Origin of the sequence: Insulibacter thermoxylanivorax (assembly GCF_015472005.1) — a bacterium.
Lineage (GTDB): Bacteria > Bacillota > Bacilli > Paenibacillales > DA-C8 > Insulibacter > Insulibacter thermoxylanivorax.
This window is the reverse complement of sequence record NZ_BMAQ01000004.1, coordinates 1-57,671: the sequence shown is the minus strand read 5'-3', so window position 1 is coordinate 57,671 and position 57,671 is coordinate 1. Positions and strand designations below refer to the sequence as shown.

Here is a 57,671-nt window from a genome sequence, read left to right as displayed (position 1 = left end):
ATTCCGGTCAAGGCGAAGCGCTGCAAATACTGCACAGCATTAGTCGTTCAAGAATCCGGGAACAGCCGGGCCTGACAATCTAGAACATACAGCCTTGATGTTCCGATGAGAACAGTTGTAACGATCAGGTCTTATCGTTATAATGCAGGCAATATCATGTAGAAGAGGAGGATCCATATGAAAGCGGAGCTGCTGGTGGACAGCCGGTGTCTGTTAGGCGAGGGGCCGGTATGGGATGAAAGAGAGGGAACGCTGTGGTGGGTGGATATCGATGGGAAACGATTGCATCGATACCACATGGCGGAAGGGCAGCATGAGCAGGCGGCACTTCCCGCAAAAGTTGGCTCCTTCGCTCTGCGCGAGAAGGGCGGACTGATCACGGCGGGCGAGCACGGCTGGGCGCTGTGCGATGAGGACGGCAGCAATTGGACGCCGCTTGCCGATCCGGAGAAGGATTGCCCCAGACACCGATTCAATGATGGAAAATGCGATGCAAAGGGAAGGTTCTATGCCGGCACCTATTCGCTGGACAACAAGCCGGAAGCTTCTCTGTACGTGATGCATCCCGACTTGACGTGGCACAAACTCTTGGACGGCGGGATCGTCTGCTCGAACGGCTTGGCTTGGAGCGATGACGGGAAGACGCTGTATTATATCGACTCGCCGACGAAGCGGATCGATCGCTTCACGGCAGATCCTGTAAGCGGAAGGCTCTCTGGGCGGCGGACGGTCATCGAGATTGATGAGCCCGGCGTCGTGCCGGACGGCATGACCATCGATGAGGAAGGGATGCTCTGGGTGGCAGAGTGGGGCGGTTGGAAGGTGAGCCGCTGGAATCCTCACACTGGACAGCGGCTTATGATCATCGAAGTGCCGGCCCAGCATGTCACTTCCTGTGCTTTTGGCGGAGCGCAGATGGATGAATTGTTCATCACTACGGCTTCTATCGGTTTGTCCGAGGAGGATCGGCTGATGCAGCCTCACGCCGGCGGGGTATTCCATGTGCATGCGGGCATCAAAGGGCGGAGATCATACCGATTTGCAGGCTGAGCATCAGAACAATTTCCAGTCCTGTATAAAACTTTTTCTGGGAATCGGGATGAAAAATAATGCATCCTCGCTCTCGAGGTGTTAAAATTTATGATCAAGGAGAAAACTCCGACTCACTCGGATCAGCGTGAGGGGCATAGATCACCTGTCACAAGCTCCGATATACTTTGACTTCAGGAGGATTCATGGTGAAACTTTGGATTGGGGAGCATGCCCAGGCAGTAGCAGAACATGCGGTGGATCTCATCGAACAGACGATCAAAGGCAAGCCGGCATGCGTGCTGGGATTGGCCACGGGAAGTACGCCGCTTAAAACCTATCAGGAGATGATTCGCCGTTACCGCGAAGGGCGGCTGGACTTCTCGCAGGTCACTACCTTTAATCTGGACGAATATTACGGACTGGATGAGCGTCATCCGCAAAGTTACCATTACTTCATGTACGAGAATCTATTCCGATATATCAATATCCCTCGAGAGCGGATTCACATCCCTTGCGGGACTCCGCAGGACATTGAAGCTTATTGCCGCCATTATGATCAACGGATCGCCGAAAGCGGCGGGATCGACCTGCAGCTGCTGGGGATCGGGCCGAATGGTCATATCGGCTTTAATGAGCCGGCGGATGAATTGCAGGCGGGCACTCATCTGGTGCGGTTGACGGAGGATACGATCCAGGCGAATGCGCGGTTCTTTCCCTCCATCGATGATGTTCCCCGCCAGGCCATCACGATGGGGATGAAGACGATCCTCTCAGCAAGGAAGATCATCCTGCTGGCAGAGGGCGAGGGCAAGGCCATGATCATCAAGAAATTGCTGGAGTCGGCGATTACGACGCAGCTGCCGGCGTCCTTCCTGCGCCTTCATCCGGATGTTACGATCCTCATCGATCGGGAGGCGGCGAAGTACTTGCCAAGTTCGATCACAGGAGAAGGACACAGCATCGTATGAAGATACTGCTGTACCGGGCGGTCGTCTATGCGGACCGCGGAGCCGCTGCTGTCTCGCAGATGCGCGGGATGGCTTGCGGCCGTTCCCAGCAGTCTGCTGACGCAGCGGGATCAGACCCCTATGAGATCTTGAATGGCGGTGCCGTGCTGATCGAAGACGGGAAGATTGCGGCCGTTTACGCCGATGAAGGGGCCTGGGCGAATCTGGATATATCCGATTGTGAGCTCATCGACTTAGACGGACGCCTGCTGGTACCCGGCTTTGTCGATGTTCATGTACACGGCGGCGGCGGATACGACGTGATGCGGGGCGACGTGTCCCATATTCAGGGGATGAGTCGGTTTCACGCAACCCATGGCACGACGACGATCCTGCCCACGACATTGACTGCGGAACATCATCGGATCGAACGCGCTGTCGCCGCCATTGTGGATGCCATCAAAGAAGGACAGGCAGGGGCGGATATCGCCGGCATCCATCTTGAAGGGCCGTATATCAGCCCGGCCCGCTGCGGCGCACAGCACCCGGAGTATGTGCGGGATGCGTCCATCGCGGAACTCGATCGATACATACGATTATCCGAAGGGCGAATACGCCTGATCACCATAGCGCCGGAGAGACCGCAGGCCTTGGAGCTGATCCGCTATGCTGCGGAACAGGGCATCACGGTCTCGCTTGGCCATACCGATGCAACATGGGCGATCATGCAGGAGGCGGTTCGGCAGGGTGCTTCCCATGTGACGCATCTGTTCAACGGGATGCGGCCGCTGCATCACCGCGAACCGGGTGCGGCGGGGGCTGCTCTGATGCTGGATGAACTGACGGTGGAGCTGATCTGCGACGGACATCATGTGCATCCCGATCTCATCCGCTTCGTTCATCGTGTGAAGCCGCAGGGCAAGATCGTGCTGATCACCGATGCGATGGAAGCCGCCGGACTTCCCGACGGCGAGGAATATCAATTAGGCGGTCTTGCCTGCTTCAAACGGGATGGGCAGGTGCGGCTCAAGTCGCGCGGGGATCTGGCTGGCAGCTGTTTGACGATGGATGCTGCCCTGCGCAATGCGCTGCGGTTCACGGGCGGTACGCTGGCGGAGATTCTGCCGATGCTGACGATTAATCCGGCGCGGCAGGCCGGCATCGCCGCTTCCAAAGGCTCCATCGCACCCGGCAAGGACGCAGACTTGACGGTGCTCGATGATGACTTCCAAGTCAGAGCAACTTATGTTAAAGGGAAACGGGTATATGGTTGATAACCGCAAGAAGCAGCTTCAGCACGGTCGATGTTCCCATCGATCGTGCTGTTCTTATGTTCATGCCGCCGCGCTTAGTATTGACAGACATATGAATTGACAGGGCGTAATTATCGGCAATATAATTAGATAGCCTAAATAATTAAATTGTAAGCATAAGGGATGAAAGGATCAAACATGGTGGATGAGAATATGGAGAGCAAACAATCTCCAACAGCGAAACAGCTGATGGAAGCATTTATGATGATGGTCCGCACATTTCGCGACGATCCCAGCGGCATACCGGGCTGCAAGCGAAGTCATGTCATGCTGCTGTATTGTTTGAAGCAGGCTTCAGAAGCGGAAGCATTGGGACTAAGAATATCCGATATCAGCAAGAGGTTAAAGGTCACGTCACCAACGGTTACCCAGTGGGTGAATGAATTGGAAGCCGGAGGTCTTGTTGTTCGCAAGGGCGACGGAGAGGATCGCCGAGTCGTTCGCGTGCAGTTAAGCGACAAGGGGGAACAAGTGCTGATGAAAGTCAAGGACGTCTGGCTCCAAACCTTCAACGGCTTGGTCGAATACCTCGGTGAGCAGGAGAGCCAATCACTGGCGGCATCGTTGGTAAAGGCGTTGTCTTATATGCAGCAACATCGTGATCGCTTGAAACAAACCTCGTTAGGCGGTGACATGTAATGCTCAGATTGGCCAGATTCATGAAACCCTATCGCGGCATGATCGCTCTGGTGCTGATACTCGTATTTGCACAAGTACTCACTGAGTTGTATCTGCCCGCCTTGATGGCGGATATCGTCGATATCGGAGTGCTGCACGGGGATACGGGGTTCATCCTCCGCATGGGGGGATTGATGCTCCTCATCGCCGCGCTTGGCATGGGATGCACGATCGCTTCCAGCTATTTTTCAGCCAAGGCTGCTTCCGGTTACGGAAGGGATCTGCGAAACAAACTGTTCAGCCATGTAAGCAGCTTCTCGCAGCAGGAATATGACCGGATCGGCACTTCGTCGCTGATCACCCGCACGACGAATGATATCAACCAGATCCAGCATGTCTTCATCATGATGATGCGGATGATGGTAGTGGCGCCGATGATGTGTATCGGCGGCATCATCATGGCGCTGGCTACCGATCGCACCCTTGCACTGGTGATCGTTGCTTCGCTGCCGATCCTGGCAGCAGCCATCCTGATCATCGGCCGGAAGGGGATGCCCCTGTTCAAAGCGCTGCAGAAGAAACTGGATCGGCTGAACCTCGTTCAACGCGAAGGTTTGACGGGGATCCGAGTGATCCGCGCGTTCAATCGCGACCGGTATGAGCAGCAGCGCTTCCAGGAGGCGAACGCGGATCTGACGAAGACGGCGCTGCGTGTAAACCGCATCATGGCGGCGATGATGCCGGTGATGATGCTGACGATCAACTTCTCCATCGTGGCAATCATCTGGTTCGGCGGCATCCGGATCGATAACGGGCATATGCTGGTCGGCGATCTTATGGCGTTCATCCAATACGCGATGATGATCCTGTTCTCCTTGATCATGGTATCCGTTATCTTCGTCATCCTGCCAAGGGCAGCAGTCTCCGCACAGCGGATCAATGAGGTGCTGGAGATAACTCCGGCGATTCGTGACGATCATGCGCAGCAAGGTTTAGATGAACCGCACACAGGCCGCGGAATCGTCGAGTTTCGGAATGTCACTTTCCGCTATCCCGGCGCCGAGGCGCCCGTGTTGGAGAACATCTCCTTCACCGCTGGACCGGGCGAGGTAACGGCGATCATCGGCGGAACGGGGGCGGGCAAGTCCACCCTCATTAACCTGATCCCTAGGTTCTTCGATGTGGAGAGCGGGACCGTGCTTGTGGACGGCGTCGATGTTCGGCAGATGCCGCAGGCGGTTCTCAGGCAGAAGATCGGCTTCGTCCCGCAGAGGGCAGTGCTGTTCTCCGGCACGATCGCCGACAATATCCGTTATGGGAAGGAAGATGCAACGGAGGAGGAACTGCGTAAGGCAGCAGAGACCGCGCAGGCGCTGGAATTTATCCATGAGATGGAGAAGGGCTTCGAGACGATGATCGCGCAGGGCGGCAGCAATGTCTCCGGCGGTCAGAAACAGCGGCTGGCGATTGCAAGGGCGCTTGTTCGCAGGCCGCAGATCTATGTGTTCGATGACAGCTTCTCTGCTCTGGATTATAAGACGGATGCGAAGTTACGGGCTGCGCTCCGCGAAGAGACAAAGGATGCAACGGTGATCATCGTTGCCCAGCGCGTCAGTACGATCATCGATGCCGATCGGATCATCGTGCTCGATCAGGGCCGCATCGTCGGCATGGGCAGGCATGAACAACTGCTGCAGACCTGTGATGTCTATCGCGAGATCGTGGCATCGCAGTTGTCGGAGGAGGAGAGCGCATGAAGGATCGCAAAACACACCAAGGCCGGCAAACGACCGACGTCATGCCTAACCAAGAAGGAACAGATCAAGCTAAGCGGCAGAGAGGGGGACCGGGACCGATGGGCGGGCATCCGGGTCCGCGCATCGGCATGCCTGTAGAACGAGCGAAGGACTTTAAGGGCACCTTGCGCAGGCTGTTGACCTATCTGCGGCCGCATAAGGTGCAGCTCATCGCGGTCTTCCTCATGGCGGTGCTCAGCACGCTGTTCACCATCCTATCGCCGAAGATCATGGGTCTTGCGACGACTTCGCTCTTCGAAGGAGTGAAAGCCCGGTTCGGCGGAGCAGAAGAGGCGTGGATTGACTTTGGTTATCTGGCGAAGATTCTGATGATCTTGATCGCCCTGTATGTGTTGAGCTCTATTTTTGCTTATCTGCAGCAGTACCTCATGGCCGGAATCACGCAACGGACCGTCTATGAGATGCGGCAACAGGTCAACCAGAAGCTGTCCCGTCTGCCGCTTCGGTACTTCGATTCGCGAACGCATGGCGAGACGCTGAGCCGGATCACCAATGACGTCGACAATATCAGCAATACCTTGCAGCAAAGCGTGACGCAGTTGATCACTTCCCTGATCACGATCATCGGGGTCGTCATCATGATGCTGGTGATCAGCCCGTGGCTGACGCTGGTCTGCCTGCTTACGCTGCCGCTCAGCGCCGTGGTGACGATGGTGATCGCGAAGCGGTCCCAGGGGTACTTCATGGGACAGCAGCGATCCTTGGGCGAGCTGAACGGTCATGTGGAGGAGATGTATGCCGGGCAGCAGATCATCAAGGTATTCGGCCGGGAGCAGAGATCCATCGAGCGCTTTGATGAAATCAACGAGCAGTTGTATGAATACGGTTGGAAAGCCCAGTTCATCTCCGGGATCATCATGCCTCTGATGGGTTTCATCGGGAATATCAGCTATGTCTTGATCAGCGTCGTCGGCGGACTGCAGGTGTTCTGGGGCAGGATCGCCATCGGCGATGTTCAGGCTTTCATCCAATATGCCCGCCAATTCTCCCAGCCGATTACTCAGGCTGCAAATATCGCCAACGTCATCCAATCGGCGATCGCTTCGGCGGAACGGGTCTTTGAGCTGCTGGATGAGGAAGAGGAGCAAGCTGCGGATGCTGCTGCCGGCAGGAAGACTTCGATCCTTGATAAGAATGCCGTGAAAGGGGCGGTTTCCTTCCAGAACGTGCGCTTTGGTTACAAGCCGGACGACGTGCTGATGGAGGATCTGAGCTTCGATGTGCAGCCGGGTCAGACCATAGCCATCGTAGGGCCTACAGGAGCGGGCAAGACGACGATCGTCAACCTGCTGATGCGGTTCTACGATGTCAGCGGCGGTCGGATCACGATCGACGGAAGGGATATTCGCGAGTATGACCGAGGTTCGTATCGCAGCGTGTTCGGCATGGTGCTGCAGGATACCTGGCTGTTCAACGGCACCATTCGCGATAATATCGCCTACGGCCGCGAAGGGGCAAGCGAGGAAGAGGTGATCCAGGCAGCAGTCGCCGCCCATGCGGACCATTTCATCCGCACGCTGCCGGACGGCTACGATACGGTGCTGAATGAAGAGGCCTCGAATATCTCACAGGGGCAGAAGCAGCTGCTCACGATTGCCAGAGCGATCCTCGCTGATCCGCGCATCCTGATCCTGGACGAAGCGACGAGCAGCGTCGATACGCGGACGGAGATCTATATCCAGCGGGCGATGGAGACTCTGATGAAAGGACGCACCAGCTTCGTCATCGCACACCGGTTGTCGACGATCCGCAGCGCCGATCGAATCCTCGTCATGAACAAAGGGCGGATCATCGAGCAGGGCACCCACGACGAACTGCTTCAGCAAGGCGGCTTCTATGCCGAGCTGTATAACAGTCAATTCACGGCGAAGTCCCAGCGGCAGGCGATATAAGAACTAAAACGATATAAGGATAGACGACTGAACGGTAACGGACGTTCTGCACCCGGACATGAAGAAAGCTGCATCTTCGCAAGAAGATGCAGCTTTCCTTGTCTGCGTACAGCTAAGTGTTAGAACAGGTTAAGTATAAGGGCTGTATAAGGGCTGATGGTTAGACAGGCCACTCTTCTAAGCGGTAAGCCATGTCGAAGAAATTGTATTCCATCTTGCAGCTGGTGAGGAAGAGATCGCGCATGCGCTCTCTCGCTGCTTCCGATGTTTCTGCCGCTAACTGATCAAGCCGGGCAAAGTACCTGTCGATGGCGCCGCTCGTATCATTGCCGTAGATCATGATCCAATCATAGAAAGGATGGGACGGATCGGGATTGATCTCGCGTACCAGCCTGCGCCCGATCTCATCATATACCCATGGACAGGGCAGGGTGGCGGCGATGATATCGGCGACGGTTCCCGTCGCGGCTGCGGCGAGCATATGACTGACATAGTGGTGGGCCGAAGGCGTAAGCGGGAAGCCTTGCAGATCGGCATAATCCACCCCCGCTACTCTGCATAGATTCTCATGGGCACGCCCTTCATCATACAAGACATAGGCGATGCTCTTATGGAACATCTCCATATCCTCGCGATTATCGCTCTTCGCGATGGCCATGCCGCGCGCTTGGATCATCGCATTCAGATAAGCATGATCCTGTTTGACATAGTGAATCAGCTGCTCCGCGCAGAGATCTCCACGCGCGATTCCCTGCACGAAGGGATGCTGATAAGTCACCTCCAAGATCTCCTGGGCATCCTGCTTCAGTTGTTCGCTGAAACTCATCACACCATTCCTCCTATCAGTTTATTAACCAATAGAAAAAGCCGCTCCTATGGAGCGACTTGACAGCGGGCAGACGAGATGAAGCGATGATGCAGAGATACAAGACCATCTCCCAAAGGTGCACAGGGATCCAGATCATTGGCTTTCATCAGCTGGACCCTGCAGCACGCATTAAGCCCTAAGTCAGCTCCACTTCCCTACGCTGGTACTAACCAGATCAGGTTCAAAGGGATCAAGGATAGCTCCTTGTCTCAGCCGTAACGGCACCCCTAGCGGAACGCTTCTTCTTCGGTTACCTGTATTGTAGATGATTGGGGGGGGGTTAGTAAAGGGTTGAGCTGGGATATAGCGGAATCGGGCTGAGAAGATTCATGTCCGAAGCCGGTTACTTTGTTCTATAATAGGGAATGTAAGCGGTTTAATTAAGAGGATTCAGCAAGATGCTGAGCGAGATCTGGCAGAGGGAGGAAACAGGGATGAACAAGAGCAACAAATTCGCATGGACTTGGAAAGTGAAGCCGGAATACTTAGACGAGTATGTGGAGATGCATCTCAATCCATGGCCGGAGGTCTTGGAAGAACACAGCAAGGCCGGGATTCGCAATTATTCGATCTTCCAGAACGGCAATCAGTTCTTCTATGTTTTCGAATGCGATGATGTCGAGGCTGCCTTCGCGTACATCGCGCAAAGCAAGGCGTGCCGGCGCTGGGACGCCATCACCTCTAAGATGGTGGAGGGTTCCTTCGACCACAGCAAGGGGACGCCGACGCCGCTGCGTGAAGTGTTCTATCTGAAGTAATTCATGCGGTCATTCATATGCCTGGCAGGAGCTAAAGCATCGCAGGCCTGGGAGACGTTACGTCCGTCGACCAGGCCTGCCGCGCACTGGATAGGTGGGCAGATCTGCCAGAAGCAATCCTAAGCCGATCCATTGCTGGAACCGTACTTCCTAAAGAAGAGATAAGAGATGATGATCGGCACGGCTAGATTGACGGCGAGCACTGCGAAGAATACGATCATCTTCCAGGTTGTCGGCAGAAAGGCGCTGAGGATCATGATGAGCCCGCCGAAGAACATCAATCGTCCGCCGATTAAATTGCTTCGCCGCCACACGTCTTCGTTGGCCAATGTCCACGGTGTCCGCAAACCGAAGGAGTAGTTGTGCCTGAAACGGGGCAGCAGGTTGCCGACGAAGACGAAGAGTGAGCCCGCGATGATCGGTGCCAACGCTGCGATGTTGATCTCTGCGCCCATGCCGCTGAGAATCGTCACGCCGTGTACGACCAGCAGGATGAGCAGCGTGATAACGTTAATGGCGTCGATATCGCGAAGGTTTTTCTGCAGACTGGCGCGCTTCGGATCGATGATCGGCGCCAGCTTCATCAGCAGGAAGACACCTAACATCACCGCCGGCATCAGGAATAAGGCGACAGGTTTGGAGGCATAGCGGTCAGCTTCGCCGTGGATGTTCCAGTGGATGGGCATCTGATCGGGCAGACGGTCATAAGCAAGCAGGCTGATGATCAAAGCGGCGGCGATGAGGCCGAGCGGCAGGATCATTTTTTTCATCATGCATCATTCCCTTCCGTAGAGGTAGACTGAAGCGAAAGGATCCATTTGATCACATCTTGGAATACCGTCGTATTCAGCGAATACACGATATGCTGTCCTTGACGTTCGTCGGTGATGAGTCCGGCTTGTTTTAGCATGTTCAAATGATTGGATATGCTCGGCTTGGTCATCGTAAAATGCTCCGCGATCTCGCCGGCGGTCCTGTCCCGCTCCTTCAAGAGATCCAAGATCTTGCGCCGCGTGGGATCGGACAGCGCTTTAAAGGTATCGTTCAAAGACATGGCGCGGCCCTCGCTTTCTGCGTGATGTTTCCAACCCCTGTCATCTTCGAGACAATTTATATAATTAGATAATTAGACAATAATCTAAATATCTAATTAAAGAGTAACAGATCGATACGATGCTTGTCAATGTTTTAGATGAAGTTCTTACATGCAGTTAAGACCTTGCGTCATCTGCGTCATAATCGTGATCTGCCGTTTGGAGGACGGCTGGATCCAAGCGGTATTTGACCTCGGCAGCGGATGAATGCGGCTCAGTTTCACAGCAATCCTCCTCTATGGCAATATGAACATCAAACTGCGACCATTCTTTAACCGGAAGCTCTACAAAAATATCATGAAAATCCCTTTTGTATCCAGGGAACTTTGGTAATATTCTAGTATGAATCTGGAAATGAAACAACACATCAGCATGCGAAGAGACCAATTCCTAGGCACACCGCCCAGCATCCGTCCATAAGATATGGCAGGGCATTACAATGCGTTCATAACCTTATGGAGGTGCTGGCGACTGTGAAAGTAAGCGTGAGAGAACAGGATTCGCTGTGGAGATACAGCCAATTGTTCCAGGTGCCGCTGCCGCTGATCATCGATTCCAATCCGGGGATTGATCCCGATCGGTTGATGATCGGTCAGACCATCGACATTCCGGGTTATATCATCTCGGAATATACGATAGCTCCAGGGGACACCCTCTGGCTCCTTTCCGTCAGGCATCAGATCCCGCTGGATGCGATCATGCTTCTCAATCCCAGTGTGGATGCCGACTCGCTGATGATCGGCCGGACGATCCGCCTGCCGGTCAGAGTCACATGGCCGATCGTACAAGGTGAGAGACCGTATCCTTATGCCGTTCTGATGGAGGAATTAAATCAGCTGCACGAGATCTATCCCTTCATGCGTATGAACACAATCGGTTCATCTGTCATGGGCAAGCCGATACCCGAACTGCAGATCGGTCGCGGGGATAAGCGGGTGCATATGAACGGCTCCTTCCATGCCAATGAGTGGATTACAACGGCAGTGATCATGCGGTTCGTGAACGATTATCTGCTTGCTTTGACGAATCGTCAGGCGATCCGCGGGTTGGTGATGGAACCCTATTATTCCAGCGCCATGCTGTCCATCGTGCCGATGGTCAATCCCGACGGGGTGGATCTTGTGATCAACGGTCCGCCGCCAGAAGAGCCTTATCGTTCGCAGGTGCTGCAGATCAATGGGGGGCAAACGGATTTTACAGGCTGGAAGGCCAATATTCGCGGCGTCGATCTAAATGATCAATTCCCAGCTAACTGGGAACTGGAAGCAGAGCGCAGAGAACAAACGCCGTCCCCGCGAGATTATCCAGGACGATTCCCGCTTTCGGAACCGGAGGCGCAGGCGATGGCGGAACTGACAAGGGTGAGGGACTATGACCGGGTACTGGCTTTCCATACTCAGGGCAGGGAGATCTATTGGGGGTATGAGGGTTATGAACCGCCGGAGTCAGAGACCATCGTGAATGAATTTGCACGGGTGAGCGGATATCGAGCAGTCCGCTATGTGGACAGCCATGCTGGATACAAGGATTGGTTCATTCAGGATTGGCGCCGGCCGGGCTTTACGATTGAGCTGGGGGAAGGCGTGAATCCATTGCCCATAGAGCAGTTTGAAGAGATCTATCAGGAAAGCCTGGGGATCTTCCTCGCCAGTCTCTACATGTGACGCATGGAAGATGTCCTCATGGTGCCAGCTTCGATGTCGTATAATATAATAAATGTTAGGAATTTATCGAACCGTTCACGATATGTACCAGCACCATTAGATGTACTCAAGTGATCAAGGCAATAAAAGTTGAAACAATCGTTCAGGGAGTGGGAGAATGACGGGTGAGGACCATAAGAAGGTTATGATCTTATATGCCAGCTATGGAGACGGGCATTACCAGGTTTCTAAAGCGCTGCGAGAGAAGTTTCTAGAGAAAGGCATCCGCGAGATCGTCATGATCGATCTGTTCAAAGAAGCCAATCCCACGGTGAATGCGATTACGAGATATTTTTATATCAAAAGCTACAAAGTCCTGCCTTCGGTATATGGTTGGCTTTACTATGGAACGAAGAATATCAAGTGGGACTCCTTCTTCGCAAAGTGGGTGCAGTCCTATGGCCAGCACAAGCTCTTGAAGATGATCAAGGTTGAACGGCCCGACATTGTGATTCATACATTCCCGATGGCCGTCATTCCTGAGATTCGCAAGAAGCTTGGCATCTATATCCCGAATGTTACGGTGGTGACAGATTTCGATCTGCACCGCCGTTGGCTGCACCCGGAGATCGACAAGTATTACGTGGCAACAGAAGATCTGAAAGCGAAGATCGAGAAGACGGGAATCCCGAGTGAGCGCATCGTGGTGAGCGGCATCCCGATCAAACCCGCCTTTGAACAGCGCCTGCCGGAGTCGAAGATCTTGGAGAAGTATCAGCTGCGTAAGGGGAGACATACGATCCTGATCATGGCTGGATCGTACGGAGTGATGCAGGGTCTAGGCAGCATGTGCGAACGGCTGGCGAAGCATGAGGAGATTCAGCTTATCGTCGTCTGCGGCAAGAACGGGCACCTGCAGGAGGAGATGGAGCAGCGGTTCCAATCCTTTGCGAATGTGAGGATTATGGGGTTTGTCGAGGCGATTCATGAGCTGATGCAGATCTCCACATGCATCGTTACGAAGCCGGGCGGCATCACCCTGTCCGAAGCGATCAGCATGCAGCTGCCGATCTTCATATACCGACCCGTGCCGGGGCAGGAGAGGGACAATGCCGTCTATCTCGAGAGCAAAGGGGCGGCGTGCATCGCCCAAGAACCGCCGGAGTTGGAAGCACAGCTGCTGAACTTGCTGAACGAACCAAGCCGCCTGCAGGATATACGAAGTGCGCTGAGCGATCTGTGGAAACCCCATGCGGCAGACCGAATCGTGGATGATATTATCGCTGATCTTAACGATCATCCTATGCAGCGATCGATACATCTCATATAATGATGGAATTATATACATCATTTATCTCATATAAGAAAGTTGGGAAACGGTGGAGACAGTAATACGCTTGCTCAATGATAGAAACTTTGTTCGATATGCATTGATCTTATTCATCGGAGAATTCGTCAGGGGAGCGATCATCCTGTCCTTGCTCCCCTTATATGGGCTGGATTATTGGGTAGTCGGCGTAGCGGTGACCGCGCACTATACAACGGATACAGTCTCCAAGCTCGGCGTTGGCTATCTGGTGGACAGGTTCTCTTCGCGATTGATGGTGACGAGCGGACTGACCCTGGCCATTGTAAGCATATGCCTGATGTATTATTTTCCCATCCCATGGCTGATTATCGTTGCTTCTGCGCTGCTTGGGCTGGGCATCTCGCCGGTATGGATCGCGTGTTTGGCGATGGTGAAAGACTCGCAACGGGCGACGCAGATGGGATTCCTCTATACGCTTTGGCTGGCGGGGATGGGCGGCGGTCCGGTTGTGATTAACTTTTTCCTGCGATTTGGACATGCTCTCTCCTTCGCGATCTTAACCGCGCTGCTGGGCTTAGGGTTGCTGTTCTCCATGCGGATCCGGAGGGTCGATTCGCGGAACCTGCGCGTCATTCCCATCCGCCGGCAATTCCTGATGCTCGTCCAGAAGGTTCGCAGGATGCGGCTGCTCTTGCCGGGGATGATCTTGCAGACGCTGGGAGCCAGCATGCTGCTGCCGGTGCTGCCTGATTTTGCGACGCTGGAGATCGGGCTTGATCCCTCGCAGATCTCCTTTCTGCTCATGGCTGGAGGAATCTGTGCGATCCTGGCATTGATCCCGATGGGCAGGCTTTCCGATCGGTTCGGCAAGCAGCCGTTCCTCGTGATCGGCTTCTGTATGTTGGGCGTTGCGCTTCTCTTCCTGGCGAAGACGGAGACGATCGAGTTCGCGCTGCTGTGGGCGGTTGTGCTGGGTATCGCTTATTCGACGATGCTGCCGGCATGGAACGCGCTGTTGTCTTACTACGTTCCGGAGAATCAAGAAGGGGTCGGCTGGGGCCTGCTGAATACGGTGGAAGGCATCGGCATCGCGCTAGGTCCAAGTATCGGCGGGGCGTTGGGCAGTCTGTATGCCGTGGCGCTGCCCATCGAGATCGCGGCTTTTATCTTCCTGTTCATCGGGTTGTTCTACCTGCTGGTGCCGATCGATCGGATCACGATGACAAAGCGCAGAGCATGAGACTGATACATATGGATCACAAATGGATCACAAATGGAACCAAGATGCCTTATCGGCTGCACCGCCATAAGCGGTATACGGCCTAATAAGGCATCCTGGTTCCATTAGCATTGCTGTTCAAACGGATATACAAGTTCTCGCAGACTAATATCTTCTCAGCACTTCAGCACGGGAGATGGCGATGATCTTCGGTTCCAGCAGTTCTGACTTTGTGGTCAGACGTTCCCTGCCCTGCGGATGAACAACAAATAACAAGAATTTAAGATAAATCCTCGTCAAAGCAGTAAACAGTCCAGAAGGCAGGTCGATGACGGAGTAACCGAAACGCTTCGCGCCCCGATGAATGATCGATATGCCGTAGAGCCCTCTGATGCGCTGAAGGTCGGGGTCCTTCTCCAGCATCTCCTTAAGCTTCGGCATCAGGCCCTGCATGCTGCGGATTAACTGCACCGATAACTGCGTCGTGGAGCGGGCAGATACACCGAGGCGATGCAATTCCTCGTTGTTCAGATGCAGTTCGATGATCGGATCTCCCCGCTTGATCGTCTCCCCGTCATCGAGATGAATGGGATGCTTGCCCTGGTAACGTCTGACACGGAACTTAAGGAAGGGATCGGCGGGATCAATATACTTCGTACCGATGATCTTATGCACGAGATTGTCGTACCACAGGAAGGTCTTGACCATGATTCGTTTCCCGAGGGACTCTTTAGCCGCGCGTTCTTGACGATCCATCTCCATGAGTTCATCCACCCTTACGAATTTCATGCCTTGTGATTTTAACTTTGCGAGTACATCGTCCAGTGCGATTAACATATACTTTGGTGCCTCCGGCACCGCACCCAAGGTTTCACCGCTGTCATGCAGCAGGACGACGGAACCTCCCTTGCACTTCTTCAGCAGGAGATCCCGCATCCTTCGCGCATCTCGCATGTCTTTGCTGCGCCAATCAGAGACCATCACCGACCATAGGATGATATGGAACTTCTTGCGCAGGCCGAAATCGAAGAAATTGATAATCCCCCACGGCGGACGGTAGTAATCAGGACGAACGCCGATGATCTTCTCCACGATATCAGCCGTCCGGTAGAGATGATCCGTGCGCACCGACCAGGGGAACAGGAGCCAGTTGGTCTTATGGGTGTAATTGTGTATCCCGACCTGGTGACCTTCTTCATGCATGCGTTGGATCAGATCCGGATATCGCTCGGCCATGGACCCCAGCACGAAGAAGGTGGCCTTGGCATCATGTTTCTTCAGCAAGTCCAGCAGCTGCGGCGTGTACTTGGGATGCGGACCATCGTCGAAGGTCAGGGCCATCGCATCAGGGGTGCGGGCTTCTGAGAACACCCCGAACCGGATGATGCGGGTGATGACAAACGGGATGAGCATATAGATCGTAACGCCGAGTATGCATCCCCAGAATATCTTCTCTTCCACGATTTCCGCTCTCCTTCTATTGGTGTGGGTCAATTTAAGCCATTAGTATCATTGTACCATGTTTGGACCGGGATGTTATACTTCACATGGGAGAGAGCCATGATGTTCAGCGACGTCTCGTACAGTCCAATACTTTCGTCTGTTCGTGGCTCATCATCTCAGGACACTCCTTATCCGAATCGTCGTGATACATCTTGCTGCAGGAACCTGCGGGAATACAGCGGCTGGTCATATATGAGGAATCGTGAATATACTTGTTACAGCAGGAATAACCGGCGGAGAGGTCGAATCTGATAGCATGGCTAACGCTATTTTTTGCTCTATTCATATATTTTAACTGATATGCACAGGAGGATACCACATGAAATTTTGCAGTCAATGCGGCCATCAGCTTCGCAAGCAGGACAATTACTGCGCGGAGTGCGGGGCGAAAGCCGAGAAGCCTTCATCAATGGCGGAGGAAGCGGCGCCGCAGTTAAGCACGGATCAAGCGGAAGCTCAAGCTCCGCCGCCGGCAGATGCTGAACCCGCAGCAGCGGAAGCCCATCCGGCATCTTCGGTTCCGGATGTTGCCCGTCCGGTCGATCCGATGTCCCCGCCGCGAAGGAGGATGTCCGGACCGATCAAGGTGCTGATCGCTTGCGCCGTCGTGCTCGTCGTGGGTTTAATCGGCGGATATGCAGCGGGCATGTATGCTTATCATCCTGACCGTGTGATCGAGGCATTCCAGGAGGCAATCGAGCAGGAGGATGCGAATCGACTTAGCGAACTGCTGATCCCTGCCTCGGAATCGATGGGAAGGGGGGAGGAGGATGTCGCTCGTCTCGCCGCTTACTACCGCACTCACCAAGCCGATCTCGAGAAAGCCGTGGAGTCGCTGAAAGCACAGGCTGCTGGAGAGACGGATGCGGATGCGCCGCTTCGTCTGGTTGCTGACGGCAAGCACTGGTTCATATATGATGTTTATCGGATCGAAGTTGCCCCTTATGAGATTGTTGTGCACACCAATATGGCTGATGTGGAGGTATTTGTTGATGATCGTCCGATCGGGATCGCGCGAAGTGATCAGTTGAGCTTAGAAGCGGGCCCTTTCTGGCCGGGGGAATATGATGTAAAGGCGGTATATAGCGGGGAGTTTGCCGTTCTGGAAAACAAGCAGGAGGTAGAACTCTATGAAGACCGCCGTGCGGAAGTGACCCTGGCGATTGAAGCGAGCTATGCGCAGATTCGCTCTGAGATCGAGGATGCCGTAGTTTACATTAATGGCAAAACCACGGGCCGCAGCATATCGGAGTTTGAGGACGGCTTGCTGGGTCCCCTGTTGTTCGACGGCAAGACCACTTTGCAGGCAGAGGCGGAATTCCCGTGGGGTACGTTCATGAGTGAGGAGATCGTGCTCACGCCTGAGATGGAAAATGCTGTGCTCCCTTTCCTCTTCGAAGAGGCCTATCTGGCGGCACGGGAGCAGGTGATGGATGCGGTGAATAAGTTCCTCGCAAGCTGGGTGCCGGCTTATATGACCATGGATATCTCACAGTTTACGAATATTACCGAGGAGCGGCGTTCCTTGTTTGCCTCGGACTTCCAGTGGATGATGGAAACGGGGCAGCGGTTTACCGCGGAGATCGTCGGCTCGGAGTTCGACCTGAACAGCTTCGTCTTGGACGGCGGTTACAACGGCCTGCCGTATCGGGCGGAGATCGAAGTGGCCTATGTGTTAACCAATGCTGCCTGGTATTATGAGGGCGAAGAACCAGAGCTCAGCGATATGGCGTCCTTTATCCGTTATGAACTCATCTATGAGGAAGAGACGGGACAGTGGATCATCTCTTACTTCACGGCACTAGACAGCATCGACTTTTCCAATACACAGGCATTCACGTATGAATGAGATCATAACGGTGCACGCACTTTGAGACGACAGCATTTGTTGTTTCACGCGGTTGATCGTGCTTCGATGTATGTGAGTCGACAACATCTGTCGTCTCGCACGTCCTTTCGCACGTCAATCACGTTTCCACGCGCTTTGAATCAACAATAGCTATTGTCTCAAGCACCCGATCTCGTCTGCATGTTATACAAACGTAAAGGGGCTGTCCATCCGTCAGTGATCACTGACATATTGGACAGCCCATATTATTATGCTGCTGATGGTTAGAAGATCATCTCGACGATGCGGTGCAGAAGGTAGCAGATGGCGACGATGATCAGATACATATGGAAGGGATCGAGTTTCGATTCCTTGACTTCTAATGAACGATAAGTATTGATGATCGCTAATCCGGCCGCAAACATGGCGCACGCATTGATGATATTCCCGAGTGTTGGCACGCCGATCAGCATGATCAAGCTGCCTGCGATGAAAATCGCCGTCGGCACGGTCATGAGTACGCCGAAACGGGTGGTGATCGTCATGAAATGGCTTTCGACTTTGAGCAAGCTAGCGGTTATGTACAGAACGACGATGACCAGCACCAAGGATATGGCAGTGCTCAGGATCGACAGCAGGAATTCATCGATAACGGCACGCCTGTAGTAATCCGATACCACATCCTGAATGAAGAACCCTAACCCCATCTCATCCAAGGGCCTAAGTCTGGAAGCACCATGGATGAGCGCGCTGATCAGGTTGATCAACGGCACGACCAGCACGAGGATGAGCATGTTGATCAGTCCGTGCATTTTATGCGAGGCATCGACTTGCGTACCGATGCGGCTGGGTGCTTTCAAGGTATCCCACAGGAAAGAGAAGTAATCCTTGGCGATCATTTTGACCTTCTCGCCTGTCTGCGAGTTCGCCTGCTGCTGTACGGGAGCCGCTGGAGGCACATCGGACGGTGTGTTGTGTATAGGTGCTGCAGGCGTTTCACTGGGAGCAGTCTGTGCTATCTGATCTGCTGGCTGCGCCTCTGCGGCAGCTGCCGATTCAGCAGTTGACTGAACTCTCGTTCCGCAATTCGTGCAAAACTTCGCGTTTGCACTGATCTCGGAACCGCATTGTGGGCAGTTCATGTAGGATCAACTCCAATTTCGATAATAGTTTGAATGTAAATATTCGATTCGACAGACACAAATCCTCCCCGAAATTGCTTGAAATCCTTACCAGACCTTAGATTTTTGAGAGGATCCTGCATATGCGATATAATCATTTTGCTACTTACATGGTCAGGAGGAAGGTTACGGATGGAGCGGTTGCAGAAGGAGAATTTTTTCGTTGTTGATCAGGGGATATTAGAAGGAGATGCGCTATGGCCTTTTGCCTTTGAAGAGGTGATGATGCCCCTCGTCGGCAAGACGAAGGAGCCGGTCATCCATATATGGAGGCATACACGGGCGTTCATAGCCGGCCTTAGGGATCGCAGGCTGCCCTATGCGGGACAAGCTTTAGAGCAGCTGCGGGCAAGGGGGTATTCTGCGATCGTACGCAATTCCGGCGGGGCTGCTGTTCCGCTGCATGACGGCGTAGTGAATATCTCAGTGCTCTTGCCCCGGCGGGCAGGCACTTTGGATATCTATGATGATTTCTCGTGGATGGCGGATTTTATCGCACAGGTTCTGCTGCCGCTCGGCGTCAGCTTCGATCGCGGCGAGGTCGTCGGCTCCTATTGTCCGGGTGATTATGATCTGAGCATCCGCGGGCAGAAGTTCTGCGGCATCGCGCAGCGCAGGCAATTAACCGCATACAGCTTGCAAGCCTTCATCATCGTCGAAGGGATCGGTTCGTACACGGGAAACATCGCCCGGGAATTCTACGAGCTGGCCGCAGGAGGCGCATCCTGTCTCGGAGCGCTGCAGGTTGATCCTGAGAAGATGGCAAGCTTGCATGAGCTGACCTCCCGTGTTACCGTTAAGGGATTCATGGAGAGCCTCTATGGAAAGCTGCGGCAATGGGGCGGCATGGACGGCAATCATCTGCTGAAGGAATATGCGGCAGGAGTCAGAGAGCAGATGCAGCTCATGCGGCAGCGGTATGATCGTTAACGGGCCAGAAGCCAGCGCAGGCCGTGTTCCAGTTCTTTCTGCCAGAAGCCCCAGAGATGTTCGCCGGGTTTCTCTTCATACCAAAGATCAGCCTTCCGCTCGCTGAGCATCTGCCGGACGCTGCGATTGGCCGCAAGGAAATCGAAGGTGCCGCGGTCCGTCTGTACGGCTTGTTCATCTAATCCGATCAATTGGTAGATGCTGAGCCAAGACAGATCCGACTCTTCTGCGATCGCTTGCTGCGTGCTCGTGAGGAAGGCGCCGGACAAGGACAGGACTTTACGGAACTCATCCCGGTGTTCCAGCGCTATGTGCAGGGAAACCGTACCGCCGAGGGAGTCTCCGGCTAAGATGCGTTCGTCTGCCGTCGTACGCACCGCATAGCGATTCTCAACGAAGTCCAGCATCTCTTCTGCGAAGAATTGCAGGTAGCGGTTGAAACGCTTGCCTTCGGGCGCATAATCGTCGGTCCTCATCTTCAGGTTCACATCCACACCGACGATGATGAACGGATCGATGCCCTCATCCAGGATGAGGCGTGTCGCCGTTGTGGCGATTCTGCCGTAGTTAAAAAATTGCTCTCCATCCTGACAATAAATAACAGGATAGGATGCTAATTCGTTATAACCAGGCGGCAGAAAGATGCGAAGCGATCGTTCTTCGCCCAATGCCGTTGAGTAAAGGCTTTCTTTTACGATGGTCCGCTTGTAATATTTCTCATAGCTCATGCTCGTCCCTCCGATATATCTTAAAATTGTTCTAAAAAACTATAGATTATTTTTAAACTGTATTATATAATTAATGTACCTGTTATAATCCAGCAGATCAATAAAATGCAGAAAAATTAACGATTTAATCATCAAAACAGTTTATAACAGGGTGATTAAATTACTATAACAGTTTACAGATAGGAAAATATGTTTAGAGGTGATCACATGGCAAAGGCAGTATCGAGCAAGGACTACTATGTCAAGCTGGAACCCGTCGAGATGCTGAAGGTCTTGTCTCCTGAGGGCAAAATCATCAACGAAGAGATGGTTCCGGATCTAACCGACGATCAGCTGCGTGAGATCATGTACCGCATGGTATTCACCCGTGCATGGGACAAACGCGCCGTCAGCCTGCAGCGTCAAGGGCGTCTGGGCTTCTACGCTCCCGTATCGGGACAAGAAGCTTCCATGATCGCTACCCAATATGCTCTCCAGAAGGAAGATTTTGTATTGCCGGGTTATCGTGACATGCCGCAGATCTATTGGCACGGCTATCCGATGTATCAAACCTTCCTCTACTCCCGCGGTCATCAGCACGGCGGCGAGGTCCCAGAGGGCGTAAACGCTCTGTTGCCGCAGATTATCATCGGTGCACAGATCGTGCAAGCGGCAGGCGTAGCGATGGGCTTCAAGCTGAAGAATCAGAAGAACGTCGTGATGACTTACACCGGCGACGGCGGTTCCTCGCAAGGCGACTTCTATGAAGGCTTGAACTTCGCAGGGGTCTTCAACCTGCCTGTTGTATTCGTGGTTCAGAACAACCAATATGCGATCTCCACACCTCGTTCCAAGCAGACGAAGGCAGAGACGATCGCTCAGAAGGCGGTTGCTGCGGGAATCCATGGAATCCAAGTGGACGGTATGGATGCTCTGGCTGTATACAAGGCGGCTTCTGATGCTGTAGAACGCGCTCGCAACGGCGAAGGTCCGACCTTGATCGAGACCGTCACTTACCGTTTCGGTCCTCACTCCATGTCCGGGGATGATCCGACGAAGTATCGTACGAAAGATGAGCAAGGCGAATGGGAGAGCATCGACCCGCTTATTCGCATGCGAAAATATCTGGAGTCCAAAGGACTGTGGAGTGAAGAAGAAGAGCAGAAGGTCATGGAGGAAGCTCGCGCAATCGTGAACGAGGAGATCAAGAAAGCCGAGCAAACTCCGAAGATGACGATCGAAGGTCTGATCGACAGCATGTTCGAAGTTACTCCGCCTGTTCTTGAGGAACAGAAAGCACTTTATGCAGCTAAGGGGGATAAGTAATCATGGCACAAATGACAATGATCCAAGCGATTACCGATGCGCTGCGTACGGAATTAAGACGTGACCCGACGGTTCTTGTATTCGGTGAAGACGTTGGTAAGGTCGGGGGCGTATTCCGCGCGACCGAAGGTTTGCAGAAGGAATTCGGTGAACACCGTGTATTCGATACACCGCTTGCTGAATCCGGTATTGGCGGACTGGCAGTAGGGCTGGGTGTGCAAGGTTTCCGCCCGGTTGCAGAGATTCAATTCATCGGCTTTATCTTCGAGGTTATGGACTCGATCGTGGCACAAGCTGCGCGTCTGCGTTACCGCTCCGGCGGACGCTACAATGCGCCGATCGTATTCCGCACGCCGTACGGTGCCGGCGTGAAGTCCCCAGAACTTCACTCTGACGCATTGGAAGGACTGCTGGCGCAAACACCGGGAATCAAGGTCGTCATACCTTCCAATCCCTATGACGCTAAGGGGCTCTTGATCTCGGCGATCCGCGACAACGATCCGGTGTTCTTCGTAGAACATCTGAAGCTGTATCGCTCTATCAGAGGCGAAGTGCCAGAGGGCGAATACACGATTCCGTTGGGCAAGGCGAACGTGGTCAAAGAAGGTAAGGATGTTACCATCATTACCTATGGCGCGATGGTTCATACTTCCCTGGAAGCTGCGAAGATCATCGAAGAAGAACGCGGCGTGTCCGTGGAAGTCATCGACCTCCGCACGATAAGTCCGCTCGATGTAGAGACGATCATTGAATCTGTGAAGAAGACGAACCGTGCGATCGTTGTTCAGGAAGCACAACGCTCAGCTGGTGTAGCTGCTGAAGTTATTGCACAGATTAATGAGAAAGCGATCCTGCACCTTGAGGCTCCTGTACTGCGCTGCGCGCCGCCGGATACGGTCCTCGCATTCCCGTTGATAGAAGATCAGTGGGTGCCGAATGCAGCACGGATCGTCGATACATTAAAGCAAGTCTTGGATTTCTAATCAGGGACTTTAGAGACCTAAGGAGGTAGTTCAAGTGGCGACTTTCGAATATCGATTCCCTGAACTTGGGGAAGGTCTGCATGAGGGCGAGATCGTCACCTGGCATATCAAACCAGGTGACTCCGTCCAAGAAGACGACATCATCATGGAAGTTCAGAATGACAAAGCGGTTGTTGAAGTTCCATCCCCGGTTTCAGGTAAAGTATTAGAGATTAAAGTTGAAGAAGGTTCTGTGGCAACGGTTGGTCAAGTCGTTGCTGTATTCGATGCAGAAGGCGATGTGCCTGTGCAGGATGCACCAGCTGAAGAGCCGGCTGCTGCACCGGAACCGGCTAAGACGGAAGCACCGGCAGCGGCAGAAGCACCTGCTGCAGCACCAGCAGCAGAAGCTGCTCCGGCAGCAACTGCGGCGCTCGCTGACAACAGAGAGATCCTGGCAACTCCTGCTGTGCGCAAGTATGCTCGTGAGAAGAATGTTCTGCTGGCTAATGTGACGGGTACCGGCAAGAACGGACGCATCACCAAGGAAGACGTCGACGCTTACCTGGCAGGCGGTCAAACAGCAGGTGCAGCGGCGGCACAAACTCCGGCATTCGCACCGGTTGCTCCTGGCCAGCGCATCGAAGAGCGCGTACCGCTTAAGGGCGTGCGCAAAGTTATCGCTAATGCGATGGTTAAATCCGTATACACCGCGCCTCACGTGACGATCATGGATGAAGTGGACGTATCGGCGCTCGTGGATCTGCGCACGAAGGCGAAGGCGATCGGTGAGAAGAAGGGCATCAAGATCACATACCTGCCGTTCATCGTCAAGGCTCTGGTAGCTGCGGTGAAACAATATCCGGCGCTGAATGCGTCCATCGACGATGAGAAGGGCGAGATCGTATACAAGAGATACTACAACATCGGTATCGCTACAGATACGGATAACGGCTTGATCGTGCCGGTCATCGAAGATGCGGACCTGAAGTCGATCTGGCAGATCGCTGCTGAGATCAACGACAAGGCTGTTCGCGCACGTGAAGGCAAGCTCGCACCGGCTGAGATGAGAGGCAGCTCGATCAGCATCTCGAATATCGGTTCGGCAGGCGGCATGTTCTTCACACCGGTTATCAACTGGCCGGAAGTTGCGATCCTCGGCGTAGGACGCATCATGGACAAACCGGTTGTCCGCAACGGCGAGGTTGTTCCGGGCAAGGTGCTGGCATTGTCTCTAAGCTTCGACCATCGTCTGATCGACGGGGCAACAGCACAGAACGCTATGAACTACATCAAACAGTTGCTGGAAGAGCCAGGGCTGTTAGCATTGGAGGGTTAACCCATGGTCGTAGGCGATTTTGTCAATGAAGTGGATGTGTTAGTCGTTGGTGCGGGTCCAGGCGGATACGTAGCTGCGATCCGCGCCGCGCAGCTGGGCAAATCCGTGCTCTGTGTAGACAAGGATGAAGTCGGCGGCGTATGTCTGAACCGCGGCTGCATCCCTTCCAAGGCACTGATCACAGCTGCTCACCAATACGAAGCAGCGAAGAACAGTGACGTGATGGGCGTGATCGCTGAGAGCGTCAAACTGGACTTCGCTAAGGTTCAAGAATTCAAGAACAATATCATCGCGAAGCAAACAGGCGGCATCCGCTCCCTGTTCAAAGGCAATAAAGTCGAGTTCATGAAAGGCGAGGTATTCTTCATCGGCGAGAATATCGTCAGCGTCTCCAATGAGGACGAGGGCCACCGCTATAAGTTCAACCATTGCATCATCGCAACGGGATCCCGTCCGATTGAGCTGAAGACCTTCCCGTTCGGCAGACGCATCATCTCCTCGACGGAAGCTCTCTCGCTGACCGAGGTTCCGAAGCGTCTCGTCGTCATCGGCGGCGGTTACATCGGCATCGAACTTGGTCAAACCTTCGCGAAGTTTGGTTCCAAGGTTACCGTACTTGAAGGTTCCTCCTCGATTCTGCCGGGATTCGATGCGGATCTGACGCGTCTCGTAACAAGAAATCTAAAGAAATATGATGTCGAAGTCATCACCGATGCGATGGCAGATAAGGCGGACCAAACCGACGATGAAGTCACGGTTACCTATACGGTAAACGGTGAACAGAAGCAAGTAACGGCTGATTATGTCCTTGTCACCGTCGGCCGCCGTCCGAACACCGACAACATGGGACTTGATACGATCGGCATCAAGATGACAGAGCGCGGCCTGATCGAAGTCGACAAGCAATGCCGCACGAATATCCCGAACATCTATGCGATCGGTGATATCGTCGCAGGACCGGCATTGGCTCACAAGGCATCCTATGAAGGCAAGGTAGCAGCAGAAGTCATCGCAGGCCTGCCAAGTGCCGTCGACTACAAAGTAGTGCCGAGTGTCTGCTTCTCCGATCCTGAGATCGCAAGTGTCGGCCTGAGCGAATCGGAAGCTAAGAAACAAGGCAAAGCGATCAAAGTCGGCAAGTTCATGTACGGTGCTAACGGCCGTGCACAGACGATGAATGCTTCCGACGGCTTCGTGAAGATCGTAGCCGATAAGGAAACGGATCTCGTACTGGGAGCGCATATCGTTGGTGCCGAGTCCTCTAACCTCATCGCGGAGATGGCTCTGGCGATTGAGATGGGCGCAACGCTGGAGGATATCGCGTTGACGATCCATGCGCATCCGACTCTGGGTGAGATGACGATGGAGGCGGCGGAAGTCGCGCTTGGTCGTCCTATCCATTCCCTGTAAGATAAACTGCAGCAAACAGGCAAGATCTGCACAAGGCGGCAGAGGCGGCGGTTAACGTCTCAGCCGCCTTTTTGCGCGTGATTGACGAATTCGCTCGTATGTTTCGATCGATGCATGTACAAACATCCAACCTAACTTTTCATCCCGCGAATAAATCAAAGATTCCATAAGAAATCACCTTGTCGGAGATTCGTCCGATAGGGATAATAGATGGAGTGTCTAACGTTTTTTTGAAACGTTTGGGTCATTTGTGCGTATTACCGTGCATATCTTATGCAGATAAATCTAGAGAGGAGTTACGTATATGGATATGGATTCCAGACAGAGACCGGACCTTCCCCAGCTGTCGCCGAAGATGATCAAGTACATCATCATCGCGGCGATTGCACTCTTGCTCCTGCTGTGGGGGTCGACGATGTTCTACACCGTCGAGGAGCATGAGAAGGCGGCGGTTCTGACCTTCGGAAAGTATACGAAGACGGTGGAAGAGGCGGGTCTTCACTTTAAGCTGCCGAGTCCGATCGAGGAAGTTGTATTGGTTCCGGCCAAGATCGTGCAGCGCATGGAGATCGGCTATAGAGAAGAACGAGGACAGACGATTATCGTCGAAGATGAAGCTTATATGATCACCGGGGACGAGAACATCGTGTCCGCCGATGCTGTTGTTGAATGGCAGATCACGGATGTTAAGAAGTATCTATTCAATATCGATAACGCGGAGCAGTTTCTGAGAAATACCGCCGTGGGCGCCATTCGTTCGATTATAGGATCCACTCAGCTGGACTTCGCGATTACCGAGGGGAAGGCTGTGATCCAGCAGCAAGCGAAGGAACTGCTCATCGATACCCTCAGCAAGTATGAGACAGGGATCTTCGTCGTCGACCTGAAGTTCCAGGATATCGAGCCGCCGCCGGGCGAGGTGGCATCGGCCTTCGCTCAGGTAACAAATGCGCGTGAAGAGAAAAATACGAAGATCAACGAAGCGAATGAATACCGCAATGAACGTATTCCTAAGGCGCGCGGGGAAGCACAGGCGCTCATAGAGAAAGCAGAAGCACAGAAACAATCGCGGATCTTAAACGCGATGGGGGATGTGGCGCAGTTTAATGCGATCTATGTAGAGTACGCGAACAATCCAGCGGTGACCCGCGAGCGTCTGGTGCTTGAGACCTTGGAGAAGATCCTCCCGAATGCGAAGATCTTCATCACGGATTCGTCCGGGAATACCGTAAACTACTTGCCGTTAAATGAACTGATGCGAAACAGCCGGACAGGGGGGAATAACAATTGAAGAAAGGATTAATCTCCACTGTGATCATCGTCTTACTGGCTGTTGTTCTTGGCAGCGGTTCGCTCTTCATCGTCAAGGAAGACGAATACGAAGCCGTCATGCAATTCGGCGAAGCGGTACGAATCGTTAAGCATGCAGGACTTCATGTGAAGGTGCCGTTCCTGCAAACGACGAAATCCCTTCCGAAGTATCAGATGGTGTATGACAGCCAGCCTAGCAACATCCTGACGAAGGACCAGAAACCGATCATCGTCGATAACTACACGGTATGGCGGATCTCGGATCCGAACCAGTTTCTGCGTACAGTCCGGGAGATCAGCATCGCCACCGAACGGATCGAAAACGCTGTATACAGCACCGTCCGCCGTAAGCTGTCACAGATCGAGTACGGGGATATCATCAGTGAGAATACTGCCAGAAGCAATCTGAACGCGGAGATTACCGAGGAGGTATCCTTGGCTCTGGGACAGCTGGGCATCGAGATCGTGGATGTGCGAATCAAGCGCACAGACCTGCCTGAAGAGAACAAACAGTCCGTCTATAACCGCATGATTTCCGATCGGAAGGCAATGGCGACGCGTTATCTGTCCGAAGGGGAAGAGGAGAAGCTGAAGATCACGTCCAACGCCGACCGCGAAGCGATCGAGCTGATCGCCGAGGCTGAGGCGAAGGCGAAACAGATTATCGCGGAAGGGGAGCAGGAAGCCGCGAAAATCTATAACGAAGCTTACAGCAAGGATCCGGAGTTCTATCGTCTCTACCGGACGTTGCAAAGTTACGTAACAACCTTCGAAGGAGAACCGGTCATCATGATTCCGATCGACTCGCCGTATATGAGCATATTGTTCGGCAGATAATCGAGTGGTGATCAGTTGACAGACAAATCAACAAGCTGTAATGAAGAAGCAGCTCATCCGGTTGGATGAGCTGCTTTCATATTGTATTACGCTGGTTGTGTGGGCAGGTTGTTAATTATAGATGATAGATCTATCCCTGCAGATCCATCTTAAAGAATAGGTTCGGGTTAATTGCTTCCCTCCAGAATCGCCTCGGTTAATTGCTGGGTCAGGTAGTTGCGCACGATGGATACCTCAACCCGGCGATTGGCCGCCCGCCCTTCAGGCGTATCATTGTCCGCAACCGGGTTGTATTCTCCGTAACCCGCTGCGCTCACTCTGGATGGATCGATATCCGATTCGAGCAGGACTTTCATGAAGTTCACTGCGCGCGCTGTACTCAGCTCCCAGTTGGACGGGTAGCGCCAATTGTTGATCGGCACATTGTCAGTGTGTCCGGAAACCATAATCGCATAATCCGGATACTTGGCCAGCATCTCGCCGATCGACCGGGCCAGTTGTTCGGCCTGCGGCTTGAGATCAGCGCTTGCGGGATCGAAGAGGGCCGTATCGCTGAATGTGATCAGCAGTTGATGGTTGTTCAGGGTGGTCTTAAGCTGTGAGTCCAAGCCGCTCTCTTGAATGTAGATATCCAATTCCATCTTCAGTTCACTGAGTTGCTGCGTCTCTTCCGCGAGCTTCTTAGCGAGGTAGGCTTTGACATCGTCCTCGTCCACCTCTCCCTCTCTGGAGGCAGCGGAGGTATTGCGCTCCCGTTCGGTGATGGCGCTGAGCTGTTCGGGCAGCTCGATGAGCGAGTTGCCGGTGTTCGTGAAGAAACCGACGCCGGTATTGAAGGCATCGGAGAAGGATGCTCCGATCTGTTCCAGTTTCTTCTGATCGATGATACTGGAAGCGAAGAGTACGATGAACAGCGCGAGAAGAAGGGTCAATAAGTCTGAATAAGGGATGAGCCAAGTCTCGTCGATGTGTTCCTCTTGGTTAGTTCGCTTCTTCTTGCGCATATCTCGCACCCTCCTCATCCCCCCGGCGTTCTGCTGGTGATAAGAATACAGAGAGTTTTTGCTGAATCGCTAACGTCGACACACCGGACTGAATGGAGAGCAATCCCTCGACGATCATCATCTTCAATTCGACTTCCCGCATCGAGATCTGCTTCAGTTTCGTCGCGATCGGATGCCAGAGGACATAGCCGGAGAAAATCCCATACAGCGTAGCGATGAACGCTGCGGCGATCGATGCCCCTAGGGAGGCGACATCCTCCATTTGGGACAGCGCTGCAACGAGTCCGACAACTGCACCCAGTACACCCAATGTCGGTGCTGCTGCTCCAGCAGATGTAAACATCGCGGCGCCGTTGCGATGACGCTCTTCCATAGCCGCTATATCTTCTAAGAGCACATCGCGTACAAAATCATGATCATTGCCGTCGATGATCATGCGCATGCCGTTCCGCAGGAATTCGTCGTCGATCTCATCGACATGGCTTTCCAAGGCAAGCAGCCCTTCGCGGCGTGTGATGGTCGCCCATTCTGTGAAGAGCTGGATCACTTCCTGCTTGGAAAGCAGCTTCGGTTCGGCGATGGCGATCTTGATCAGAACGGGTAATTTCTTAAGAGAACTAAATGGATACGCCGTCAACAGCACCGCGGCTGTTCCTCCGAAGATGATCAACAAAGCTGGTGCGTTAAGCAACGATGACAGACTAGCGCCTTTCAGTAACATCCCGACGCCTACTGAGATAACACCGAGTATGAGTCCGTATATTGTGGAACTTTTCATCATGTACACTCCTTCAACGATATGACCATATGCGGCATCGATACCCTCTGGATCCCGTACAGTCTGGTCTTCATTTTCGACATGAATCTCCATGAATCCTGCACTGACGACATCCCTTATGTAATATATCGGTCAAAGGAGCGAGAAACTTGAACGTTCCGTGCGATTATTTTCTTATCTTAGTCCATAAGTCGTGCTGCGATGAGATTTCCCACATCTTGAAGAAGATGCGCAGGAGAGGAGAGGCTTGATATAGGATCAGTGCCGTGAGCCCGGCCCGCCACATCGATGCAGCAGAGATCAGCCCCTGGGTGACCATAGCCAGCAGGAGGATGAGAAGCGACAATCCCAGTACCGGGAACAAGGATCTAAGCCATGCCGCAACAGCAGCGAACCATGACTCCCCGGCGGTTACAGCGAATTGGATATACATAAAGGCCAGACGGACCAAACAGATATAAGCGAGCAATGCAAGCAGAAGCAATCCGTAATCCAACAGCTGTGCTGTGCCAAGGGTTCCGGACAGCAGGCTGCCCGTGAAGGAGGGAATGATCCAAGCCAGCGGCGCCCATGAGATCAGCATCTGGAGGACGTACAGGATTGAGAATCTTCCCCAGTAATTGGTGATACCCGTAATGAAGGCCCGCCACTGGTCTATGGATACTTGATGCACGGCGTGATAGAGACCTGCATTGATGAACGGCGTGAGCAGCATCCGCCCAGCCAGGATTGCAAGGATCGCCAATAAGTATGGATCGGCGAGATCCGTCTTCAGCAGGCGGAATTCGCCTTCGATCCAATACAGCATCGCCCAATCCGGCGCCTCAGTTCCCGGATAGCGGTACAGGAGCGGGAGAACGACGGATTTGACATACCGATAGAGGATGAACCCCCATACCATCTCATATAAGAATAAGACCAGGACGATCAATGACCGGCGGCTGACGACCGTAAGTCCATATCTCATCGAATCAAGCATGTGCTTCCACCAACCTTTCTTCACCAAGCGAAGAGCTGCATGACCAGCTCGATGAACGTCGATATTCCATAAGGCCACCGGACTTCGTCCTGCGCAGGGATCTCGGCTTTCATGAAGTTGTTATAGCGGCGGTTCTCCAGAATCTGTCTAAAATCCGGATCGATCAACACCCAAGCGGCCGGCTGTTCGGAGCGCAGCGTCAGCACCGTCTCCTGTTCGATCCCGCCCCAGCTCTCCCTCATCACAGCCCCGTCGGTCAGCTTGACGGCGATCTCAACGGGGCGATGGGCGCCGCCCAGACGTTCCAGATGGATGCGCGTCTCATAAGTCCGCGTGCCGTTCAGTTCCGTCTCATAGGTGTGGACGCCGTTTACCGCGTAATCGATCATCATGCCCCCGTAGACGAATTGTTTGAAGTAAGCATCCCAGCGGCGATGGGTCACATCCTGCAGGACTTGCTGGAAGTCTCGCGTGCTCGGATGATCGAACTTCCAGCGATGAAAGTAAGTCCGCAGCACTTGCTGCATCTTCTTCGTGCCGATCGTCTCCTCGATATCGCGCAGGACGAGACTTGCCCGCGTATAGACATTCTCGGCATAAACCTCATGGCTGCGGTATTCCCAAGCATTTAATTTCAGCGGAGCAGGATCGGTGATATAGCTGGACAAGATCGGCAGGCTGCGTGACAGCCCATATTCGCTCTCCATCACCTTCTCCTCAACATAGGTGGTGAAGCCCTCGTCCAGCCAAGCCTCTTCGAATTCATTGTTCGCCACCATGCCGTACCAGAACTGGTGACCGATCTCGTGCACGATGACCCGTTCCAGCTCATCGCCGGGATCTTCGTCCTTCGCTGCCCAGGCGGTGATCAGCGTGGGATATTCCATCCCTCCGGCGCCGTTACCGCCTTCCGGCGGCACGACAACTGACAGCGTGGAATACGGATACGGACCGTACCATTCACTGAAACTCGAGAGGGCGCGTTTGACCGCGGTGAAGTATCTTTTCTCCAAGTGCGCGTGCTTCGGATCCAGATAGAGCTTGATCTTCACACCGGGGATCTGGCTAGTGGAATAGGCCTCCTCCGCATAGATGAAATGCGGCGAAGCCGCCCAAGCAAAATCATGCACATCCTCGGCATAGTAGTGATACTGCCGCCTGCTGCCGTCATCCTGGACGGTGTTCACGGGGAAACCGGTGGCAGCTACAAGATAGGATGCCGGCACATCGATCTTCACGTTGTACGTGCCAAAGTCAGCATAAAACTCTGAATTGCCATGGTATTGATGCAGATTCCAGGTGTCTTGTTTGTGTCCCCGCCGCCCCTTCGGCTCATAGACCGCCAGCTTCGGGAACCACTGGCCCGCCATGACAAAATCACCGGCATAACCCATTCGTGCATACACATAAGGCAGTTTTACGGTGAATTCCATATGCAGGGTGACCGTCTCGCCCGGTGCAACCGAGGCGGGGAGTTTGATCCTCATCAGCGTCTGGTCTTCCGGATTCCCGTCATCGGGTTGGATGTATCGCATCGTATGGCTGAGATCCTGACCATCGCTGTACTGCACCTTAAGAATCTCCATGTAACCGTAGCTCTCCTCAGTCATCGGCTGGCCGCGCAGCTTGCCGCCGGATTCTCGATTGAAGGTCGTATTGCTGCTGCGGAAAGCATTCGGATAGAGATGAAAATACAACTCTTGCACCGACTGACTTCCGGGGTTACGCCATGTGATGCTCTGCAAGCCATGCAGTTTGTGTTCATCGGCATCCAATTGAACGTTGATATGGTATTCGACGAGCCGATCGCTCAGGGGCTCGTTCTTCGGCTCTGGATTCTCCTGGACAGCCTCCGGACTGCCGATGCCATGGGGCGGTGCGGGTGCGGAACCCCTGCTTGGATCCATGTGAACAAAGGCGCTGTTCAAACCGCCCGGGAAGTGTCCAGGAATGGTTGCGAGTGCGATGATGAAGAACAATGCGGATAACAACACAGGCAAGAAGCCGATGTTTCGGCGATTTAGACGTAAGTTCATGGCCAGGTTCCTCCCGTTGACAAGCATCTACTGCATGTATATGTGGGGACTTGGCCGAATATTTCTCTTTGTCCCAAATGGCAGGCAGAGCCTCTTAAGAGACGATCTGTTTGAAGGCTGAAGTCGGATGTTGCACGTAAAGTCGGAGAACATGTGGAAAGCAGGGGCACGACCGCTGGTTTTAGTTACAGATGTGATATAATGCATATAATCGGTATAGAACGATGCAGAAGAATGAGGTGAATCCGCGTTTATGGAGACGGGAAAGAAACAAATTTCTTTAAATATCGTAAGCAATAAAGTCAACCACAGAGGTTTCGGCGCAGGCTCGATCGATCTCAGCAACCTGTCGAGCATCATCATCGACGGGGATGAGGCTTATATCGATATCGGCGCCCTTCATGCTAAGAGCAAAGTGGAGCGGCGGATTAAATTTTCCATGGACAAAAATGACGTCCCTAACGGCAGACAAGTGTGGGTTGTCTGGGTTGCTGTGGATCGCGATGAACGCGGTGCCTTCTACGGCGGAGTAACGGCTTGTGAGATGCTGATCGACAGCGAAGCCCGCCGCGGGTGGAAGATCCTGGCCGACCACGTCAATCAGATGGATCGTGCACTGAAGCGGAAGTATATCCTGGATGGGCTTGGCGCCAAAGAACGCCAGCTGCTTAAGAAGGTGCTGATCGAGCACAATGCAGAGTGGTGGGAACGCTCGCCGCAGGAATTGAAAGACATGTTGGCATCTGATCCAACTTAGGAAGGGGATGGAGCAGCGGCGGAAGGGGCGCATCGCGTGCGCGTGCGGGCGATCAACATGAAATGAAAGAAGCGGGGGTGCTGTGATTGCAGTTCCCCGCTTCGTGGTTTAATTTTCCTTCCATCGATCCCTTTCAGCCAGCGTTACAGTTTCGCAAAGCGAACATACGGTATCCGAAGAAGTATCCTCATCTAAACCACCATCTTTTGAGATCTTCCCACCAGGACCGGCGTTCTTGCTCCGCACCTTCGGATTCATGCTGCTCCAGAAGGTCATCGCGATCTTGCTCCGCCGTATGTTCAGAGCAGAATTCGCCTGGTTCACTTCCCTTCACAAAATACTCCAGCCGGGCATGTTCTCCGCACTTGGGCGTGGCGATCGTACCGCTGGTTGGATCGACATACAGGGAGATGACCCCTTGAGCGACGGGGAATAACTTGGGCGGCACGTGCTTCAGGGATTCCTCCATGAACTGTGCGAAGATCGGCGCAGCCCGGGATGCCTCCGCGGAGGAGATCGTTCGATCCCGATCGTAACCGATCCACACCGCCGCAGTCAGCTCCGGCGTGAATCCAACCATCCACGCATCGGAGTTCGTCGTCCCTGTCTTGCCGGCCGTCGGCCGCTTCAAGACATGCGCTACTCTGGCTGCGGTCCCCCCGGGTTCGAACACGCTCTCCATCAGCTTGGTCAGCACATAGGTATATGCGGGTTCAATCACCTGCTCAGCATCAGGCTGGTTCTCATACAAGATACGGCCGCGAGCATCCTCGATGCGCAGGATCGCCGTCGGCGCCATGCGCACTCCTTGATTAGCGATGACGCTGTATGCCGCTGCCATCTCAAAGGGACTGACCGGCGAAGCGCCGAGCGCCAAGGAGGGCAGGGGCTGCAGGGGACTGGTGATGCCGAGCTGGCGTGCGGTTTCGATGACCCGCTCCGGAACGATCTCCATGATCGTATGGACGGCATAGATGTTATCGGACTTTGCAATCGCTTGCCGCAGCGTGATCTCCTCATTGGCATATTGGTTGCCGAAGTTGCTCGGCGTATAGGTCTTGCGCCCTTCGTCATAAGTAAACGTCGTCGGCTCGCTGCGGTAGCGGGTGAGCGCGTTAAATCCTTCTTGCCTCAAAGCCGCCAGATACATGATGGGCTTAAAGGCTGAACCCGGCTGCCGGCTGGCGGCGAAGACGCGGTTATATTGATTCACCTTGTAGTCGCGGCCGCCGACCATCGCTTTGATATGGCCCGTTCGCGGATCCAGTGCGATAAGCGCAGCCTGCAGATCGGGATAATGCTGCAGATGATCAGCGATGGCTTGTTCTGCAGCGCGCTGCATATGGGGATCTAATGTTGTATAGATCTTAATGCCGCCCCCGTAAAGCTGCTCTTGGCTGATGCCCAGCTTCTGTACCGCGGTTTGTTTGACATAATCTATAAAATAGGGAGCCGGTGAAAGCCGCTCCTCCGGCAGCGGTTGGTAGACGAGTTCTTCCTCATATGCTGCCTCCGCTTCCTCGCGGGTGATCATGCCGGCTTCAACCATCGCATCCAGAACGAGCTTCTGGCGTTTCTTCGCATTGTCGGGATTGTAGTAGGGAGAATAGTACAGCGCTCCCTTCGGCACACCGGCCAGCAGAGCGCTCTCAGCTAAGGTCAGGTCACGTGCAGACTTGCCAAAGTAAGCCTGCGCTGCGGTCTCGATCCCATATAAACTGTGGCCAAAATAGATCGTATTTAAGTATAGTTCGAGGATCTCATCCTTGCTGAAGTTCATCTCCAATTGCAGGGCATAGATCGCTTCTTTCATCTTGCGGTCCCATGTTCGTTCATGGTTGAGATACAGATTGCGCGCTAATTGCTGCGTGATCGTACTTGCTCCTTGCACGGCGGCCATCCGCCGGAGATTCACCCACAGGGCACGAGCGGCACCGTACAGGTCGATGCCGAAGTGATCATAGAATCGCCGGTCTTCGATGGCGACGACGGCATGGATCAAATCATCGGAGATCTCCGACAAGCGAACGATTTTCCGATGCTGCCCGGCATGGAGGATGTCGATCACCTGCCCGTGTGCATCGAGAATCTGGGAAGTTTGCTGGACCTTCGCTGCCGGGAGGGACTGCGCGCTGAAATATAATAGGAAGCCGAACAGACAGATCATGCTGAGTACACACAGTGTAAAGGAGATCGAGGCGATGGTCTTCAGCAGTTGGAGTTTGGACTTTGCGGTTGTCTTGTTCTTCGCATGCTTGTTCTTCGCCGTGCGTTTCATCCGAAGCATTCTGGACACGTACTCTGCTCCTCCCGTTCACATAGTGTATTCTTATTATGGAAGGGATATCCAGGTCCTATACGCACGACATGATTTTGCAGCTTGCTGCGGCTGATATTTTTTCGATTCCTGTTCATGTAAAAACATTGCAATTCTATTGTGATTTAATATAATTACTTCATATGTTATTGCGAAGCATCTAGACGGCTTATGCTTGGTATACTAATCACATATCTATCTTGGAGAGAAAAGAGGAATGCCTATGGAACTATGGTTTACAGAGAAACAAACCGAGCACTTTGGCATCACGGCCAAAGTTCGTGAGACGCTCGTACGAGAGCAAACCCAGTATCAAGACTTGGCGATCATCGATACCTTGGAATTCGGGCGGATGCTCGTGCTGGATGACATGGTTATGACAACGGAGAAAGATGAGTTCGTCTATCATGAGATGCTGGCGCATCCCGCGCTGGCCACCCATCCGAATCCGCGCCGAGTACTGGTTGTAGGCGGCGGAGACGGCGGAGTGATTCGCGAAGTCTTAAAACATCCCGATGTTGAGAAAGCCGTATTGGTTGATATAGACGGTAAGGTAATCGAGTACTCCAAGAGATTCCTGCCCGGGATCGCCGGCGCGCTGGATGATCCGCGGGTTGAGGTGCTGGTGAATGACGGATATATGCATATCCATGATCATAAGAACGAATATGATGTAATCATGGTGGACTCGACAGAACCGGTAGGACCGGCGGTGCAACTGTTCACGCGCGGGTTCTATCAAGGCATCTACGAGGCGCTTCGGGAGGACGGCATCTTCGTCGCTCAGACCGACAACCCGTGGTTCAAGGCAGAGCTGATCAAGAGCGTGAACCGCGATGTGCGGGAGGTGTTCCCGATCGTCCGCGTCTATACCGCGAATATCCCTACCTATCCAAGCGGAATGTGGACCTTCACGATGGGGAGCAAGAAGTACGACCCGCTTGAGGTCGAAGAATCGGCGATTCCTGAGATGGACACGAAGTACTATTCGCCTCGTCTTCATCGGGCATGTTTCGTGCTGCCCAAGTTTGTAGAAGATCTGCTGAAGTAATCCCGTCTAAGATTCCCGAGCGCAGCAGCATCAGCACAGAAGGGATGCAGCAAGAACAGATATGTGATGACATCTAAGAGCAGCATGTTCGGGATGTGGCATACTCGGATACAGGAAGATAGGAATTCTTAAACATTAGGTTAGAGAAGGGTTGTATGAACGGTGAAATTGGATCAGGCTTACTCAGGGAATGTATTCATCTGCAGTTCTGAAGATTATGATGAAGCGCAAGCGGTGATCTACGGCATGCCGATGGACTTCACCGTCAGCTTCCGCCCGGGTGCGCGGTTCGGTCCTGCGCGGATCCGTGAAGCATCGGTGGGGCTGGAGGAATACAGCCCCTACCTGGATCGTACGCTGTATGAGATCAAGTACATGGATGCCGGCGATCTGCTGCTTCCCTTTGGGAATGCGGCGCGCAGCCTGGAGCTCATCGCTGAGTATGTACGGAAACCCCTGGCTGACGGGAAGCTGATCGTCGGCCTGGGCGGCGAACATCTCGTCACTTGGCCCATCTTGCAGGAAGTCTATAAACGGTACCCTGAACTTGCAGTGATCCATATCGATGCCCATGCGGATCTTCGCGACCAGTATGAAGGAGAGCCGCTCTCCCACTCTACGCCGATGCGCAAGGCCTGCGAATTAATCGGCGGCAAGAACATCTACCAATTCGGCATCCGCTCCGGTTCCAAGGAAGAGTTCGAGTACGGACGGCACGAATGCCATTTCTATCCCTTCGATGTGTTAGAACCTTTGGAGCGGGTCTTGCCCAGCCTTAAGGGTCGCCCGGTCTATGTTACGATTGACATCGATGTGCTCGATCCATCCGCAGCTCCCGGGACGGGAACGGCGGAAGCAGGCGGCATCACTTCTAAGGAACTGCTGGCTGCCATTCATGCGATCGCTCGCTCCGATGTGCGAGTCGTCGGCTGCGATCTTGTGGAAGTAGCACCTATCTACGATCCGACGGAACAGACGGCCATCGTCGCCGCCAAGCTGATCCGCGAGATGCTGCTCGGATTCGTGAAGGGATGAGCAGACGGCTGATCATGTCGCAGCGGCTTCCCGTCAATATCAAGTTGGTGAGCATATGGGACGATGAGCAAATCGAGCAAGATTATAAGGGCGAGTTGTATCAGAAGGGTTCAATTGTATATGTGAGATATACGGAGCAGGATGAACAGGGCGGTATGACGCGGACGGTAGTCAAACTGTCGGAACGGGAGATCAAGATCATGCGGCGCGGGGAGATCGAATCCGAGCAAACCTTCGTCCTGCATCACAAGCGAAAGGGGCATCATCGAACACCTGCAGGCACATTGCCGATCGTTACTGACACGCGCTCGATGCGGCTGGAACAGCAGAATGGTAGATGGACGGCCGCGTGGTCCTATATACTATATGTAGCAGATGAACCAGCAGGAACTTTCAACCTTAAGTTAAACATACAGGAGGAAGCTATATGAGCGTAATCGAGCAAGTGAAACAAGCCCTGGTAGATGAGATCAGACAAGCTGTTCTCGCTGCGGGTTTGGTCGATGAAGAGAATCTGCCGGAATTCGTCTTAGAGACTCCTCGGGAGAAGGTGCATGGGGATTATTCGACGAATATCGCAATGCAGCTGACCAGGCTGGCGAAGCAGAATCCTCGGTCGATCGCGGAGAGCATCGTTGAGCGCATTCGGAAAGAAGAGGTATACGTCGAACGGATCGAGATCGCCGGCCCGGGATTCATCAACTTCTACATGAACAAGAGCTACTTGTACGGTGTGGTGAATCAGATCTTCGAACAAGGCGATGATTACGGCCGCATCAACATCGGCGAGGGCAAGAAGATCCAGGTGGAATTCGTCAGCGCCAACCCGACGGGGAGCCTGCATCTCGGCCATGCTCGGGGAGCGGCCTTCGGCGATTCGCTGTGCAACGTGCTCGACTTTGCCGGCTATGATGTAACGCGGGAATATTATATCAACGATGCCGGCAACCAGATCTTGAATCTGGCCAAATCGATCGATGCCCGCTACAAGCAGGCGCTCGGGATCGAGGCGGAGATGCCGGAGGACGGTTATTACGGCGACGATATCATCGGTTTCGCTCAACAATTGGTTGAACAGGACGGGGATAAGTATCTTTCCTGGCCGGAGGAGGAGCGGTTGCAATATTTCCGCCAGTTCGGTCTGGAACAAGAACTGGCGAAGATCAAACGAGATCTCGAGCGGTTCCGGGTGACCTTCGATGTCTGGACTTCGGAGACAGCTCTCTATGAAGCTGGAGAAGTTGAAGCGGTCCTGCAGGAACTGAAGGATAAGGGACAGACCTATGAGGCGGAAGGAGCCGTATGGCTGAAGACGACGCCTTACGGAGACGATAAGGATCGCGTATTGGTCAAGAACGACGGATCCTACACTTACTTGACGCCCGACATCGCCTACCATAAGAACAAATTCAACCGCGGCTTCGACCAGCTCATCAATATCTGGGGCGCGGACCATCACGGATATATCGCGCGGGTCAAAGCGGCGATGGAAGCCCTTGGTTATCCTTCGGAGCGGCTGACGGTGCTCGTCACGCAGATGGTCAGCTTGTATCAAGGCGGCGAGAAGGTCAAGATGTCGAAGCGGACGGGCAAGGCCGTGACGATGGAGGACCTGATGGACGAGGTTGGGGTGGACGCGATCCGCTATTTCTTCACGATGCGCGGCATCGATTCCCATCTCGACTTCGATATGGATCTGGCCGTTTCCCAGTCCAATGAGAACCCGGTCTACTACGTGCAATACGCTCATGCCCGGATCTGCAGCATCTATCGTCAGGCAGAAGAGCAGGGCATCCAGCTGTTGCCGCTGGAGAGAATTGAACTTGAGAGGCTCCAGACGGAGACGGAGTTCGAACTGCTTCAGAAGCTCGGCGAGCTGCCGCAAGAAGTTAAGGAAGCAGCAGAACTCTACGCGCCGCATCGTTTAATCCGCTATATCTTCGAGCTGGCCTCGATGTTCCACAGCTATTACAAAGCCGAACGCATCATCACAGAGGATCAGGCCCAGACTCAAGCGCGCCTTGCCTTGGTCTTCTGTGTACGCACCGTCCTGCGCAATGTCCTGCGCCTGGTTGGCGTATCCGCTCCGGAACGCATGTGATTCTTGTTTAATAGGCGCATCACAGCCCGATGAACATTGATGATACCAACACCGGTTTTGCCCTGCTTCTTGGCAGGCGAAACCGGTGTTTGGCTTCTCTTCAGCAATCGCTTCACTTGTTTGGAGGTCAGCCCGGGCTTGACAGCTAAGAGCAGTGCGCAGGCGCCGCTGACATAGGAGGCAGCCATGGAAGTGCCGCTGAGCGCATGGTAACGGCCGTTAAGCCAAGTGGATACCACTTCTTCTCCAGGGGCATAGAGATCGATGTAACGCCCCCGATTGCTGATGTTCAAGATTTTGCCCTGACGCGTTGCAGCTCCTACGCTGATTGCTTCGGGATAGCGGGCGGGATAATCCGCCCGCCGTTTCCCGTCATTGCCGGCCGAGGCGACGATGATGATGCCTGCGCGAGCGGCGCGGCGCACGGCATCGCGCAGCAAGGGGCTGCTTTGCTGCATACCGAAGCTCATATTGATGATATCCATGCGGTTTTTGATGCACCATTCGATGCCGCTCACGATATCGGAGATCCGTGCCGATCCGCTCTGGTCGAAGGCTTTGACGGGATGGATGATCGTCTGGGGGGCCGTGCCGGTCATGCCGGACTCCGGATTGGTCGCAGCGATGGTGCCGGCGATATGCGTGCCGTGGCCGTTATCATCATGGGGCGGAGAATCCGGGTGCAGCACATTGTAGCCGGCTCCGGTTGTACGGGCGAGATCCTTATGTGAGTAGTCCAGCCCCGTATCGATGATCGCGATGTGAATCTTGCGCTTCGGAATATGCTTCCACACTTTATGGGCCCTGATGCATTTGGCTCCCCATGAGATGAAAGGAGTCTGTGTCCGCCATGGCTGCTGTCTGAAGAGCTGCAAGGGAAGCTCTAAGGCACTCGCCCAGAAATGGGGGATGATATATTCGGATTGTGAGGATATCCCGCCTGCTCTTTGTGTCTTCATCAACGCACGAACCCCTCCTGCTTGGGTGACAGTTCTAGATAACAAACAGTTTATGTGAGAGATGTGCAGGCGGCATAGGCGGTTCGCTCTACTTTGTCGAGAATTAGGCTGGTGTAAGTGTCAATTAAGGACTGGATTCATATGTATAGGTTGAGAGCATCGTTGGCGTGCGGCATGCGGTGATCCCTGCCGGCCGTCACGATCTCTCGCGGATACAGTCAGAAGCTGCCTTAGACCCCGGGCGCCGGGGCTTGGGGCAGCTTATCCGTGTTTGGCGGAATTCAAAAAATGTCCAGCGATGAGGCAGCAGTGGTTGCAATTTGGTTCAAAATAAGGTTTACTTATTTTGATACTTGTAAGGTCAAGGTTGTGTTAACCTGTGTATATAAGGATAAAGCTGTTGAAGGGAAGTGCACGACATGAGCCAATATACGCTTAAGATTTCCGAGGAACGCGCGAAGGAAATGCCGATGGTAGACCTGGCTTTTGAGATTTTGAAAGCCGCGAACACCCCGTTTTACTACCGGGATCTCATGCAGGAGATCGCTAAGATCAAAGGAATCTCCGATGAAGAGGTTATGGAGGTCATCGCCCAGCTGTACACGGAGATCAATATTGATGGCCGTTTCGCTTGTGTAGGCAATAATCTATGGGGATTGAAACGCTGGTATCCCATTGATAAGCAGGATGATCTGGCCAGCGGCTCACGTCCGCGCATTATCAATGATGACGATGATGAAGATATCGATGATGAACTATTTGAAGAGGAACAGGATGAGGATTTCTTGTCCGATGATGAAGACTTTGATTCCGTAGATGACGACGTGTTCGATGAGGACGAAGAGCTTGACGAGGAGCTCGATGATCTCGATGAAGATTTGGGTGAGGAAGAAGATTTTGATGAAGAGCTCGACGAGATCGATGAGGACTTTGATTCCGTGGATGACTGATCATTCCGGCTGATGATTAGCATACAGAGACGGACATCGATCATATGAAGTCATTGCTTGACATTGTCCATGGACACAAGGTAAACTATTGCATGGGCTTTAAGAGATGAATGATGTTTTTAGCGTGAATATGTTTAGAATAAGTAAAAAGTGCCCCCTAACAGGGACACTTTTTTTGTTTTTTATTTGACTTAGACCGCTCGATCTTTGTAAGGTCTGCACCTGTTTTGACTCATAATTAAGCTAATGGAGCACCATCGATGATGACTGGAGGGTATTGAAGTTGACGAAGTATATTTTTGTAACAGGCGGGGTTGTCTCCGGATTAGGAAAGGGCATCACGGCAGCGTCGTTAGGCAGGCTGCTCAAAAACAGGGGATTGAAAGTCACGATTCAAAAATTCGATCCATACATCAACGTGGATCCAGGGACGATGAGTCCTTATCAACACGGCGAAGTATTCGTAACCGACGATGGAGCTGAGACAGACCTTGATCTGGGCCACTACGAGCGCTTCATCGATATTAACCTGACTAAGAACAGCAATGTCACCACCGGCAAGATCTACTCTTCTGTCATCAGCAAGGAGCGCCGCGGCGAATACTTAGGAGCGACCGTTCAGGTCATCCCTCATATCACCAATGAGATCAAGGAGCGCGTCTTCCGTGCCGGCAAAGAAGCGCAGTCCGACGTAGTGATCACGGAGATCGGCGGCACCGTAGGGGATATCGAGAGCCTGCCTTTCTTGGAAGCGATCCGGCAGATCAAGAGCGATATCGGCAGAGAGAATGTCATGTATATCCATGTGACATTGATCCCGTACATCAAAGCATCCGGAGAGATGAAAACCAAGCCTACGCAGCACAGCGTCAAGGAATTGCGGAGCATCGGGATCCAGCCGACGGTGATCGTCTGCCGTACAGAACAGGCGCTGAGCGAGGATCTGAAGCGGAAGCTTGCGCTGTTCTGCGATATCGATCCGGAGGCGGTCATCGAATGCCGCGATGCGGAGACGCTGTATGAAGTTCCATTGATGCTCCGCGACCAAGGTTTGGATGATTTTGTTGTGAACTATCTCAATCTCGGCGGCAAACCGGCAGCGGATATGACCGAGTGGGAAGAGATCGTAAACAAAGTCAAGCAGCCGAAGGAGCAAACGGAAGTCGCTATTGTCGGCAAGTATGTTGAGCTCCATGATGCTTACTTAAGCATCGTGGAATCGCTGGAGCATGCCGGCATCGCCAATAACGTAGATGTCAAGATCCGCTGGGTTAATGCGGAATCCGTTACCGATGAGAATGCGGCGGAATTGTTCAAAGGCGTGCACGGCATCCTCGTGCCGGGCGGTTTCGGCGATCGCGGCATCGAAGGCAAGATCTCAGCGATTCGCTATGCCCGCGAACAGCGTATCCCGTTCTTCGGGATCTGTCTGGGCATGCAGATGGCCGTCATCGAGTTCGCTCGTTCTGTTGTTGGATTGAAAGATGCCAACAGTTCGGAGATTAATCCATCGACGCCGTACCCGGTGATCGATCTGTTGCCGGAGCAGAAAGAGGTTGAAGATCTCGGCGGCACGATGCGCCTCGGATTGTATCCGTGCAAGATCGTGGAAGGTTCGCTGGCCATGCAAGCGTACCAAGATGAATTGGTCTATGAACGCCATCGTCATCGGTACGAATTTAACAATGAGTATCGAGAGATATTAGAGAAGAATGGGCTTCGGATCACAGGAACTTCCCCGGATGGACGTCTCGTGGAGATGATCGAGGTGCCGGATCATCCGTGGTTCCTGGCCGTTCAATTCCATCCCGAATTCACCTCCCGGCCGAATCGACCGCAGCCGTTGTTCCGTGAATATGTCAAGGCTGTTTTTGAATATATGAAACAGATGGCAAGCACAGTCATGTAATAAGCGCGAAAACGACGGCGAAACTTAATTTACTATTCTCGGAAGGAAAACAACTTCTGGTGACGAATGATATAACTTGAAAAAAATGAACGGAAGTTGAATCTGGGGGAGATGGAAGCATGGCTCAGAAGAAGTTATTGATCGTCGATGACCAGAATGGAATCCGAGTATTATTAATGGAAGTGTTCAACAGCGAAGGATATGAGACATTCCAGGCTTCCAACGGCAGGCTGGCGCTGGAGATCGTTAAGGACAAACAGCCGGACCTCGTGTTGTTGGATATGAAGATCCCCGGCATGGACGGCTTGGAGATCTTGAAGCAGATCCGCAAGATCGATACGGAGATCAAAGTGATCATGATGACCGCTTACGGGGAATTGGATATGATCAAGGAAGCCATGGAGCTAGGGGCTCTGGCACATTTTACGAAGCCGTTCGATATCGATGAACTCCGCATCGCTGTGAACAAGCTGCTCCATCATGATCCTTCTGAGTCTGCTAAGCGTCGCATGTCAGGTTAAACGCACAGTGAATGTCTAATCGCATAACCTCTAGCAAAAGCTCCTTTCAGGAGCTTTTTTCCTCGGGAGGGCCTGTCACAATTTCTTCTGAGTCGATGCAAAATCTGCCTTGGGACATGTGATGCCCCTGAGTGTTTTTTTTATAACGTTGTGTTATAATGTGTCAGTAAACCTAGTAGGAGAACGGAGGAAACTTTATGCCTTTAGTATCCATGAATGAATTTCTTCCCAAAGCGAAAGAAAAGAAGTTTGCAGTAGGCCAATTTAACATGAACAACCTCGAGTTCGCGCAAGCGATCGTGGAAGCCGCGATGGAACTGAATTCGCCTTTTATATATGGGGTGAGTGAAGGTGCGCTGAAGTACATGGGGATCGAGTTTACCGTAGCGATCGCCGAAGCCGCTGCGAAGAAGTCGGGGCTGCCGATTGCGCTGCATCTGGACCATGGCAGCAGCTTCGAAGTAGCGATGGCTTGTATCCGCGCAGGATTCTCCTCGGTGATGTTCGATGGTTCCCACTATCCGCTAGAGGAGAACATCCGCCTGACGAGAGAGATCGTCAAGGCAGCTCATGCGATGGGCGTATCTGTCGAAGGTGAACTGGGGACGATCGGCGGTGTCGAGGATGACCTCAGCGTCGATGAGGCGGACGCAACATTGGCTAAGCCGGAAGAGGCGATTCGTTTCTATGAAGAGACTGGTGTGGACGCACTGGCGATTGCGGTTGGCACAGCGCACGGCATGTACTCCGGCGAGCCGAATATCCGCTTCGATATCATCGAAGAAGTGGCCAGCAAGGTGCCGGTACCGATCGTTCTGCACGGCGGATCCGGGGTTCCGGATGAAGCGATCCGCAAAGCGATTCAATGCGGCGTAGGCAAGATTAACGTGAACACGGAGAACCAAGTTGCTGCTACGCAAACGATCCGTGAAGTCTTGAGCAAGGATGAGAAAGTCATCGATCCGAGGAAATATCTGGGCCCTGCGAGAGACGCGATGATCGAAGTGGTCAAAGCGAAGATCAAGCTGTTCGGCAGCGAGAATCAAGCTTAAGCTTCACTTTAACAGGATAGATAGACGACATGGGAAAACCATACCGCACAGGAATGGCTTTCCCATGTCCATATTTCCTATATAAGTTGAGCATCGTATCCGTAACATACATAAGTTAGGTGGAGACCGGAATGAAAAAGTTGATTATCGCGGGTGGACGACCTCTGCGGGGTTCCGTTCAGATGAGCGGTGCGAAGAACAGTGCAATCGCACTCATACCTGCTGCTCTGCTGGCAGACTCTCCAGTGACCTTGGAGAACCTGCCGCGATTAAGCGATGTAGCGATCTATGCTGAGATCCTGGAGGAGTTAGGCGCTAAAGTAGATTGGGTCGGGGACAAGATGACCATCGATCCGACGAACTTGCAGCCTAAACCGATGCCTAACGGCCATGTGAACAAGATTCGAGCTTCCTATTATCTGATGGGCGTGCTTCTTGGCCGTTTTGGAGAAGCTGTTGTCGGCATGCCCGGCGGATGCAACTTTGAACCGCGTCCGATTGATCAACATATCAAGGGTTTCGAAGCATTGGGCGCCGAGGTGCGCAATGAACAAGGATGTATTCATCTTAAAGCCAAAGAACTTCGCGGTGCGAAGATCTATCTGGATGTCGTCAGCGTAGGGGCGACGATCAACATCATGTTAGCCGCCTCACGGGCAAAGGGTGTAACCATTATCGAGAATGCGGCGAAGGAGCCGGAGATCATCGATGTAGCCACCTTGTTAAGCTCGATGGGGGTGAAGATCAAAGGTGCCGGAACGGAGACGATCCGCATCGAAGGTGCTGAGGAACTGCGCGGATGCCGGCATTCGATCATCCCGGACCGGATCCAGGCAGGCACTTATATGATTATAGCAGCTGCTACACGCGGCGATATAACGATCGAAAATGTCATCCCGAAGCATCTTGAAGCCGTGACAGCCAAGCTTCAAGAGATGGGAGTTCATGTATATGAGATGGATGAAAGCATACGTGTGGTTGGCCAGCCAACCTATGAGAGCGTTGATGTTAAAGCGCTTGTATACCCCGGTTTTCCCGCAGATTTGCAATCCCCTATGACCAGCCTTATGACACAAGCAAGAGGTACCAGCATCATGACCGATCATGTGTTCAACAACCGGTTCAAACATGTTCCGGAACTGCAGCGCATGGGAGCGAAGATCCGCGTTGAAGGAAGGACGGCGATCGTCGAAGGGTCGCAGCTGAACGCGGCCCGCGTGCGAGCGACGGATCTGCGAGCTGGAGCCAGCTTGGTGGTTGCAGCCCTTACTGTTCCTACCGGATTAACTGAGATCACAGGAGTAGAGTATATAGACCGAGGATATGATCATCTCGTTGAGAATTTGCAGCGTTTAGGCGCTGAAGTATGGCGTGAAGAAGAATAGTTGGTTCAGAAGAGTAGAATTGAGGTTTAAAGAAACCGCTTGAATAAGCATAATAGAATAAGAGAGCCCATCTTAGCATGGGCTGTCTCTCTGCATATGGTTCCCTGTTATTATCCTGAATATTAGGGAAATAGCAAATCACAGTACATGGATTGGTGATGATTGAAGCATGGACCTACAATTAGCTGAGTTGGAGCAGTTGAAACTGACCGAGCTGTACAACTTAGCCAAAAAATATCAAATTCCTTACTATGGTCAGTTGAAGAAGAAGGAATTGATCTTCGCAATATTGCGTGCACAGGCGGAAGAAAGCGGTTTGATGTTCATGCAAGGCGTATTGGACATCTTGCCGGAAGGGTATGGATTCTTAAGGCCGATTAATTATCTGCCAAGCACGGAAGATATCTATATATCCGCTTCACAGATCCGCAAATTCGATCTTCGCCCTGGTGATATGGTATCCGGCAAATGCCGGGCGCCGAAGGAGAATGAACGATATTTTGGTCTCCTGCATGTCGATGCGGTGAACGGTGAGAAACCTGAAACAGCGGCGGAGCGCCTTCATTTTCCTGCATTAACTCCCCTTTATCCTCAGGACAAACTCGTTCTTGAAACAGCCCCTGATAATCTGGCTACGCGTATCATGGATCTTATGACGCCGGTTGGTCTTGGGCAGCGCGGTCTGATCGTAGCTCCTCCTAAGGCGGGTAAGACATTGCTGCTTAAGGAGATCGCCAACAGCATCTCACATAACTATCCGGATATCGAGTTGTTCGTGCTGTTGATCGACGAGCGTCCTGAGGAAGTCACGGATATGCAGCGCTCGGTGAAGGGCGAAGTTGTGGCTTCTACCTTCGATGAATTGCCGGAGAATCATATCAAGGTAGCGGAGCTAGTCTTGCAGCGGGCATTGCGATTGGTAGAGCATAAGAGGGATGTGGTCATCCTCCTCGACAGCATCACGCGGCTGGCAAGAGCTTATAACCTCGTGATTCCGCCATCAGGCAGAACGCTGTCCGGCGGGATCGATCCGGCAGCTTTCCATCGTCCGAAGCGCTTCTTCGGATCGGCGCGGAACGTCGAAGAGGGCGGCAGCCTGACGATTCTCGCTACGGCCCTGATCGATACGGGATCGCGGATGGACGATGTGATCTATGAGGAATTCAAGGGAACGGGCAACATGGAGCTGCATCTGGACCGCAAGCTGGCAGAGCGCAGAATCTTCCCGGCGATCGATATCCGGCGCTCCGGTACGCGGCGGGAGGAGATGCTCTTGCCGAAGGATGTGCTGGATAAAGTGTGGATGATTCGCAAGTCGATGAACGATTCCGTCGAGTGTTTCGAGCAATTCATTAAGAAGATCAGCGAGACGAAGACCAATGCAGAGTTCTTAGAGCTGCTGGATCAAGAGAAGGACAGAAAATAACCACTGCAATGCAGGAGCATAATAAGGAGAATATCAAATGTATCTAGTATATGCGGATAAGGACGGTAACGTCTACAACCATGATGAATGGTATGGGCTGGGAAGAAACGGTGATGTGGTCACCGAGATTCTGCCGGAGGAACTGATCCCCCTGCCGTCCGGCGCTGTGCTTGTATCCATGCCCTGTACAAGGCCGATTGGCATGGATCCAAAGACGGGTGAGATGTTCCGCATGGACGGAGAGTATACCGCTGTGGGAGCGCTTCTGCCGCAGGGATACACAAGGCTGCTCTTACCCGGCTATGTGAAGAGCGATGATCAAGCATTGCCGATCTTCGGTTATACGGCGGTCGTGTGGCATGAAGGCGGATTCTATGTTGCTGCCGAGCAGACCGATGATCCCGAGCCCTGGGATCCGCAGAACTGCGATGTGGATCAGTTGGAGCGGCAGGTAGAGCTATTGAATACCCGCTATCCGAACAATCGCTTATATCAGCATCTTACGAAATGTGCCTTGGAGTATGAGTGCCTTACCGCATCCAACACCTTCCTGCAGCGATTGGAAGGCGGCGTCCCCGTATCCTACTCCTGCAACGCCGGCTGCTTCGGCTGCATCTCGGATCAACCGGAGGACAGAGGATTCGTCGCGCCCCAGACCAGGATGAACTTTAGACCTACGGTTGACGAGGTCGTGGAGATCATGTTAGAACATCTGACGGCGCCGGATCGGATCATCAGTTTCGGACAGGGCTGTGAAGGCGAACCATCGACCCAGTTTCCTATGATCATCGAAGCGATTCGCCGCGTCCGGGCGAAGACGGATCAAGGCTATATCAACATGAACTCGAATGCAGGACTTACTGATCAGATCCGCATGATCGTTGATGCCGGATTGGATCTGATGCGGGTAAGCACGATCAGTGCTCTGGATGATCATTACAATGCCTATTATCAGCCGCGGGGGTATACCTTGCAGCATGTTGAGCGATCATTAAAGTATGCATCGTCGCAAGGGGTATACACCTCCATCAACTATCTGATCTTCCCCGGCGTGACGGATCGCGAAGAGGAAGTGGAGGCGATGATCGAGTTTGCGAGACGAACGGAACTGAAGATGATCCAGCTTCGCAATCTGAACATCGATCCGGAAAGTTACCTGAATCTCATCCCTCCGGCACGAAGCGAGATGCTGGGCATGCAACAAGCGATCGAGTATATGCGCCAGGAACTGCCCGATGTAGTGATCGGCTCCTATACACATATTCCGCCGTCGGGCAGGAACCGCGCTCATATCGCACACAGCCAGTTGGAAGAACTCGGACGCAGTCCCAATTAGACTGCGGCTCAGCGGAATCGACGGTTGCAACGACCGGGCGAGCGTGCTATAATCTTCTCATGTGTCAATTTTACTCTGAGCTCTAAGAGTTCAGGGCGGAAAGAGGTGAACGATCGATGAAACAGGGAATTCATCCTACCTACCACGTGACGACGGTCACTTGCGCATGCGGGAATACATTTGAAACCGGCTCGGTGAAAGAAAATCTTCGTGTGGAGATCTGCTCTGTATGCCACCCATTCTTCACGGGTAAGCAGAAGTTCGTCGATGCCGGCGGTCGTGTCGAAAAGTTCAAGAAAAAATACGGACTATAATCCAGCATTTCCATGTATACAACAAGTATATAGGCACCTTCTCGGATCACATGATGATCAGAGAAGGTGTCTTTTTTTGGTGCGCTCCATGAACAAATGCGTTTGTTGGACGCTGTACAGGAAGATCTGGTGCTGTTTCCAGGACAAACGAGGTTGATATCAAGGCCGGATATTTGATATACTAAGTCATGCCGTGCTAGACGGGGAGGTAGCGGTGCCCTGTAACCCGCAATCCGCTGCAGCGGGGTCGAATTCCTGTCAGCGGTCATAGAGTATGAGGACTAGCTCCCGTTACCCAGTGTTGACGGTCGGGTCCTTCGCAATGAATGCTTACGAACCCGGTCAGGTCCGGAAGGAAGCAGCCGTAAGTAAGATGTTTCATGTGCCGAAGGGGTGCCTGATCTGAGCTGAGTGCGGGGGAAAAGCTTGGGCTCTATGATCAATGGCAGGTGCACGGTTTATTATTTCATATCATATCATGTACGAATTACGGGGCTGTCCAGTAAGTCGGCGATGACTGACTGAAGGACAGCCCTTTGTGTATATATTCCGCTTATCTGTATGTGATCTGAGCCAACAGAATCTGTCGTCTCGCACTGTCTTCCTGCCTCGGCGCAGTTGAGTCAACAGAAAGTGTCGTTTCACTTGTATTTCCTGCGTCTTACGCAGTTGAGTCAACAAGAACTGTCGTTTCGCACATTAATCTCCCCTCCACGTACTCTGAGACAACAATCCTTGTTGTCTCACACACCGATTCGCATCATTACCACGCTAAAACATTTCTCGCCTTTCATGCGCCTGCCGACTCATTCACCTGACGTCTCAAGCACCGGATCTGCTCGTTTGCATGTTCATACACACGTAAAGGGGCGTCCACAGTACTGATTTTTTTTACTGACTTTTGGACCGACTTTTTGAACAAACCCTTATATTGTCGACAATTTTCCTATCGGCAATACTCCCTATTTTTAACCCCATTTTGCTTAAAATACGTCCTAGAAATGGGTCTGATGGACTGTTTTTGTAATGGATTGCAGGAGTTGTTATACATATGTTGAATGAATAATACGGAAAAAAGTACCAAAACTATGTTGAACTGTCATGGGTGTGAGGTGAAAAATTTGTTGTCTTCTATGGATTTAAAGATTCCATTATCTTTACAGTCCTTGTTTCATTTTATCGGATGTTACCCGAGCAGTTCTATTGTTTTAATCGACGAAGAGGGCAAGATCTCCAGGTTATCGACAACTTTCATGCAAGCGATGGGATATACAGCAATGGAACTTCAAGGGAGAACTTATACAGATATCTTGCGGGGTTTCACTTCATTGGAGGATTTCTATCTCCATTGTAAGACTCATATTCGTGAAACCAACTCCTTGCCGAAGATCGAGGTGAAGGCTAAAAACGGCGATTGGATCGTCTCGGAGGCGTTTATCTCCCGCATCATCGCCGATGAATCCGTTGAGATGAGCATGCTGTACTTGCCTCACCTGAACAAGAAGAAACATCGGACACTGCTGCAGCAATTTTCAGATTCTTTCCTGCGGAATGTGAATCTGGGGGTCATGCTGTTCGATCCATATGGACGACTGGTTGAAATCAGTGATATGGCTTGTTCAATCCTTGGACATCGCCGAGATTGTATATTGAACAAAACCATCGATGAATTATTCGAAGCGGTTCCGGTGGAAAGCCGATTAGTGCATCCATCCTTGCTGCAGGGAGTGGTCGTGCGCAATCGAGCGGTCCATTGGCACAACGCTCATCAGGGGTATGATCTGCTCATCGATTCCAATGTGCTGAAAGATGAATCAGAGGATATCGTAGGTGCTTATGTGATCATGAAGGACGTTTCGAATTTGCGCTCGTTGGAAGCGCAGCTGCACCGCAGCGACCGCTTAGCAATGATCGGTCAGATTGCCGCAGGAACAGCTCATGAGATCCGCAATCCCCTCACCTCTCTCCGAGGATTCATACAGCTCTTGCAATCGGCGCTCGAGAACCAGAAACTCGATCGCGAAGTCGGCTATCTGACGATCATGAAGAACGAAATCGACCGCATCAATGAGCTGGTCAATGAATTTCTGCTGCTCAGCAAACCCAAAGATGTGCGCTATCGTCCGACCTCGGTTGCCGGTACGATCCGCAATATCCTTCCAATCATCGAAAGTGAAGCCAATCTCTACGGGATCACTGTGCGATACATCCATGAACCGGCACTTCCATTGGTGATTGCAGACAGTGAACTGTTAAAACAGGTGTTTCTCAATATTTCTAAGAACGCCATAGAATCCATGGAAGGCACGGGCGTGCTGACGATCATAGAGCGGGTGGGAAAGGATCGTCAGATTCACGTGGATATTCAAGATACGGGTCCTGGAATCCCGAACTATATCATGGACAAAATCTTCGATCCGTTCTTCACGACCAAGGAAAACGGCACGGGGTTGGGACTGGCCGTCTGTCAGCGGATTATTCATGATATGGGGGGATACATCAGGGTGCGAAGCAAAGGTTATGGCACGACTTTTACGATTACCCTGCCTGCCCAAGGCTGATAGCATCTCAGGCAAGAGGCGGCAGGGCGGCGTCGTTTACCCCCCAGAATCGTTATAGTATAATGGAGGGAGTGTGTTAACCAACGAGGGGTGAGGGGCTTGAACAGAGTGGCATTGTATCGTGCTTGGCGGCCGCAGACGTTCCAGGACGTCGTGGGGCAGCAGCACATCACACAGACGCTGCACAATTCACTGAAGGAAAACAAGGTATCCCATGCATATTTATTCAGCGGCCCCCGCGGAACTGGTAAGACGAGTACGGCGAAGATTCTGGCGAAGGCGGTGAACTGCGAAAGAGGTCTTGAGCATGCGCCGTGCAATGAATGCTCGGCTTGTCAGCGGATTCAGTCAGGTGCGGTGATGGACGTGGTCGAGATCGACGCGGCTTCCAACCGCGGCGTCGAAGAGATTCGGGAGATCCGCGACAAGGTCAAATATGCACCAGCTGAAGTACGCCGCAAGGTGTATATCATCGATGAAGTGCATATGTTAACACCGGAAGCCTTTAACGCCTTGCTTAAGACGCTGGAGGAACCGCCTGAGCATGCGATGTTCATCCTCGCTACCACCGAGCCCCACAAACTGCCTGCGACGATCATCTCGCGTTGTCAGAGGTTTGATTTTCGCCGCGTGCCGTTAACGGAACAGGTCGAACGCATGCGGATGATCTGCGCTGAAGAAGGAATCGAAGCAGAAGAACGGGCGCTGCACTATCTGGCCAGATTAAGCGACGGCGGCATGCGCGATGCCCTCAGCTTGTTGGATCAGGTATCGGCCTTCTCGGGTTCACAGGTTACTTACGAGACGGCTGTGGCTATCACCGGCGGCATCCCGCAGGAACAGTTTCAGGAACTTGCTGAGGCGGTACTGGAGCACAGTATCGGCCGGGCGCTCGAAATCGTCGATCATTTCATCCAGGATGGCAAGAGTGCAGACAAATGCTTGGAAAATATGTTACTCTATTTCCGGGATTTGCTCATGGCGCTCATGGCCCCGGATACGATGGCGCTGCAAGAGAGGCTGCATGATCTCGAAGCCCATCGTCAGCTGGCCGAACGTTTCGGACGGGAGAGGCTCTTTGCCATTATCGAGACGATCAACCGCTACCAAGTGGAGCTGAAGTATGCGGTTCAGCCCCAGACGATCTTGGAAGTCGCTGTGCTGAAGTTATGTACGGACACGGGAACCGCTACGGTGAATATATCCGATGCACCGTGGAAACAGGAGCTGGATCAGCTGAGAGCCGCTGTACAGAAGCTGCAGCAAGAGGTGACGGCACTGCGTCAACAAGGGATTGCAGCGAATCGAACGGCTGCCATGGAGCCTGCGGATCAGCCCGGCATGATGAGCAGAATGCGGCGAGAGGCAGCATCCGCAAGGAAACAGCCGGCTCGCAGCATCAAGTCAGCGGCCGCGCTTCAGATGTTCATCGAGCAGGCGGATGAAGCAGCGATGGCCAAAGTACTGGATCAATGGCCGCTGATCCTGCAGCAGGTCAAGGATCGGAAGATTACGGTGCATGCATGGCTCATCGACGGCGAACCAGTGGCCGTGGCGAAGGACTCGCTGTTGCTTGCTTTTAAGAGTGCGATGCATCGCGAGACGACGGAGAAACCTGCGAATCGTCAGCTGATCGAGCAGGTCATTCAAGAAGTGCTCGGCCAGCCCCTTTCGATCGCAACTGTGATGAGGAATGATTGGCAAGCCGCTCAAGAGCGGGCCGATGATCATAGAGCAACGTCACGACCCGAGGTCCTGCAATTAACCCATGAAGAAGAGCCGGAGGAGCAGGAATGGATTAAGGAAGCGATTCAGCTCTTCGGGGAAGATCTGGTGAAAATTAAGGATGAATGATGCAGGATTAGACTGGGGACAGGGCGAATGTATGAAGCTGACAGAAAGGATGATTAGCGATGAATATGCGTAATATGAATCAGATGATGAGACAATTTAAGAAAATGCAGGAACAAATGATGAAAGCCCAGGAAGAGCTGGCGAACAAAACCGTCGAAGGCTCGGCCGGCGGCGGTGTGGTAACGGTCAGCATGAATGGGCATAAGAAAGTGCTGGGCATCACGATTAATCCTGAAGCCGTTGACCCGGATGATGTGGAGATGCTGCAAGACCTGGTGATGGCAGCGGTGAACGATGCCCTGGCGAAGGCTGACGAATTGGTAAGTCAGGACTTAGGCCGCTTCACAGGAGGCTTGAATCTGCCCGGATTATTCTAAGGCTGAATCATGCACAGGCATCAAACTTTGACACACGCTACATAGCCCTGATCAGCCGGGTGAGGTTGGTTGCTCTATACAGCGGCCAACCTTTGTTCTTTGTATTAGGAGTGATCTAATGACAGCAAAGGGGAATGACAGGTGTATTATCCAGAACCGATTGCGAAGTTGATCGATGCTTTCTCTAGACTGCCGGGCATCGGGCCTAAGACGGCAAGCCGGCTGGCTTTCTATGTCCTGCGCATGGAAGAGAACGATGTCATGGACTTCGCTAAGGCGTTAGTCAGTGTTAAACGTAATCTGCAATATTGCTCCATCTGCTGCAACATCACGGATACGGATCCGTGCCGCATCTGTCAGGATAAGAGCAGGGATCGTTCGGCGATCTGCGTCGTAGAGGAGCCGAAGGATCTCATCGCGATGGAGCGAACGAAGGAATTCCAAGGGATGTACCATGTGCTTCACGGTGCGATCTCGCCGGTTGAGGGGATCGGTCCAGATGATATCCGGATCAACGAGCTGCTCAATCGCTTGACCGATGAGACGGTACAGGAACTCATCATCGCAACGAATCCCAATATCGAAGGGGAAGCGACGGCGATGTACCTCTCCCGTTTGATTAAACCCTTCGGCATCAAGGTAACGCGCATCGCTCACGGGCTGCCTGTAGGCGGAGATCTTGAGTACGCCGATGAAGTGACCTTATCGAAGGCATTGGAAGGACGTCGCGAGTTATAGGGGGAGTCGTAGCGGGAGCGAATGTTGGAACTGCAGGTTGATGCTCAGGGAGCATTCTGTTGTCGGACTCTGGATTCTAGATGGTTATATAGCGGCGATAAGTGATGTTGAAGTGAGGGCGGATGGACGGCTGGCAGATGGATAGCGTCTGATGGGCAGTGGAAGGAATTCGTTGTTAAGATACAGTGAACGGGGGAGTGGTATGGAGGACTTTCATACCGGTTCATGCGGAAACATGTTTGGACATCGGCTGCGGAAAAGGAGAGCTCTCAGCCATGGCGGCCCAGAAAGCGCAGCGAGTCATCGCCGTTGATCTGGCGGAGCAGATGATTGAGAAGGCGAAGGTGCTGCATTCGAACCCTAATATCGAGTATATATGCAGCAATGTTCTTGATCTGGACGTTGCGGACAACAGTCTGGATGCCATAGTAACCAGTGCGGCTGCACACCATCTGCCCTATGAATGGCTGCTGAACTTTCCCAAGGACAAACTCAAAAAAGGCAGCAGACTCATCATCTTAGATCTTGTTAAAGCCAACACGCTGAGCGATCATCTGCTGAGGGGGTTTGCTTTTCTTCCTAATATCTTCATGAATCTGATCAAAAACGGCCGGCTTCAAAAAAGATGATCCGCATGCCCGAGAGGTTTGGGAAAGGCATGGGCAGCGCGACCGCTATATGACAATAGATGAGATTCGTTCGTTAGCTGATAAGCATATACCGGGAACACAAGTGAAGCGGAAGCTGTTCTGGCGATATATGTTGGTTTGGCAAAAGTAAATATTGCTGGAAAGTATGTTCGGTGAGGAGCACGCTCCATTAAGACGCTGCAGGCAACATGGTTTACGAGGGTTGAGGCCCCCTGCTAAGCCATGTTTTTTTGTTGATTTTAGAGATTGCAGTTGGTCTTTACGCGTCTCAGATGCAGGCGACGAACTTTATAAGGAAGCAATAATGACCTTGGGTTATTGAGTTTTTATTTTATAGTTCTAATTTGCCCCGTCCCCAACTATGTATTAGTAGTAAATTGTGTACATGAGGGGGACAAGTCTGCCATGCGGAGATGGGAATGGAGATTGCTTGGGAGCAGGCTCATAAGGCGGTTCATAGAGCAGAGGGCGGGGGACGGGCGCGAATCAGTGAGTGAACCTGTACATGAACCAGTGGATGAAGAGGCAGCGGCAGAGTCGAGGGCAGGGATGGAGATCGATTCGATCGAGGATGCAGTTGAGATGGGAGCGGGAAAGTTGTCCAATGAGGCGGCTGAGGATGTTGAATTGGAAGCAGCAGAGAGAATGGATCATACAGCGGATGAATCAGGCGGTTCAGATGAGGAAGTGATCATAGAACGGCCAGTTGCTGGGGCGGCGGTTCGGGGGGAACTGAGCAGTGCGGAGAATCGGCGGCTGAATTCGCATAGGGAACAACTAAGAGCGGTGACCGAAGAAGAATACGCTCAGCTGACTGCAGAATGCCAGAAGGCATTGGATCAGTGGAAAAACGCCCAGAGCAAGCTGGATTGGGTCGTTGAGGCGAATCAGATTGACTATGCCATCTATTCTTTGATAGCGGCGGAGAAGCGTTACACATCGCTGCTTAGGGAAGCGAAACAGATGCATAGGTTAAGGCTGGCGAAGAACGGTGAATAATGAAGCCGAATTCTGTGCGCTCATTCTGCGGGCCTGCGGTCGGCTGATCGGAGCTTGTTTAACGGTGAAAGGTGCAGATGACAGTTGATATTAAGATGATATTATGTCAGCGTCCTCGCGGGAAGTTCCGCCGCAACTATGTTTATGGATAATTTAATACGATGGAATTAATCGCTGACAGCTTATTAGCTGCGTTTATATAGGAAGGAGGTGCAGGTGTGAGCAACTTCTGGTGGGCATTATTCATTATAGCAGCTGGAATCCTGCTGTATATCTTGTTAAGACCTCATCTGAATGCGGGGACATTCCTGCGCTTCACAGCAAATCTATTGATCGCGGGACTGATCGTATATGGTGTGCAAGTCACGGGAATCTTAGGTGAAGTACAGATTCCGATTAATATTCCAACGGTGATGATCGCCGGGTTGCTGGGGATCCCCGGGGTTGCGCTGCTGTACGGCGTGCAGTTGTTGGTGTTTAATTAATGCGAATATATGAAAATGGCTGGTATGAAACGGCCATTTCTGCGACTCGTTCTTTGGAACACCTTCGTCCTGCGAAACTGCACTGCAATCATGTGATCATGCGGCTGCAATCTTACGGCGATGCTGGTTGGAACGGCGCTGTGTTTGGGCATGAAGTTAGGTTGGAGGATGATGATAAAAGAAAATATTAAAAACCATAACAAACCAGTTGCAAAAATAGATTCGAGTATGCTATATTAATAAAGTCGCCTTG

Annotated in this window: 51 protein-coding genes, 1 other RNA gene and 1 riboswitch (1 of these 53 running past the window's edge); of the genes, 40 read left to right on the top strand and 12 right to left on the bottom strand. The window is 52.7% G+C overall.

The window, feature by feature from the left end:
• The 7 genes from mscL to PRECH8_RS02685 form a co-directional block, all read left to right on the top strand.
• A protein-coding gene (gene mscL / locus PRECH8_RS02715; RefSeq protein ID WP_200965549.1) for a large conductance mechanosensitive channel protein MscL crosses the window boundary here: on the top strand, positions 1-75 show its end. It extends 393 nt beyond the left edge of the window; 75 of the gene's 468 nt are visible here — the last part of the coding sequence; its start codon lies off the left edge, out of view; it ends in the stop codon at positions 73-75.
• Positions 76-177: 102 nt separating this feature from the next.
• Positions 178-1,050 (top strand): SMP-30/gluconolactonase/LRE family protein, encoded by an 873-nt coding sequence (locus PRECH8_RS02710; RefSeq protein ID WP_200965548.1) that lies wholly within the window; start codon positions 178-180, stop codon positions 1,048-1,050.
• 185 nt (positions 1,051-1,235) lie between these two features.
• Positions 1,236-2,000: a glucosamine-6-phosphate deaminase gene (gene nagB / locus PRECH8_RS02705; RefSeq protein WP_200965547.1), complete on the top strand. Its 765-nt coding sequence runs from the start codon at positions 1,236-1,238 to the stop codon at positions 1,998-2,000.
• A complete protein-coding gene (gene nagA, locus PRECH8_RS02700) occupies positions 1,997-3,253 on the top strand; it encodes an N-acetylglucosamine-6-phosphate deacetylase (RefSeq protein WP_200965546.1) in 1,257 nt (418 codons plus the stop codon). The genes nagB and nagA overlap by 4 nt, the downstream gene beginning before the upstream one ends.
• 162 nt (positions 3,254-3,415) lie before the next feature.
• Positions 3,416-3,931 carry a MarR family winged helix-turn-helix transcriptional regulator gene (locus PRECH8_RS02695; protein ID WP_200965545.1) on the top strand — a complete coding sequence of 172 codons (516 nt, stop codon included), beginning with the start codon at positions 3,416-3,418 and terminating at the stop codon, positions 3,929-3,931.
• Positions 3,931-5,667 carry an ABC transporter ATP-binding protein gene (locus PRECH8_RS02690; RefSeq protein ID WP_200965544.1) on the top strand — a complete coding sequence of 579 codons (1,737 nt, stop codon included), beginning with the start codon at positions 3,931-3,933 and terminating at the stop codon, positions 5,665-5,667. The genes PRECH8_RS02695 and PRECH8_RS02690 overlap by 1 nt, the downstream gene beginning before the upstream one ends.
• 41 nt (positions 5,668-5,708) lie before the next feature.
• Positions 5,709-7,619 (top strand): ABC transporter ATP-binding protein, encoded by a 1,911-nt coding sequence (locus PRECH8_RS02685; RefSeq protein WP_200965605.1) that lies wholly within the window; start codon positions 5,709-5,711, stop codon positions 7,617-7,619.
• A gap of 160 nt (positions 7,620-7,779) precedes the next feature.
• Here the strand turns inward: PRECH8_RS02685 and tenA are convergent, their stop codons facing one another.
• On the bottom strand, positions 7,780-8,445 hold the full coding sequence (gene tenA / locus PRECH8_RS02680) for a thiaminase II (protein WP_200965543.1): 666 nt from the start codon (positions 8,443-8,445) through the stop codon (positions 7,780-7,782).
• 177 nt (positions 8,446-8,622) lie between these two features.
• A riboswitch (TPP riboswitch) is annotated at positions 8,623-8,726 on the bottom strand.
• Positions 8,727-8,921: 195 nt separating this feature from the next.
• Between tenA and PRECH8_RS02675 the strand changes: the two genes are divergently transcribed.
• A complete protein-coding gene (locus tag PRECH8_RS02675) occupies positions 8,922-9,245 on the top strand; it encodes an L-rhamnose mutarotase (RefSeq protein ID WP_200965542.1) in 324 nt (107 codons plus the stop codon).
• A gap of 119 nt (positions 9,246-9,364) precedes the next feature.
• On the opposite strand, the gene PRECH8_RS02670 is transcribed toward PRECH8_RS02675, so the two are convergent.
• Both PRECH8_RS02670 and PRECH8_RS02665 read right to left on the bottom strand, forming a co-directional pair.
• A complete protein-coding gene (locus PRECH8_RS02670; RefSeq protein ID WP_200965541.1) occupies positions 9,365-10,015 on the bottom strand; it encodes an SdpI family protein in 651 nt (216 codons plus the stop codon).
• Positions 10,015-10,299, bottom strand: coding sequence for an autorepressor SdpR family transcription factor (locus PRECH8_RS02665; RefSeq protein ID WP_371871168.1), 285 nt, complete (start codon positions 10,297-10,299; stop codon positions 10,015-10,017). The genes PRECH8_RS02670 and PRECH8_RS02665 overlap by 1 nt, the downstream gene beginning before the upstream one ends.
• A gap of 513 nt (positions 10,300-10,812) precedes the next feature.
• Here PRECH8_RS02665 and PRECH8_RS02660 point away from each other — a divergent pair.
• The 3 genes from PRECH8_RS02660 (at position 10,813) to PRECH8_RS02650 (ending at position 14,531) form a co-directional block, all read left to right on the top strand.
• A complete protein-coding gene (locus PRECH8_RS02660; protein ID WP_200965540.1) occupies positions 10,813-12,003 on the top strand; it encodes a M14 family metallopeptidase in 1,191 nt (396 codons plus the stop codon).
• Positions 12,004-12,160: 157 nt separating this feature from the next.
• A complete protein-coding gene (locus PRECH8_RS02655; RefSeq protein WP_200965539.1) occupies positions 12,161-13,312 on the top strand; it encodes an MGDG synthase family glycosyltransferase in 1,152 nt (383 codons plus the stop codon).
• A 100-nt stretch (positions 13,313-13,412) separates the two neighbouring features.
• Positions 13,413-14,531: an MFS transporter gene (locus PRECH8_RS02650; RefSeq protein WP_207161763.1), complete on the top strand. Its 1,119-nt coding sequence runs from the start codon at positions 13,413-13,415 to the stop codon at positions 14,529-14,531.
• Between the two features lie 144 nt (positions 14,532-14,675).
• On the opposite strand, the gene PRECH8_RS02645 is transcribed toward PRECH8_RS02650, so the two are convergent.
• Positions 14,676-15,971 carry a polysaccharide deacetylase family protein gene (locus PRECH8_RS02645; protein WP_200965537.1) on the bottom strand — a complete coding sequence of 432 codons (1,296 nt, stop codon included), beginning with the start codon at positions 15,969-15,971 and terminating at the stop codon, positions 14,676-14,678.
• Positions 15,972-16,332: 361 nt separating this feature from the next.
• Between PRECH8_RS02645 and PRECH8_RS02640 the strand changes: the two genes are divergently transcribed.
• Positions 16,333-17,862, top strand: a complete 1,530-nt coding sequence (locus tag PRECH8_RS02640; protein ID WP_200965536.1) for a zinc ribbon domain-containing protein — start codon at positions 16,333-16,335, stop codon at positions 17,860-17,862.
• A 263-nt stretch (positions 17,863-18,125) separates the two neighbouring features.
• On the opposite strand, the gene PRECH8_RS02635 is transcribed toward PRECH8_RS02640, so the two are convergent.
• Positions 18,126-18,983, bottom strand: a complete 858-nt coding sequence (locus PRECH8_RS02635) for a zinc ribbon domain-containing protein (RefSeq protein WP_200965535.1) — start codon at positions 18,981-18,983, stop codon at positions 18,126-18,128.
• Positions 18,984-19,154: 171 nt separating this feature from the next.
• On the opposite strand from PRECH8_RS02635, the gene PRECH8_RS02630 reads away from it, so the two are divergent.
• Positions 19,155-19,952, top strand: coding sequence for a lipoate--protein ligase family protein (locus PRECH8_RS02630; protein ID WP_200965534.1), 798 nt, complete (start codon positions 19,155-19,157; stop codon positions 19,950-19,952).
• On the opposite strand, the gene PRECH8_RS02625 is transcribed toward PRECH8_RS02630, so the two are convergent.
• Positions 19,949-20,680 (bottom strand): alpha/beta hydrolase, encoded by a 732-nt coding sequence (locus PRECH8_RS02625; protein ID WP_200965533.1) that lies wholly within the window; start codon positions 20,678-20,680, stop codon positions 19,949-19,951. The genes PRECH8_RS02630 and PRECH8_RS02625 overlap by 4 nt on opposite strands.
• Positions 20,681-20,887: 207 nt before the next feature.
• Between PRECH8_RS02625 and pdhA the strand changes: the two genes are divergently transcribed.
• From pdhA to hflC, 6 genes are all read left to right on the top strand, one after another.
• Positions 20,888-21,985, top strand: a complete 1,098-nt coding sequence (gene pdhA / locus PRECH8_RS02620; protein ID WP_200965532.1) for a pyruvate dehydrogenase (acetyl-transferring) E1 component subunit alpha — start codon at positions 20,888-20,890, stop codon at positions 21,983-21,985.
• A gap of 2 nt (positions 21,986-21,987) precedes the next feature.
• Positions 21,988-22,968: an alpha-ketoacid dehydrogenase subunit beta gene (locus tag PRECH8_RS02615; protein ID WP_200965531.1), complete on the top strand. Its 981-nt coding sequence runs from the start codon at positions 21,988-21,990 to the stop codon at positions 22,966-22,968.
• Positions 22,969-23,002: 34 nt separating this feature from the next.
• On the top strand, positions 23,003-24,286 hold the full coding sequence (locus PRECH8_RS02610) for a dihydrolipoamide acetyltransferase family protein (protein ID WP_200965530.1): 1,284 nt from the start codon (positions 23,003-23,005) through the stop codon (positions 24,284-24,286).
• A 3-nt stretch (positions 24,287-24,289) separates the two neighbouring features.
• On the top strand, positions 24,290-25,696 hold the full coding sequence (lpdA, locus tag PRECH8_RS02605) for a dihydrolipoyl dehydrogenase (protein WP_200965529.1): 1,407 nt from the start codon (positions 24,290-24,292) through the stop codon (positions 25,694-25,696).
• Between the two features lie 304 nt (positions 25,697-26,000).
• A complete protein-coding gene (gene hflK, locus PRECH8_RS02600; RefSeq protein ID WP_200965528.1) occupies positions 26,001-26,987 on the top strand; it encodes an FtsH protease activity modulator HflK in 987 nt (328 codons plus the stop codon).
• Positions 26,984-27,844 carry a protease modulator HflC gene (hflC, locus tag PRECH8_RS02595; RefSeq protein WP_200965527.1) on the top strand — a complete coding sequence of 287 codons (861 nt, stop codon included), beginning with the start codon at positions 26,984-26,986 and terminating at the stop codon, positions 27,842-27,844. Before hflK ends, hflC begins: the two co-directional genes overlap by 4 nt.
• Positions 27,845-28,011: 167 nt before the next feature.
• Here hflC and PRECH8_RS02590 read toward each other — a convergent pair whose 3' ends face one another.
• The 4 genes from PRECH8_RS02590 to PRECH8_RS02575 form a co-directional block, all read right to left on the bottom strand.
• Positions 28,012-28,848: a flagellar motor protein MotB gene (locus PRECH8_RS02590; RefSeq protein ID WP_200965526.1), complete on the bottom strand. Its 837-nt coding sequence runs from the start codon at positions 28,846-28,848 to the stop codon at positions 28,012-28,014.
• Positions 28,826-29,626, bottom strand: a complete 801-nt coding sequence (gene motA / locus PRECH8_RS02585; RefSeq protein ID WP_200965525.1) for a flagellar motor stator protein MotA — start codon at positions 29,624-29,626, stop codon at positions 28,826-28,828. Before motA ends, PRECH8_RS02590 begins: the two co-directional genes overlap by 23 nt.
• Before the next feature lie 166 nt (positions 29,627-29,792).
• Positions 29,793-30,629, bottom strand: coding sequence for a hypothetical protein (locus PRECH8_RS02580; RefSeq protein ID WP_200965524.1), 837 nt, complete (start codon positions 30,627-30,629; stop codon positions 29,793-29,795).
• Entirely contained in the window at positions 30,626-32,641 is a 2,016-nt protein-coding gene (locus PRECH8_RS02575) for a M1 family metallopeptidase (RefSeq protein ID WP_200965523.1), read from the bottom strand. The genes PRECH8_RS02580 and PRECH8_RS02575 overlap by 4 nt, the downstream gene beginning before the upstream one ends.
• A 253-nt stretch (positions 32,642-32,894) precedes the next feature.
• Between PRECH8_RS02575 and PRECH8_RS02570 the strand changes: the two genes are divergently transcribed.
• Positions 32,895-33,398 carry a YwhD family protein gene (locus PRECH8_RS02570; RefSeq protein ID WP_200965522.1) on the top strand — a complete coding sequence of 168 codons (504 nt, stop codon included), beginning with the start codon at positions 32,895-32,897 and terminating at the stop codon, positions 33,396-33,398.
• A 187-nt stretch (positions 33,399-33,585) separates the two neighbouring features.
• Here PRECH8_RS02570 and PRECH8_RS02565 read toward each other — a convergent pair whose 3' ends face one another.
• Entirely contained in the window at positions 33,586-35,685 is a 2,100-nt protein-coding gene (locus tag PRECH8_RS02565; RefSeq protein WP_200965603.1) for a transglycosylase domain-containing protein, read from the bottom strand.
• Positions 35,686-35,938: 253 nt separating this feature from the next.
• Between PRECH8_RS02565 and speE the strand changes: the two genes are divergently transcribed.
• The 4 genes from speE (at position 35,939) to argS (ending at position 39,902) form a co-directional block, all read left to right on the top strand.
• Positions 35,939-36,766 carry a polyamine aminopropyltransferase gene (gene speE / locus PRECH8_RS02560; protein WP_200965521.1) on the top strand — a complete coding sequence of 276 codons (828 nt, stop codon included), beginning with the start codon at positions 35,939-35,941 and terminating at the stop codon, positions 36,764-36,766.
• A gap of 162 nt (positions 36,767-36,928) precedes the next feature.
• On the top strand, positions 36,929-37,801 hold the full coding sequence (gene speB, locus PRECH8_RS02555) for an agmatinase (RefSeq protein WP_200965520.1): 873 nt from the start codon (positions 36,929-36,931) through the stop codon (positions 37,799-37,801).
• Positions 37,798-38,232 carry a YwiB family protein gene (locus PRECH8_RS02550; RefSeq protein ID WP_200965519.1) on the top strand — a complete coding sequence of 145 codons (435 nt, stop codon included), beginning with the start codon at positions 37,798-37,800 and terminating at the stop codon, positions 38,230-38,232. Before speB ends, PRECH8_RS02550 begins: the two co-directional genes overlap by 4 nt.
• Complete coding sequence (gene argS, locus PRECH8_RS02545) at positions 38,229-39,902, top strand: arginine--tRNA ligase (RefSeq protein WP_200965518.1); 1,674 nt, start codon at positions 38,229-38,231, stop codon at positions 39,900-39,902. The genes PRECH8_RS02550 and argS overlap by 4 nt, the downstream gene beginning before the upstream one ends.
• Here argS and PRECH8_RS02540 read toward each other — a convergent pair.
• A complete protein-coding gene (locus tag PRECH8_RS02540) occupies positions 39,812-40,861 on the bottom strand; it encodes a S8 family peptidase (protein WP_200965517.1) in 1,050 nt (349 codons plus the stop codon). The two genes, argS and PRECH8_RS02540, sit on opposite strands and share 91 nt — an antisense overlap.
• A gap of 419 nt (positions 40,862-41,280) precedes the next feature.
• On the opposite strand from PRECH8_RS02540, the gene rpoE reads away from it, so the two are divergent.
• From rpoE to PRECH8_RS02460, 16 genes are all read left to right on the top strand, one after another.
• Complete coding sequence (gene rpoE / locus PRECH8_RS02535; protein ID WP_200965516.1) at positions 41,281-41,811, top strand: DNA-directed RNA polymerase subunit delta; 531 nt, start codon at positions 41,281-41,283, stop codon at positions 41,809-41,811.
• Positions 41,812-42,094: 283 nt separating this feature from the next.
• Entirely contained in the window at positions 42,095-43,720 is a 1,626-nt protein-coding gene (pyrG, locus tag PRECH8_RS02530) for a CTP synthase (RefSeq protein ID WP_200965515.1), read from the top strand.
• 119 nt (positions 43,721-43,839) lie between these two features.
• Positions 43,840-44,241: a response regulator gene (locus PRECH8_RS02525; RefSeq protein ID WP_200965514.1), complete on the top strand. Its 402-nt coding sequence runs from the start codon at positions 43,840-43,842 to the stop codon at positions 44,239-44,241.
• Between the two features lie 197 nt (positions 44,242-44,438).
• Positions 44,439-45,293 carry a class II fructose-1,6-bisphosphate aldolase gene (gene fba, locus PRECH8_RS02520; RefSeq protein ID WP_200965513.1) on the top strand — a complete coding sequence of 285 codons (855 nt, stop codon included), beginning with the start codon at positions 44,439-44,441 and terminating at the stop codon, positions 45,291-45,293.
• Between the two features lie 131 nt (positions 45,294-45,424).
• Positions 45,425-46,678, top strand: a complete 1,254-nt coding sequence (gene murA / locus PRECH8_RS02515; RefSeq protein WP_200965512.1) for a UDP-N-acetylglucosamine 1-carboxyvinyltransferase — start codon at positions 45,425-45,427, stop codon at positions 46,676-46,678.
• A 169-nt stretch (positions 46,679-46,847) separates the two neighbouring features.
• A complete protein-coding gene (rho, locus tag PRECH8_RS02510) occupies positions 46,848-48,104 on the top strand; it encodes a transcription termination factor Rho (protein ID WP_200965511.1) in 1,257 nt (418 codons plus the stop codon).
• A gap of 37 nt (positions 48,105-48,141) precedes the next feature.
• Positions 48,142-49,440, top strand: coding sequence for a radical SAM family protein (locus PRECH8_RS02505; protein WP_200965510.1), 1,299 nt, complete (start codon positions 48,142-48,144; stop codon positions 49,438-49,440).
• A gap of 116 nt (positions 49,441-49,556) precedes the next feature.
• A complete protein-coding gene (gene rpmE, locus PRECH8_RS02500; RefSeq protein WP_200965509.1) occupies positions 49,557-49,754 on the top strand; it encodes a 50S ribosomal protein L31 in 198 nt (65 codons plus the stop codon).
• Positions 49,755-49,945: 191 nt separating this feature from the next.
• Positions 49,946-50,211, top strand: an RNA gene (gene ffs / locus PRECH8_RS02495) — signal recognition particle sRNA large type.
• 631 nt (positions 50,212-50,842) lie between these two features.
• Positions 50,843-52,315 (top strand): ATP-binding protein, encoded by a 1,473-nt coding sequence (locus PRECH8_RS02490; protein WP_371871167.1) that lies wholly within the window; start codon positions 50,843-50,845, stop codon positions 52,313-52,315.
• Positions 52,316-52,414: 99 nt separating this feature from the next.
• Positions 52,415-54,169: a DNA polymerase III subunit gamma/tau gene (gene dnaX, locus PRECH8_RS02485; protein ID WP_200965507.1), complete on the top strand. Its 1,755-nt coding sequence runs from the start codon at positions 52,415-52,417 to the stop codon at positions 54,167-54,169.
• 65 nt (positions 54,170-54,234) lie between these two features.
• A complete protein-coding gene (locus PRECH8_RS02480) occupies positions 54,235-54,546 on the top strand; it encodes a YbaB/EbfC family nucleoid-associated protein (RefSeq protein WP_200965602.1) in 312 nt (103 codons plus the stop codon).
• A 141-nt stretch (positions 54,547-54,687) separates the two neighbouring features.
• Positions 54,688-55,284, top strand: coding sequence for a recombination mediator RecR (gene recR / locus PRECH8_RS02475; protein WP_200965506.1), 597 nt, complete (start codon positions 54,688-54,690; stop codon positions 55,282-55,284).
• Positions 55,285-55,469: 185 nt separating this feature from the next.
• Positions 55,470-55,913, top strand: a complete 444-nt coding sequence (locus PRECH8_RS02470) for a class I SAM-dependent methyltransferase (RefSeq protein ID WP_308808417.1) — start codon at positions 55,470-55,472, stop codon at positions 55,911-55,913.
• Positions 55,914-56,339: 426 nt separating this feature from the next.
• A complete protein-coding gene (locus PRECH8_RS02465; RefSeq protein ID WP_200965504.1) occupies positions 56,340-56,933 on the top strand; it encodes a DUF2508 family protein in 594 nt (197 codons plus the stop codon).
• Between the two features lie 218 nt (positions 56,934-57,151).
• Positions 57,152-57,418 carry a pro-sigmaK processing inhibitor BofA family protein gene (locus PRECH8_RS02460; RefSeq protein WP_200965503.1) on the top strand — a complete coding sequence of 89 codons (267 nt, stop codon included), beginning with the start codon at positions 57,152-57,154 and terminating at the stop codon, positions 57,416-57,418.
• Positions 57,419-57,671: the final 253 nt, after the last annotated feature.

What these genes read in the sequence shown, in the direction of transcription:
- PRECH8_RS02710 (WP_200965548.1), top strand. Translation starts at nt 178, where the DNA reads ATGAAAGCGGAGCTGCTGGTGGACAGCCGGTGTCTGTTAGGCGAGGGG.
- nagB (WP_200965547.1), top strand. Translation starts at nt 1,236, where the DNA reads ATGGTGAAACTTTGGATTGGGGAGCATGCCCAGGCAGTAGCAGAACAT.
- nagA (WP_200965546.1), top strand. Translation starts at nt 1,997, where the DNA reads ATGAAGATACTGCTGTACCGGGCGGTCGTCTATGCGGACCGCGGAGCC.
- PRECH8_RS02695 (WP_200965545.1), top strand. Translation starts at nt 3,416, where the DNA reads ATGAAAGGATCAAACATGGTGGATGAGAATATGGAGAGCAAACAATCT.
- PRECH8_RS02690 (WP_200965544.1), top strand. Translation starts at nt 3,931, where the DNA reads ATGCTCAGATTGGCCAGATTCATGAAACCCTATCGCGGCATGATCGCT.
- PRECH8_RS02685 (WP_200965605.1), top strand. Translation starts at nt 5,709, where the DNA reads ATGCCTAACCAAGAAGGAACAGATCAAGCTAAGCGGCAGAGAGGGGGA.
- tenA (WP_200965543.1), bottom strand. Translation starts at nt 8,445, where the DNA reads ATGAGTTTCAGCGAACAACTGAAGCAGGATGCCCAGGAGATCTTGGAG.
- PRECH8_RS02675 (WP_200965542.1), top strand. Translation starts at nt 8,922, where the DNA reads ATGAACAAGAGCAACAAATTCGCATGGACTTGGAAAGTGAAGCCGGAA.
- PRECH8_RS02670 (WP_200965541.1), bottom strand. Translation starts at nt 10,015, where the DNA reads ATGAAAAAAATGATCCTGCCGCTCGGCCTCATCGCCGCCGCTTTGATC.
- PRECH8_RS02665 (WP_371871168.1), bottom strand. Translation starts at nt 10,299, where the DNA reads ATGTCTTTGAACGATACCTTTAAAGCGCTGTCCGATCCCACGCGGCGC.
- PRECH8_RS02655 (WP_200965539.1), top strand. Translation starts at nt 12,161, where the DNA reads ATGACGGGTGAGGACCATAAGAAGGTTATGATCTTATATGCCAGCTAT.
- PRECH8_RS02640 (WP_200965536.1), top strand. Translation starts at nt 16,333, where the DNA reads ATGAAATTTTGCAGTCAATGCGGCCATCAGCTTCGCAAGCAGGACAAT.
- PRECH8_RS02635 (WP_200965535.1), bottom strand. Translation starts at nt 18,983, where the DNA reads ATGAACTGCCCACAATGCGGTTCCGAGATCAGTGCAAACGCGAAGTTT.
- PRECH8_RS02630 (WP_200965534.1), top strand. Translation starts at nt 19,155, where the DNA reads ATGGAGCGGTTGCAGAAGGAGAATTTTTTCGTTGTTGATCAGGGGATA.
- PRECH8_RS02625 (WP_200965533.1), bottom strand. Translation starts at nt 20,680, where the DNA reads ATGAGCTATGAGAAATATTACAAGCGGACCATCGTAAAAGAAAGCCTT.
- pdhA (WP_200965532.1), top strand. Translation starts at nt 20,888, where the DNA reads ATGGCAAAGGCAGTATCGAGCAAGGACTACTATGTCAAGCTGGAACCC.
- PRECH8_RS02615 (WP_200965531.1), top strand. Translation starts at nt 21,988, where the DNA reads ATGGCACAAATGACAATGATCCAAGCGATTACCGATGCGCTGCGTACG.
- lpdA (WP_200965529.1), top strand. Translation starts at nt 24,290, where the DNA reads ATGGTCGTAGGCGATTTTGTCAATGAAGTGGATGTGTTAGTCGTTGGT.
- hflK (WP_200965528.1), top strand. Translation starts at nt 26,001, where the DNA reads ATGGATATGGATTCCAGACAGAGACCGGACCTTCCCCAGCTGTCGCCG.
- PRECH8_RS02590 (WP_200965526.1), bottom strand. Translation starts at nt 28,848, where the DNA reads ATGCGCAAGAAGAAGCGAACTAACCAAGAGGAACACATCGACGAGACT.
- motA (WP_200965525.1), bottom strand. Translation starts at nt 29,626, where the DNA reads ATGAAAAGTTCCACAATATACGGACTCATACTCGGTGTTATCTCAGTA.
- PRECH8_RS02575 (WP_200965523.1), bottom strand. Translation starts at nt 32,641, where the DNA reads ATGAACTTACGTCTAAATCGCCGAAACATCGGCTTCTTGCCTGTGTTG.
- PRECH8_RS02570 (WP_200965522.1), top strand. Translation starts at nt 32,895, where the DNA reads ATGGAGACGGGAAAGAAACAAATTTCTTTAAATATCGTAAGCAATAAA.
- PRECH8_RS02565 (WP_200965603.1), bottom strand. Translation starts at nt 35,685, where the DNA reads ATGCTTCGGATGAAACGCACGGCGAAGAACAAGCATGCGAAGAACAAG.
- speE (WP_200965521.1), top strand. Translation starts at nt 35,939, where the DNA reads ATGGAACTATGGTTTACAGAGAAACAAACCGAGCACTTTGGCATCACG.
- PRECH8_RS02550 (WP_200965519.1), top strand. Translation starts at nt 37,798, where the DNA reads ATGAGCAGACGGCTGATCATGTCGCAGCGGCTTCCCGTCAATATCAAG.
- argS (WP_200965518.1), top strand. Translation starts at nt 38,229, where the DNA reads ATGAGCGTAATCGAGCAAGTGAAACAAGCCCTGGTAGATGAGATCAGA.
- PRECH8_RS02540 (WP_200965517.1), bottom strand. Translation starts at nt 40,861, where the DNA reads ATGAAGACACAAAGAGCAGGCGGGATATCCTCACAATCCGAATATATC.
- rpoE (WP_200965516.1), top strand. Translation starts at nt 41,281, where the DNA reads ATGAGCCAATATACGCTTAAGATTTCCGAGGAACGCGCGAAGGAAATG.
- PRECH8_RS02525 (WP_200965514.1), top strand. Translation starts at nt 43,840, where the DNA reads ATGGCTCAGAAGAAGTTATTGATCGTCGATGACCAGAATGGAATCCGA.
- fba (WP_200965513.1), top strand. Translation starts at nt 44,439, where the DNA reads ATGCCTTTAGTATCCATGAATGAATTTCTTCCCAAAGCGAAAGAAAAG.
- murA (WP_200965512.1), top strand. Translation starts at nt 45,425, where the DNA reads ATGAAAAAGTTGATTATCGCGGGTGGACGACCTCTGCGGGGTTCCGTT.
- rho (WP_200965511.1), top strand. Translation starts at nt 46,848, where the DNA reads ATGGACCTACAATTAGCTGAGTTGGAGCAGTTGAAACTGACCGAGCTG.
- PRECH8_RS02505 (WP_200965510.1), top strand. Translation starts at nt 48,142, where the DNA reads ATGTATCTAGTATATGCGGATAAGGACGGTAACGTCTACAACCATGAT.
- rpmE (WP_200965509.1), top strand. Translation starts at nt 49,557, where the DNA reads ATGAAACAGGGAATTCATCCTACCTACCACGTGACGACGGTCACTTGC.
- PRECH8_RS02490 (WP_371871167.1), top strand. Translation starts at nt 50,843, where the DNA reads ATGTTGAACTGTCATGGGTGTGAGGTGAAAAATTTGTTGTCTTCTATG.
- PRECH8_RS02480 (WP_200965602.1), top strand. Translation starts at nt 54,235, where the DNA reads ATGCGTAATATGAATCAGATGATGAGACAATTTAAGAAAATGCAGGAA.
- PRECH8_RS02465 (WP_200965504.1), top strand. Translation starts at nt 56,340, where the DNA reads ATGCGGAGATGGGAATGGAGATTGCTTGGGAGCAGGCTCATAAGGCGG.